General features: G+C 47.7%; 44 protein-coding genes (1 of these 44 running past the window's edge). 14 read left to right on the forward strand and 30 right to left on the reverse strand.

Annotation, left to right across the window (positions count from 1 at the left end):
- Positions 1-52: 52 nt before the first annotated feature.
- From FEN17_RS00680 to FEN17_RS00700, 5 genes are all read right to left on the reverse strand, one after another.
- Positions 53-1,327: a sensor histidine kinase gene (locus FEN17_RS00680; RefSeq protein ID WP_138363397.1), complete on the reverse strand. Its 1,275-nt coding sequence runs from the start codon at positions 1,325-1,327 to the stop codon at positions 53-55.
- 1 nt (position 1,328) lies between these two features.
- A complete protein-coding gene (locus FEN17_RS00685; protein WP_138363398.1) occupies positions 1,329-1,658 on the reverse strand; it encodes a circadian clock KaiB family protein in 330 nt (109 codons plus the stop codon).
- Positions 1,655-1,951: a circadian clock KaiB family protein gene (locus tag FEN17_RS00690; protein WP_138363399.1), complete on the reverse strand. Its 297-nt coding sequence runs from the start codon at positions 1,949-1,951 to the stop codon at positions 1,655-1,657. Before FEN17_RS00690 ends, FEN17_RS00685 begins: the two co-directional genes overlap by 4 nt.
- Positions 1,952-1,969: 18 nt before the next feature.
- Entirely contained in the window at positions 1,970-3,679 is a 1,710-nt protein-coding gene (kaiC, locus tag FEN17_RS00695) for a circadian clock protein KaiC (protein ID WP_138363400.1), read from the reverse strand.
- A 118-nt stretch (positions 3,680-3,797) separates the two neighbouring features.
- Entirely contained in the window at positions 3,798-4,190 is a 393-nt protein-coding gene (locus FEN17_RS00700) for a response regulator (protein ID WP_138363401.1), read from the reverse strand.
- Between the two features lie 175 nt (positions 4,191-4,365).
- On the opposite strand from FEN17_RS00700, the gene dgoD reads away from it, so the two are divergent.
- Together dgoD and FEN17_RS00710 are read left to right on the forward strand one after the other, a co-directional pair.
- Positions 4,366-5,514, forward strand: a complete 1,149-nt coding sequence (gene dgoD, locus FEN17_RS00705; protein ID WP_138363402.1) for a galactonate dehydratase — start codon at positions 4,366-4,368, stop codon at positions 5,512-5,514.
- Positions 5,515-5,611: 97 nt separating this feature from the next.
- Entirely contained in the window at positions 5,612-5,926 is a 315-nt protein-coding gene (locus tag FEN17_RS00710; protein WP_138363403.1) for a hypothetical protein, read from the forward strand.
- A 2-nt stretch (positions 5,927-5,928) separates the two neighbouring features.
- Here the strand turns inward: FEN17_RS00710 and FEN17_RS00715 are convergent, their stop codons facing one another.
- Complete coding sequence (locus FEN17_RS00715) at positions 5,929-6,258, reverse strand: helix-turn-helix domain-containing protein (protein ID WP_138363404.1); 330 nt, start codon at positions 6,256-6,258, stop codon at positions 5,929-5,931.
- A 165-nt stretch (positions 6,259-6,423) separates the two neighbouring features.
- Between FEN17_RS00715 and FEN17_RS00720 the strand changes: the two genes are divergently transcribed.
- Complete coding sequence (locus FEN17_RS00720; RefSeq protein ID WP_138363405.1) at positions 6,424-6,711, forward strand: hypothetical protein; 288 nt, start codon at positions 6,424-6,426, stop codon at positions 6,709-6,711.
- Here FEN17_RS00720 and FEN17_RS00725 read toward each other — a convergent pair.
- A complete protein-coding gene (locus FEN17_RS00725; protein WP_138363406.1) occupies positions 6,678-7,031 on the reverse strand; it encodes a hypothetical protein in 354 nt (117 codons plus the stop codon). The two genes, FEN17_RS00720 and FEN17_RS00725, sit on opposite strands and share 34 nt — an antisense overlap.
- 697 nt (positions 7,032-7,728) lie before the next feature.
- Between FEN17_RS00725 and FEN17_RS00730 the strand changes: the two genes are divergently transcribed.
- The 7 genes from FEN17_RS00730 (at position 7,729) to FEN17_RS00760 (ending at position 19,421) form a co-directional block, all read left to right on the forward strand.
- Positions 7,729-8,328, forward strand: coding sequence for an RNA polymerase sigma factor (locus FEN17_RS00730; RefSeq protein WP_138363407.1), 600 nt, complete (start codon positions 7,729-7,731; stop codon positions 8,326-8,328).
- A gap of 70 nt (positions 8,329-8,398) precedes the next feature.
- The gene (locus tag FEN17_RS00735) at positions 8,399-9,658 is read left to right on the forward strand and encodes a FecR family protein (RefSeq protein ID WP_138363408.1); all 1,260 of its coding nucleotides are present in this window, start codon (positions 8,399-8,401) and stop codon (positions 9,656-9,658) included.
- Between the two features lie 222 nt (positions 9,659-9,880).
- Positions 9,881-13,453, forward strand: coding sequence for a TonB-dependent receptor (locus FEN17_RS00740; protein ID WP_229208633.1), 3,573 nt, complete (start codon positions 9,881-9,883; stop codon positions 13,451-13,453).
- 11 nt (positions 13,454-13,464) lie between these two features.
- Positions 13,465-15,144 (forward strand): RagB/SusD family nutrient uptake outer membrane protein, encoded by a 1,680-nt coding sequence (locus tag FEN17_RS00745; protein WP_138363409.1) that lies wholly within the window; start codon positions 13,465-13,467, stop codon positions 15,142-15,144.
- A 30-nt stretch (positions 15,145-15,174) separates the two neighbouring features.
- Entirely contained in the window at positions 15,175-16,335 is a 1,161-nt protein-coding gene (locus FEN17_RS00750) for a glycan-binding surface protein (RefSeq protein WP_138363410.1), read from the forward strand.
- 18 nt (positions 16,336-16,353) lie between these two features.
- Positions 16,354-17,637 (forward strand): IPT/TIG domain-containing protein, encoded by a 1,284-nt coding sequence (locus FEN17_RS00755; protein ID WP_138363411.1) that lies wholly within the window; start codon positions 16,354-16,356, stop codon positions 17,635-17,637.
- Positions 17,638-17,654: 17 nt separating this feature from the next.
- The gene (locus FEN17_RS00760; RefSeq protein ID WP_138363412.1) at positions 17,655-19,421 is read left to right on the forward strand and encodes an alpha-L-arabinofuranosidase; all 1,767 of its coding nucleotides are present in this window, start codon (positions 17,655-17,657) and stop codon (positions 19,419-19,421) included.
- An 11-nt stretch (positions 19,422-19,432) separates the two neighbouring features.
- Here FEN17_RS00760 and FEN17_RS00765 read toward each other — a convergent pair whose 3' ends face one another.
- Positions 19,433-20,776, reverse strand: a complete 1,344-nt coding sequence (locus FEN17_RS00765) for a hypothetical protein (protein ID WP_138363413.1) — start codon at positions 20,774-20,776, stop codon at positions 19,433-19,435.
- Positions 20,777-21,036: 260 nt separating this feature from the next.
- Here FEN17_RS00765 and FEN17_RS00770 point away from each other — a divergent pair, with 260 nt between their 5' ends.
- Both FEN17_RS00770 and FEN17_RS00775 read left to right on the forward strand, forming a co-directional pair.
- Positions 21,037-22,785: a tetratricopeptide repeat protein gene (locus FEN17_RS00770; protein WP_171037799.1), complete on the forward strand. Its 1,749-nt coding sequence runs from the start codon at positions 21,037-21,039 to the stop codon at positions 22,783-22,785.
- Positions 22,786-22,868: 83 nt separating this feature from the next.
- Complete coding sequence (locus tag FEN17_RS00775) at positions 22,869-23,279, forward strand: globin domain-containing protein (RefSeq protein ID WP_138363415.1); 411 nt, start codon at positions 22,869-22,871, stop codon at positions 23,277-23,279.
- A gap of 57 nt (positions 23,280-23,336) precedes the next feature.
- On the opposite strand, the gene FEN17_RS00780 is transcribed toward FEN17_RS00775, so the two are convergent.
- The 12 genes from FEN17_RS00780 to ppk1 all read right to left on the reverse strand — a co-directional run bounded on the left by FEN17_RS00780 (position 23,337) and on the right by ppk1 (position 45,401).
- Positions 23,337-23,591, reverse strand: coding sequence for a hypothetical protein (locus tag FEN17_RS00780; protein ID WP_138363416.1), 255 nt, complete (start codon positions 23,589-23,591; stop codon positions 23,337-23,339).
- 3 nt (positions 23,592-23,594) lie between these two features.
- Entirely contained in the window at positions 23,595-24,467 is an 873-nt protein-coding gene (locus tag FEN17_RS00785) for a hypothetical protein (RefSeq protein ID WP_138363417.1), read from the reverse strand.
- Between the two features lie 205 nt (positions 24,468-24,672).
- Complete coding sequence (locus FEN17_RS00790; RefSeq protein ID WP_138363418.1) at positions 24,673-25,857, reverse strand: efflux RND transporter periplasmic adaptor subunit; 1,185 nt, start codon at positions 25,855-25,857, stop codon at positions 24,673-24,675.
- Between the two features lie 28 nt (positions 25,858-25,885).
- Positions 25,886-30,289, reverse strand: a complete 4,404-nt coding sequence (locus FEN17_RS00795) for a CusA/CzcA family heavy metal efflux RND transporter (protein WP_138363419.1) — start codon at positions 30,287-30,289, stop codon at positions 25,886-25,888.
- 88 nt (positions 30,290-30,377) lie between these two features.
- On the reverse strand, positions 30,378-30,698 hold the full coding sequence (locus FEN17_RS00800; RefSeq protein ID WP_138363420.1) for a DUF6660 family protein: 321 nt from the start codon (positions 30,696-30,698) through the stop codon (positions 30,378-30,380).
- 110 nt (positions 30,699-30,808) lie between these two features.
- Positions 30,809-31,201: a T9SS type A sorting domain-containing protein gene (locus FEN17_RS00805; RefSeq protein ID WP_171037800.1), complete on the reverse strand. Its 393-nt coding sequence runs from the start codon at positions 31,199-31,201 to the stop codon at positions 30,809-30,811.
- Between the two features lie 2 nt (positions 31,202-31,203).
- Entirely contained in the window at positions 31,204-35,694 is a 4,491-nt protein-coding gene (locus tag FEN17_RS00810; protein ID WP_138363422.1) for a M4 family metallopeptidase, read from the reverse strand.
- 214 nt (positions 35,695-35,908) lie between these two features.
- Positions 35,909-36,616 carry a T9SS type A sorting domain-containing protein gene (locus FEN17_RS00815; RefSeq protein WP_171037801.1) on the reverse strand — a complete coding sequence of 236 codons (708 nt, stop codon included), beginning with the start codon at positions 36,614-36,616 and terminating at the stop codon, positions 35,909-35,911.
- A 333-nt stretch (positions 36,617-36,949) separates the two neighbouring features.
- On the reverse strand, positions 36,950-37,945 hold the full coding sequence (locus tag FEN17_RS00820) for a phage tail-like protein (RefSeq protein WP_138363424.1): 996 nt from the start codon (positions 37,943-37,945) through the stop codon (positions 36,950-36,952).
- Between the two features lie 153 nt (positions 37,946-38,098).
- Entirely contained in the window at positions 38,099-40,327 is a 2,229-nt protein-coding gene (locus FEN17_RS00825) for a DUF7133 domain-containing protein (protein WP_138363425.1), read from the reverse strand.
- 103 nt (positions 40,328-40,430) lie between these two features.
- Positions 40,431-43,202, reverse strand: coding sequence for a VWA domain-containing protein (locus FEN17_RS00830; RefSeq protein WP_138363426.1), 2,772 nt, complete (start codon positions 43,200-43,202; stop codon positions 40,431-40,433).
- Positions 43,203-43,400: 198 nt separating this feature from the next.
- Positions 43,401-45,401, reverse strand: a complete 2,001-nt coding sequence (gene ppk1 / locus FEN17_RS00835) for a polyphosphate kinase 1 (protein WP_138363427.1) — start codon at positions 45,399-45,401, stop codon at positions 43,401-43,403.
- 280 nt (positions 45,402-45,681) lie between these two features.
- Between ppk1 and FEN17_RS00840 the strand changes: the two genes are divergently transcribed.
- Both FEN17_RS00840 and FEN17_RS00845 read left to right on the forward strand, forming a co-directional pair.
- Complete coding sequence (locus tag FEN17_RS00840; protein ID WP_138363428.1) at positions 45,682-46,422, forward strand: ImuA family protein; 741 nt, start codon at positions 45,682-45,684, stop codon at positions 46,420-46,422.
- Between the two features lie 93 nt (positions 46,423-46,515).
- Entirely contained in the window at positions 46,516-48,240 is a 1,725-nt protein-coding gene (locus FEN17_RS00845) for a serine hydrolase (RefSeq protein ID WP_138363429.1), read from the forward strand.
- Between the two features lie 70 nt (positions 48,241-48,310).
- Here the strand turns inward: FEN17_RS00845 and FEN17_RS00850 are convergent, their stop codons facing one another.
- The 10 genes from FEN17_RS00850 to FEN17_RS00895 form a co-directional block, all read right to left on the reverse strand.
- Positions 48,311-48,811, reverse strand: a complete 501-nt coding sequence (locus FEN17_RS00850; RefSeq protein WP_138363430.1) for an SRPBCC family protein — start codon at positions 48,809-48,811, stop codon at positions 48,311-48,313.
- A 175-nt stretch (positions 48,812-48,986) separates the two neighbouring features.
- A complete protein-coding gene (locus FEN17_RS00855) occupies positions 48,987-51,239 on the reverse strand; it encodes a response regulator (RefSeq protein ID WP_138363431.1) in 2,253 nt (750 codons plus the stop codon).
- A gap of 36 nt (positions 51,240-51,275) precedes the next feature.
- Positions 51,276-51,875: a DUF6436 domain-containing protein gene (locus FEN17_RS00860; protein WP_171037802.1), complete on the reverse strand. Its 600-nt coding sequence runs from the start codon at positions 51,873-51,875 to the stop codon at positions 51,276-51,278.
- A 99-nt stretch (positions 51,876-51,974) separates the two neighbouring features.
- Complete coding sequence (locus FEN17_RS00865; RefSeq protein ID WP_138363432.1) at positions 51,975-52,847, reverse strand: CE1 family esterase; 873 nt, start codon at positions 52,845-52,847, stop codon at positions 51,975-51,977.
- A 46-nt stretch (positions 52,848-52,893) separates the two neighbouring features.
- Positions 52,894-53,454 carry a CPBP family intramembrane glutamic endopeptidase gene (locus tag FEN17_RS00870; RefSeq protein ID WP_138363433.1) on the reverse strand — a complete coding sequence of 187 codons (561 nt, stop codon included), beginning with the start codon at positions 53,452-53,454 and terminating at the stop codon, positions 52,894-52,896.
- Positions 53,455-53,481: 27 nt separating this feature from the next.
- Positions 53,482-54,519, reverse strand: a complete 1,038-nt coding sequence (locus FEN17_RS00875; RefSeq protein WP_138363434.1) for an alpha/beta hydrolase — start codon at positions 54,517-54,519, stop codon at positions 53,482-53,484.
- A gap of 6 nt (positions 54,520-54,525) precedes the next feature.
- On the reverse strand, positions 54,526-55,800 hold the full coding sequence (locus FEN17_RS00880) for a T9SS type A sorting domain-containing protein (RefSeq protein ID WP_138363435.1): 1,275 nt from the start codon (positions 55,798-55,800) through the stop codon (positions 54,526-54,528).
- A gap of 16 nt (positions 55,801-55,816) precedes the next feature.
- Positions 55,817-56,539 carry a hypothetical protein gene (locus FEN17_RS00885; RefSeq protein WP_138363436.1) on the reverse strand — a complete coding sequence of 241 codons (723 nt, stop codon included), beginning with the start codon at positions 56,537-56,539 and terminating at the stop codon, positions 55,817-55,819.
- A 100-nt stretch (positions 56,540-56,639) separates the two neighbouring features.
- Positions 56,640-57,278, reverse strand: a complete 639-nt coding sequence (locus FEN17_RS00890; protein WP_138363437.1) for a hypothetical protein — start codon at positions 57,276-57,278, stop codon at positions 56,640-56,642.
- A gap of 10 nt (positions 57,279-57,288) precedes the next feature.
- Positions 57,289-57,671 carry the 3' portion of an RNA polymerase sigma factor gene (locus tag FEN17_RS00895; protein ID WP_205748081.1) on the reverse strand. 109 nt of this gene lie beyond the right edge of the window, so 383 of the gene's 492 nt are visible here — the last part of the coding sequence; its start codon lies off the right edge, out of view — the gene reads right to left on this strand; it ends in the stop codon at positions 57,289-57,291.

Raw genomic sequence — 57,671 nt, forward strand, 5'->3', positions numbered from 1 at the left:
CTTTTCGATGATTTTTTGCAAAATAAAATTTGGAAAAAACCAAGAATACGACCTACTCCACGGGCCGCCCGCGATGAAGCGGTAGCCGGATGGTAAACCTGGCGCCCTGGCCTTCGCGGCTTTCGGCAGATATGCTGCCGTTATGTTTGTCAAGAATTTTCTTGGTGATGGCCAGTCCTATTCCCGAACCTTCGTATTTGTCTTTGGCATTGAGCCGCTCGAAAAGCGAGAAAATCCGCTCCTGGTACGCCGCATCGAAACCGATACCATTGTCGTCGACCGTGATGACGCACATGGCGCCTGGCATGTCGGGTGTCGGCTTGCAGTCTATTTCAATGATCGGGGGCAGACCTACCTTTCCAAATTTAATGGAGTTGCTGATCAGGTTTTGAAAAACCTGCTTGATTTGTGCGCGGTTACCTTCAATTTTAGGCATCTCGCCGAGCACCACTTGCACGTTCTTTTCTTTGAGCAGGATTTCGTAATCGTCCAGCACTTCTTCCACTACTTCCCGCAGACTGACCGTATCGAAATGATCGTCGTCGGTAGAAAGCCGGGAATAGTTGAGAATGTCCGAAATCATCGTCCGCATCCTCAGGGAGGCCGAAATGATCTTGTCGAGATGCTCGCGGCTTTCGGTTGGCAGCTCTTCCCGGTGCTTGTTTTTGAGCATGGTCGAAAAGATCAGGATCTTACGCAGCGGCTCCTGCAAATCGTGCGAGGCCACGGAAGCAAACTGCTGCAAATCGTAGTTACTGGCTTCAAGCTCAGCATTGATCCGCGCGAGCTGGCGGTTATTTTCTTTCAACAGGTACTGCACATTCTTCTGGAAAGTCATATCCGTCACGATCACGCTCAGTGCCTGACCTTCATCCAGCAGAAGTGTTGTAACCGAAAGCTGGCAGGGCACCGTGCCGTCCGCCCGCTTGATCGTCAGTTCCATTTTCGTATCTTCCTTCCAGCCAATGCTGAAAAGCTGCTTATAATGTTCCTTGACGTTTTCGGCAATAAAAAGTTCGAAAGGATGCCCCACCACCTTGGAAAGAGGCAGATCCACCATCGAAGCAAATTTGGAATTGGCATAAAGGACAATACCGTCTTCGTTGAGCGTGACGGCGCCTTCATTCATTTTTTCAATAAAAACGCGGTACGTCTGGTCAGCGGTTTTGAGGGTATATAACTGCAACCCCGAGCCGGCGTCGTTCACTACCAGCGCGTCCACTTGTCCGTTGCGGATCGCGTTGATTGTTTCGGTCGCTTCTTCGAGCCGCATGGTCAGTTCTTCATTTTCCCTGACGAGTTCCTCAAATGTCTTTGATCCGTTCATATTAAATTTCAGGGATGCCCAGTCCTTTCAGGACTTTCGCGGTGTCCGACATATCCCCGATCAGCCGTCTTTCAGGATACGGGGTCAGTTTTTTCAAAAGCGGGAGGGCAATAAGCTCTTCTTTTTCTGCAATGGATCTTTCCTGGTGAACATCAATGATTTCGAGCGTATACCTGTCTTTGATATAAGTTTCACAAATCTCTTTCAGGTTGTTGACCGCCCTGATCGAATTGGTGGATGCGCCCGTGATAAATAGCCTCAGCGTATAATGCTGCGGTGCCTGCTGGCCGTCATTCCATTCTTGTTCACCTTCTAGATCCCATTTAGTCATAATTTGCCAGCCGGCCGGATGTTTAGCCCTACCAATACTTTCTCCTCATTAGACAAATCTCCGATGATCTTGCGGATCGGCTCCGGTACTTTTTTCACCAGGGTCGGGATAGCCAGGATCTGGTCTCCCTCTGCCAGCTGCGGCTGCACAAGCAAGTCTATCACCTCAATCACGTATTTGTCTTTCAAATGCTCCTCGCAATACCTTTGTAAATTGGTCAGGGCCGCGACCGAGCGCTGCGTTTTACCAGCAACATAGAGTCTTAGCTCCCAAATTTCGTCCTGTTCTTCCATACTATTTGTGAAGGGTGATTATTGCAAATCGTCCCGTTTCCGGGTAAGTTCTTTGCGGTTTTCTTCCATAATGCTCTTTTTGAGCTCGTCCTCGACGTAGGTCTTGTTCAATTCCTCCTGGATGGATTCGAACTCATCCTGCAGGCTGGCAATTCTCGCTTCGAGCACGCTTCTTTTTCGCTCTATTTCCCGGTCTTTCCGCGTTACGGCGTGGTCACGCAAGGCTACTGATGTTTTTTCCATGAGCTGTTGCGTTATCCTGGCCGAGCCGGTCAGTACACCCTCCGGTCCGAGGAACACTTCTACCAGTTTAAGTCCGTCATCGGCGATGACAAACTCCCGCACCTGGTTGGAATGTTTCATCCCACGCGATTTCATCACATACAATCCCCGGTTCCGTTCACCATTCGATTCAATATCTCTTACCAAAATCCAGGCATCCACCAGCGAAGAAACGCCCTCGTCCATCTGTTCCGCCTTGTTATCATTCAGCGCCAGCGCCGTAAACATGACGGTAATTTGTCTGGATTGTAAAAAATCGATCAGCCTGGTCAGCAGGCTTTTGACCTCACTGGTACTACCCACCGTAACCAGGTTACTAATCGGGTCCAGCACGACTACCTCAGGTTTGAATTTATCAACCAGCTTGGTGATCGAAAGTAAATGCATTTCCAAACCGCTTAATGTTGGTCTGGTCGCATTGAACAAGAGCAAACCATTGTCGATATGTTCCTGCAGGTCCACATTGATGGACTTCATATTCCGGATGATCTGCATCGGGGATTCCTCGAAGGCGAAATAAATGCTCTTCTTGCCGTTTTTGCAGGATTCGTTTACAAAGCTGCCTGCAATGCTGGTTTTCCCAGTGCCGGCAGTACCCGATACCAGAATGCTGCTCGCATGAAAAAATCCTTCGCCACCCAGCATTTTGTCCAGCCCCGGAATACCGGATGAAACCCTTTCCGAAGAAACTTCGTGATTGAGCAGCAGCGAAGTGACCGGCAGCACGGAAATGCCCTCCTGGTCGATCAGGAAAGGATATTCGTTGGTACCATGGACCGAGCCGCGGTATTTGATTACCCGAAGTATTCTTGTCGATATTTTATTTTCTACCCGGTGGTCTAGCAGGATCACGCAGTCGGAAACATATTCTTCCAATCCTTGGCGCGTGAGGGATGCGTCGCCTTTCTCACCGGTGATGATCGTTGTCACCTTTTTTTCTTTCAGCCATTCAAAAAGCCGTCGGATTTCCGCGCGCAAGATCGCCTGATTGGTAAGGCCTGAAAACAAACTTTCGATTGTGTCAAGAACTACACGTTTTGCGCCGATACTGTCGATTGCGTACCCCAGCCTGATGAAAAGTCCGTCGAGGTTGTACTCACCAGTCTCTTCGATTTCACTACGCTCCACATGCACGTGATCCAGTTTGATGAGCTTTTCTTCCTGCAATTTTTTCAGGTCAAAACCCAGCGAGGCAACATTGACTGTCAGCTCATCGGTTTTTTCTTCAAATGCAACAAAAACACCCGGCTCATTATACGTTTTAGCGCCATGCACCAAAAACTCCATCGAAAAAAGTGTTTTGCCCGATCCCGCCGCGCCACAGATCAGCGTAGGGCGTCCGGCGGGCAAACCGCCATTTGTCACCTGGTCCAGGCCTCTGATGCCTGTCGGTGATTTGGGTAATAAAGTGAGTGTCGGTTTCGATTCAGAGGGGCCAGTATTCATGTGAGTGTTGTAGTGACGTTTTTATTAAAATTCCTTTTAAGGCTTGCCTGGGCAGTACAAATATCATGCCCTTTTATCTGTTGTAACCACAAGCCGCCCCGCAGTTTATTATTGAAAATCAACTCAGAAAACGTTTGTAGAGTGACATAATCAGGTCTGTAAACTCATCGAATGTGTTGGGTTTCGGCATAAAGCTCGTTACGCCGTTCTGGTAAGCTTTTTCGGCCAGCGACTGGTGCGGCGAGGTAGAGATCATCACCACCGGCACGTCCGCCGAAGAGGGTATTGCCTTGATCTGAGAAATCGCTTCCAGCCCGTTCATTTTCGGCATATTCATGTCGACCAGAATGAGGGAAATCGGCACGAGATTGTTTTTGAGAAATGTAATCAGTTCAAGACCATTCTCAACTTCAATAACTTTTACAGATACGCCGGAAGATGCGATGGCTTGCTGAACAAAAAAGCGGTCGTCGGCGTCGTCATCTGCTAAAAGTATAATCTTATCATTCATTGAGGCACTGTTGAGGAATTGGTTTTACAAAAGTCCGCAAAACTGAAATACTATCAAAACGTCGGTGCTTTCAGGCTGCATTGCCCATAAGATTTTAGCGCAGTTCTTGGGTGAAGAGGGAAACGAGTGGTACATTTCGATCCAGGAAAAATGCATCTAAACCATTCACGATACAATGAAAATCAGAAGTTACGAACTGTTCCAGGTACCTCCACGGTGGTTGTTTTTAAAAATAGAAACCGATGAGGGAATTATCGGCTGGGGCGAGCCCGTGATCGAGGGGAAGGCTGCTACGGTAAAAGCCGCTGTGATAGAGCTGATGGACACGCTGATCGGCAAAGACCCGATGGACATTGAAGGCCACTGGAATACCATGTACCGGGGTGGCTTTTACCGCGGCGGGCCCATCCTGATGAGCGCCATCGCAGGGATTGACCAGGCGCTCTGGGACATAAAAGGGAAATTTTACAATGCGCCCATTTACCAGCTCCTGGGCGGAAAATGCCGGGACAAAATAAAGGTTTACTCATGGATCGGCGGCGACCGTCCGGCCGAGGTGGCAAGTGCAGCCAAAGCTTCATTTGAAAGCGGTTTTAAGGCGATCAAAATGAATGCGACCGATGAAATGCAGTACATCGATTCTTATGAAAAAATAGATCTGGTGCTCGCCAGGGTAGGGTCGATCCGCGACGCGGTGGGTTACGGGCTGGACATTGGTGTGGATTTTCACGGCAGATTGCACAAACCGATGGCCAAAGTGTTGGCGAAAGAATTGGAACAATTCCGCCCAATGTTCATCGAAGAACCCGTATTACCCGAAAACAACGAGGCCCTGCGCGAAATTGCCAACCATACCTGCATCCCCATCGCCACCGGCGAAAGAATGTTCAGCCGCTGGCATTTCAAAGAGCTGCTTTCGCAAGGCTACGCCGACATTATCCAGCCCGATCTATCCCACGCCGGCGGCATTACCGAATGTAAAAAGATCATTTCCATGGCCGAAGCCTACGACGTAGCCGCCGCCCCGCATTGTCCGCTAGGCCCGATCGCCCTCGCAGCTTGTCTGCAAGTAGACGCCACCTGCCACAACGCCTTCATCCAGGAGCAAAGCCTCGGAATACATTACAACCAGGGCAATGACCTGATGGATTATCTGTCGGATAAGTCCGTTTTTAGTTACGGAACCGGCTTTGTGGACATTCCATCCGGGCCCGGATTAGGCATCGAGGTTGACGAGGCGCAGGTGAGGAGGATGGCAGAAGTAGGGCATAACTGGAAGAATCCGCTATGGAGGCATGAAGATGGGAGCGCGGCTGAGTGGTAGGTAGCGGTTTGCTTGCTTATGGGTAGTTATGTAAATTAGCTACCCATTTTACTAACGTTCCATTGGATGAAATTTGCAAACATTAAAACTCAAGCCAATGATAGCGTTGGAAAACCTCATTTATGCATTAGAAATGTTGACTCATGTGGATGTTCCTGAGGAAGGCCATCCGAAGATAAAAGTAGTCATTCAGTCAGTGCGAAACCTTGTTGAAAACTTAAACAAACTTGCTCCAGACCTGAAAAAGTGCATGTCGGAGGATGAATTCGAAGACTTTAAATATCTGGTAGATGACGTTGTAGAAGCTGCAGACGATGTCGAGCACATATTTTTCGAATTACGTCTTAATAAAGATTTTATGGCTGCGTTTGAACGACTGTCTAACACGCTTGAAGCACGTAAATTTTCGTGAGATTACTTCCCCCGCCGCTCTTCCGCCAGCTGTTTATAAACATCCCCCAGCTCATTCCGTAACTCCTGAATGAGCTGGTCTCTTTTTTCAACTTCACTTTTTGGGACTAGGTCTTTCATGTACATGACTTCGTCTTCGGTTCCTTCATAGCCGAAAATCCAATTTGGGTATAGGTCAAATTCTTTGATCAAAGTGCCTAATGCCTCAGGAGTTATGGTCTGCTCGCCAGAAATAACTTTACTCATTTTTGATTGAGATAACTTCAACAATTCCGCAGCTTGTTTTTGATTCAAATTTTTCGTCCTCAAAACAGCTTTTATACGATCGGTCATTGATTCTGCTAAATATTATTCTGAAATGAAAAAATTATTTCATTTTGGTATAAAAATTCCCAAATGGAAATTATATTGGAAGCTTTTGTTGAATGGTAGTAAAAGTAACAAAACTACTGTCATCAATGCTTTGCGATCGTTTAACCAATCCAAATCAATAATACTATGAACTTTAAAATCATCAATCTCCCGGAAAGTCAAACCGACGTATGCCTACATCGTGATTGCGGTGAAGATGGAAAAGAAATTGTCAGAATTTCAGCATTTGTAATCAATTCAGCCGGAGTTGAGCTGATGGTCGAACGGGTGGCTGAGTTTAGGGACGTCGGCTCAGCGAAATTTTTTGTGGATGATTATTCGGAGCGGTCTGCAAAAGGGTTTTTAAAGTTATGTGTGGAGGAGGAAGGGATTCGGGTTGGTCACTTCGCCGCGGACCTAGCTGGGGTTGGCTGAAAAATTCCAGGCGCGGCAGATCTTTTTGAAGTTTTTATCTTTTTAATGCGTTTCGTGCTGTCATAAATCGGATTTTCAACTTTTATGTAAGGATCTTCGCTTAGGAAGAGAATGCCCTGATAAGGGAACTTGGAGACGAATTGCTTTGTGGCAAATGCCTCGTCGAGTACATATTGGTCATCTTCGAAACATTCCTTCGGGGTAACCTCAATCACATGCTGATTTGCCCATTCATGGAAGCCATATACAAATGACATATTGCTGTGCTTGGCCGCCAGGGCGTCAAGGAGTTTGATAACTAATCTGTTTTCCTTTTTCATATTTATTTAGTGAAAGTAATTTCTTATAAAATCAATAAGCTCCGAAGATTTAAGACTCTCCTCATGCCGTTTAAATAAGTATTAGTCATTCGGGAGAATTCAAATGGCAATTTGTTTTCGATGAAGTACACACTTTTCGATTATGGACTTTGCAATCGAAAAGTATTGATTCAGTTGATTTACTTACGCAAAAGTGCTACGAGATATTTGGAATTATCCTCCGGCAGGAATGGGATATTTAAAGGTAAAGATGAAGTAAGCAAGGTGCGGAATGGTTAGGTTAGTTTCGCTAGGATAAAATATAATTAATGTTGTCATGCTGAGCGGAGTCGAAGCACGTCTCTGGCTGGGCACTTTGCAAAAGGCATTGTGCTTAACCAGTAGCGTGCTTCGACCGCCCGGCGGCCCGGTCCGCTCAGCATGACAATGAGCATTGTGCTTAACCAGTAGCGTGCTTCGACCGCCCGGCGGCCCGGTCCGCTCAGCATGACAAAGAGCATTGTGCTTAACCAGAAACGTGCTTCGACCGCCCGGCGGCCCGGTCCGCTCAGCATGACAATGAACATTGTGCTTAATCAGAAACGTGCTTCGACCGCCCGGCGGCCCGGTCCGCTCAGCATGACTAATCAAAACATTTGGAACAACCACCCTTTTATTAGTAATTTGCATAGAATAAATGGTAAAATAAGCCTACTAGATGAGGGAGTTTTTGGATGAGAGGGTGTTGATGGATCGCTGTGCCGGTGGGGATAGGGAGGCTTATACGGCTTTGTACAAGTCGTACCTGACGGGTTTGCTCAGATACATTTTCCTTTTTACGAAATCGCAGGACCTGAGCGAAGAGATTGTGCAAGAGGCATTTGTGAAAATCTGGGACCACCGCGAAAGCCTCCGAGAAGTGCAGCTTTTTGAACCTTACCTTTTCAAAACTGCGAAAAATCTCCTGCTTGATTATTTTAGAAAAGAAAAAACGCAGCTGAAATATCATTCCCTGTCGTCGCCTGCAACAGAGGAGAGTGAGGAATATGCTGATAGCGAGCTCATTTACGGCCAATGTTACCAGCTTGCCCTCGACGCCATCGACCGGCTTCCGGAAAAAAGGAAGCAGATTTTTGAAATGAAAACCAGGGAAGAATTTTCGCTGGACGAGATCGCTGAAAAGCTGGGAATTTCTAAATCTGTTGTCAAAAAACAGCTCTATGCTGCCAACAATTTTGTGCGTGACTACCTGCGCAAACATGGAGAAATCACAGCTAATGTGGTGATATTCATGTATTTCTTCCTTCCTGTTCAATAAGTCCAAAAAAAAGTAAAAATAATTTTAAAGTCGAGGGGTTCTTTTTCGATGCACGTACGTCTTTCGGCATATGGAAGAAAACGACTACCAGGCATTTTTTGAAAAGTACCTTCAAAACCGGCATTCTGCGGAAGAGCACGCGCTTTTCTTGCGCTGGTTTAATACGCTTTCGCCACAGGAAGCCGAGCGGTTGATGGAGCAGTACGCCGAGATGGCGCCGCTGTGGTCGGTGCTGGAAACGCAGAACCAGAATGATGCTTTGATCCGCAAAATCGAAGCCCGACTGGATCAGGCCAGCCAGCCCAATGTGGCTGAAACGCCGGTTTTAAGCCTTTGGTCATATCTCAGAAGATTTACAGCCGCGGCAGTTTTCGTACTGATCGGGCTGGGCGGATATTATCTCTTCATCAACAAACTTCAAAAACCTGTTTCCGAGCAGCAGGCACCCGCCAAACTTGCCGGTGCTCCCGGTGGGAACAAGGCGCTGCTCACCCTGGGCGACGGGTCCAGCATTAACCTTAATGATGCCGGCGCCGGACAAATTGCCAGCCAGTCGGATATTCAGATTTACAAAGTGAAAGATGGGCAGCTGGTTTATTCCAAAGCATTAAAGGCAAAAGAAGCGAAAAGCGGTGCCGCCAGCTTCAACCAGATCAGTACGCCGAAGGCAGGACAGTACCAGGTGAATCTTTCCGACGGAACAAAAGTCTGGCTCAATTCTCTTTCCTCGATCCGCTTTCCCGCCACATTCGATGGCGACGCGCGCAGGGTTGAAATCACTGGTGAAGTGTATTTTGAAGTGGCGCCTTATAAAGTCAAAGGGCGGAAAATTCCTTTCATGGTCGCCAGCAATAATCAGGTCATCGAGGTACTGGGGACGCATTTCAATGTGAATACTTACAAAGACGAAGGCGCCGTGAAAACGACATTGCTGGAAGGCAGCGTGAAAGTATATGCGCTGCATGCGGATTCGCGGCCGGGCAAAAATCAGGACGTTGTGCGGCTTTTTCCTGGCGAGCAGGCCATTTTAAAAGAAAATGCTTCGCACAGCACCGCTTTGAAAGTAGAAAAAGCAGATACCGAAAGTGCAATCGCCTGGCAGAAAGGTTATTTCAAATTCAGGGATACGAACATTCAGGAAGTGATGCGGCAACTTTCCCGCTGGTACGACCTGGAAGTGGTTTACAAAGGACCGCTGCCGCAGGACCAGTTTACCGGATATGTTTCCAAAAAAGTGGCGGTATCGAATGTGCTGAACATTCTGGAAGAGGGTGGGGGCGTGAAGTTCAATGTGAAGGATAACCGCGTGGAAGTAGTGGCGGCCGAGTAGCAGCCGCAGGAGTCATTTTATTTATCTAAACCCAACATCGGATATGAACGACAGCTGAGCAAAACTCGCTGGTTGACCAAAAAAAACACTTCGGACGGCAATCCGAAGTGAATGATGTACACTGAAATCTTTGGCCGGACTCAGTGTAACAAAATTCAGGTTAACGCAGCCAGAAAATTTTGAGAGATCCAGGACATCATTAAACCCAAACATTGTAAAAGTATGAAATATGCTTTACTAATTCAATGCGGCTGTACCCGGCGCATTCCGGATTACCCGTATACCCAAATCGCAAGGATCATGAAGCTTACGGCCTTACTCTTTTTCGTGGTTTTTATGCAGGTCAGCGCCGGCGTATACTCTCAGACCGTGAGGCTGAACGAGCGCAATAGCGGACTTGAAAAAATCTTTACGGAAATCAGGAAGCAGACGGGCTATAATTTTTTGTATAACAACCGCTTGTTGAAAAAAACAGCCCCGGTGAACATTAAAGTAAACGGGGAAGAACTGAAATCGGTGCTCGACCAGGTTTTCGAAAACCAGCCGCTGAGCTACTCGATCATTGATAAAACCATTGTGGTTAAGAAAAGGAAAACCAGTGCAGAACAAACTGACGTGCCTTTGATGCGGCAGGAAACATTGCCGGAGCCGACATTTGGCAAAAATGACCTCGGCGCGCCTGACTTACTGGCAAATAAAGTGACTTCCTACCAGCTCCCGGTGATCGACATTACGGGTAAAGTGACGGACGATAAAGGCGAGCCGCTGCCGGGCGTGAGCATTGTGATTAAAGGACTTTCACAAGGAACAACTTCTGCGTCAGATGGTAAGTTTTCGCTCGCGGTGCCGGGAAACAGCTCGGTGTTGATCTTTTCTTTTGTTGGTTATATTTCAAAAGAAGTGGTGGTGGGCACGCAAAGCGTCATCAATGTGACACTGGCGGTGGATACCAAGGCTTTGGAGGAAGTGGTGGTAGTCGGTTATGGTGAAATGAAACGCGCCGACCTGACCACGGCGCAGACTTCGGTTTCGGCAAAAGACATTAGCAAAACGGTGAATACGACGATCGAGCAGGCGATCCAGGGACGGGCTGCGGGGGTGTATGTGACGCAAAATTCGGGTCAGCCGGGTGGAGGGATTTCGGTCAACATTCGTGGTGTGAACTCGATCAGCGGCAGTAACGAACCTTTGTATGTGGTGGATGGCGTGCAGATTCCGGGACAATCGGTTTCCTTCGGGTCGCAGAGTTCTTCTAATCCGCTGGCGGGTCTGAACCCTGCGGATATTGAATCGATCGAAGTTTTGCAGGGACCGTCGGCGACGGCTATTTATGGTTCCCGCGCTACAAACGGGGTTTTGATCGTCACCACCAAAAGAGGAAAATCGGGCGATACCAAGTTTACTTACGGTTATCAATATAGTTTGCAAACGCCGCCGTCACCTCTAAAGGTGATGAATTTGCAGCAATATGCGCAGATGGTGGGCGAATACCACGCGCTGGCCGGTGGAGAAACACCGCAGGAATTTCTTGATCCGTCTTTACTGGGAGCCGGTACCGACTGGCAGAAGGAATTGTTCAAAAGTGCGCCAATGAACAAGCATCAGCTGAGCCTCAGCGGTGGTAGTGATAAAACGACTTACTATTTGTCGGGAGAATATCTGAAACAGGATGGCGTGGCATTGGGCTCCGGTTTTAACAGATATGGTTTCAGGCTTAATTTAGATAATAAACCCAGAAAATGGGCTACGATCGGGGCGAACCTGAGTTTTAACCAAACCAATGATAACCTTACAACCAGCCAGGAAAACATCATTGCCAGCGCATTACAGCTCACGCCGCAGGTACCTGTGCGGAATCTCGACGGCTCCTGGGGTGGTGGTGACGAAAATAATGGTGCGAACCAGTTTGCCCCGGTAAACCCGATCGCAATTGCCAACCTGACGACGAATAAGCTGGTAAGACGGCAATTTTTGGGCGGATTAAATTTTGGGATTGAAATAATGAAGGGGCTGAATTTGCGGACTTCATTTAATACGAATTTGGGCTTTTCAAACTCCACTTACTACATTCCAACCTATGCCATCGGCTGGGCGAGAAACGTAACTGCTTCACTCACAAACGGTACCGGCGTAAATACCTACTATAACTGGAACCAGCTGCTGGAATACAACAAGCAAATCGGCAAGCACAGCATTAATGTGATGGTGAGCCACGAGGCGCAGGCTTCGACCTGGAAAAATGTGGGCGCGACACGTACCGGATTTTTGACCAATGATATTCTTGACCTTGCAGCTGGCGACGCGTTAACTTCCAGTAACTCAGGCGGCAGCGGCGAGTGGGCGATGGAATCTTACCTGGGAAGGTTGAACTATAACTACGCCGACCGCTACATTGTCATGGCGACGGTCCGCCGCGATGGTTCGGCCAACTTTGGTAAGGAAAACAAATGGGGTTTCTTCCCGTCGGTATCGGCGGCTTGGCGTGTTTCGCAGGAGCCGTTTTTCAATATTCCCGCGGTCAGCGAGTTGAAGCTGCGCTTTGAAACCGGCGTCACCGGTAACCAGGGCAGCGGCGGCATTTATTCCCCGATGGGCACCGGCGCAACCCCGACTTCCACCGGATTTTTACCTACCAAGTACAGCAACCCCGGCCTGAAATGGGAGGAAACCAAAACCAATAACTTCGGTATTAATGTCGGCCTGCTCGAAAACAGGATCCAGTTTGAATTGGATTATTATATCAAAAACACGGATAACCTGCTGATGGAGAAACCGCTGCCCTGGTATATGGGTACAAACGGTACCGGCGCGGTAGGCTCACCTACGGTGAACATTGGGGCTCTGCAAAACAAAGGTTTCGGGTTTACGATCAATACCGTGAACATCAACCGCGGCGGATTCAAGTGGGAAAGCAGCCTGAACATTTCGAGTTTCAAGACCAAAATCAAATCGTTTTATTCCGAAAGTGCTTTTGTAGACCGGACTTCGTGGTGGCTGCAGGACTGGACGCAGCGGTCGGAAGTAGGAAAGGCGCCCTGGCTTTTCAGGGGATATGTAGAGGAAGGGTTGTTCCAAAGCGTAGCGGAAATCGATGGCAGCGCGGTTCCGGTGGATAATAATGGAAACAGGCTACCAACGAATGTGAACAACATTTGGGTAGGAGACGTGAAATTCAAGGATATCAATGGTGACGGAAAAATTGACGAAAACGATTTGACCAACATTGGTAACCCCTGGCCAAAAATGTTCGCCGGTTTTACCAACACTTTCTCCTACAAAGGTTTTGACCTGAGCCTGCTGTTTACCAGCACCTACGGAAACGACATTTACAATTATTTAGGAAAACTCAATACCAACGCCAGCAACATTAACCTGAGCCGCAACCTGCTGGTGCACGCCATGGACTACGCCCGCCCGACGACCAACACGGCCGGCGAAGTAGTGCTGGAAAACCCGGGTACCGACGTAGCGCGGATCTCCAACGGACCCAACGGAAACTTTAACCGGCACACCGACAAATGGGTGGAAGACGGCTCATTTATCCGCTTGAAAAATGTTTCGCTGACCTACAATGTGCCTGCGGCTTTTATGGCAAAACAGAAAGTAATCCGAGGCGCAAGATTGTCCGTCGGAGCGCAAAATGTGCTGACATTCACCAAGTACACAGGTTTTGATCCGGAGGTAGGCGCTTACGTTTCCAGGGATTCGAGTCCAGCCAACCAGGCGATCGGCCTCGATTATGGCCGCTACCCGCTGACGCCGGTTTACACTTTCAGTCTTGGTCTGGACTTCTAACATTGACACAGATGAAAAACATACAACATTTACTTTTCAGGACTTTTTTACTGGTTTCGGTTATCGCGGCGGCTTCCTGCTCGGAAGATTTTCTTGAAAGACCACCCGTCGATTCCATCGTGGATGCCGGTTTCTACCAAACCGACGACCAGGTACTGGCGTCTACTGCCTTGCTTTACAGCAAAGTATGGTTTGATTATAATGATAAAGCATCCTACAACCTGGGCGACTTCCGGGCGGGAACTGCATTCTCGGCTTATAATGACCGTGGTAATGTGCTCTTCAATACCACTGGAAACACGCCGGAAAACGGCTCGGCCTGGCGGTCATTTTTTATCGTCGTGGGCCAGTCCAACCTGGCGATCAGCAACATTAACCAGTATGCCGGCGCGGGTGTTTCTCCAACGGTAAAGAAAATGGCGATCGCCGAAGCGCGTTTCATGCGTGCAGTGGCTTATCGCTCGCTGGTGATGAACTGGGGTGCGGTGCCGGTGATCGAGAATAACCTGGAACTGCTTTCGGATACTTCGGTGACGCGGAATACGCCTGAAAGTGTCTGGAAATTTCTGACGAGCGAAATGCGGCAGGTAGCGGAAGATCTGCCGGAAACGCCGCTACGTCCCGGCCGGGTTACACGCTGGTCGGCGGAGGGGATGCTGGCGCGGTTTTACCTGACGCGCGCCGGTGTAGAATCGGGCGGATCGGGGCCTCGGAACCAGACTTTCCTGGACAGTGCCAAATATTATTCAGAAAGGGTGATCACCCAAAGCGGACTTTCGCTGCTGAAAAATTATGGCGATTTGTTTTTGTTCCCTTATGACAATAATTCGGAGTCGCTTTTCTCGCTGCAATGGGTTTATTCGCCCGGCTCCTGGGGTACGCAAAATTCCACACCGGCTTACCTCGCGTACAGTCCCGACATTGCAAATGGCGACGGCTGGGGTGGAGATAAGGGCGCTACCTGGTGGATGATCAGCCAGTATGAAGGTATCAAAGCGACTGCGACGGGTTTGCAGGGACGCACAGTGGATCAGCGACTTAAAGCTACATTTATGCTGCCTGGCGCTTCTTACCCCGAGATCACGCAGACCATTCCCGGCGGCGAGCAGCGTCTGGTCTATCCATTTAACGGGACAGACAACAATTTTGTCGCAATAAAAAAATACCTGACGGGGAAAGCCAAAGATGTAGGTGGATTATCGGCTTCGCAGAATTATGGAAATGACACCTATATGATGCGGCTGGCCGAAATGTACCTGGTTTACGCTGAGGCAGTTCTGGGAAATAATGCTTCGACAAATGATGCAACTGCATTGAAATATTTCAATCTGGTACACATGCGCGCCGGGCTCCCGATTTTTGAAGGGCCGCTCACATTCGACGTGATTTTCAAAGAACGGCTGGTGGAATTTGCGATGGAAGGCATGGCCTGGTACGATCTGGTAAGCCTGCATTATTACAATGCTGCCAAAGCGTACTCGATCCTGAACAGTCAGGACCGTGGCTTGTTCTTTGCCGCGCCGGATCATTTTCCAAACCCAACGTCCTGGACTTTTACCAAGACTTCCTGGGCCACCACCGAGCGTACGATTGATGCGAACAGCGGGAATTTTCTGCTGCCGATCCCTTCGGCCGAGCTAAGTCAGGCGCCTAACCTGCAAAAACCGGCGGTGGATTATTACGCCAAGTAAATCAAGGGTTTACCTCAAAATGACATTCCAATGAAAAACAGATATAGATCGGTCTTCCTATTTGCCGTGCTGGCTTTGCTGGCGGCGTTTCAGATCTCCTGCTCGGAGAAAGACCTCCCGAACAATGGTGATCCGATCATTAAATACATTCGCATTACAAAACCAGAATCTTCTGATTCCCTGCTGGTTGGCGCATTTCAAAGTAACCTGATTGCCATCGTAGGTGAAAATTTACAGGGCGCTTCGGAGATCTGGTTCAATGACCAGCGGGCGGTTTTGACGCCTACTTACATTACCAATACCACCATTCTCGTGAGCGTACCGGCGATGGTCCCGAAGGATATTACCAATAAAATGAAGATCATGTTCTCCGACGGGCGGGTGCTGGAACACGATTTCGAAGTGCAGATCAGCGAGCCGGTGGTGGCGAGTATGAACAGTGAATTTGTGCCCACAGGATCCGTAGCGACCATTAATGGTGACTTTTTTTACGAACCGCTAACGGTAACATTTGCAGGAGGAAAAACGGCCGAACTGGTTTCCGTGACGGATAAGATCATCCAGGTGCGCGTGCCGGACGGCGCGGTACCGGGACAGGTGACGGTGAAAACCAATTTTGGCGAAACCAAATCCGACTTCTGGTTCAGGGATAACCGCAACATTTTCCTTAGCAGCGATCCTTTCACAGGCTGGTGGAACCAGGCTTACGTGGTAACCAAGCCCGGGCCGGGCGATCCGGTGGCGATCAACGGAAATTACATCCGCGTAAAAGAAACCATCAGCGGCTGGCAGTGGAAAGAAGTGGCAGGAGGACCACCGGATGCGATGGGGGCGATCAGCAAGAATGTACCGGACGAGGCGATTCTGAAACCGTCGGATTACAATCTCAAATTCGAGGTGAACACTTTGAAGCCTTACAATAACAACATGCTGAAAATCAATGTCGGGCTGTCGAATGATTTTGTAAATGATGCTTATCTGTGGGCGCCGCCTTATGATACTAAAGGCGAGTGGCGGACGGTGATTATTCCTTTCGAGGAAATTATGGCGAGCTATGAAAAACTGGGCGTGAAGCCGAGCGTGAGCGCGAAAGGGTATTATACCCGCCTGCTTTTCCACGGCGGCGGCGACCTGAATGCAGATATCTCGCTGGATAATTTCAGGGTGGTGCCAAAAGTTCTCAAAAAATAAGCCTATCAAATCTTTCCTATGAAAAACAGATTCCAACTGCGGTTTTCCGCCGTGATAGGCTTTTGTATGCTTATCATGCTCCTCGCCGCCTGCGACAATAATGATGTTACGAAGACCGACGAAGTACAGCTGCTGAGTTTCGGGCCGTCGGGCGTGAAGCCAGGCGATGACATTAGTTTTATCGGTAACAACCTGGATAAGGTTACGTCCGTGGAGCTGACCGGCGCGAGTGTACCGGCTTCGGCTTTTATCAAACAATCCCCCGAACTGATCGTGCTGAAAGTGCCGACTGAAACGTCGGAAGGCAAGGTCACATTGAAAACCGCCCAGGGAGACATTGTTTCCAAGACAATCCTGAGCTTTGAAGTAGCAGTAAAAATCACCAAAATCCCTGCTCAGGCGCGTCCCGGCGACAATATTACCATTACGGGCGAGTACCTTAACTGGGTGAAGGCGATCACATTTGCGAAGGATACCACGGTGACGAAGTTCGTGAGTCAATCAGTAAATGAGCTGGTGGTGACGGTACCTTTTGGTGCTGAGACCGGCGCGTTGATTTTTTCTACCGGCGGTACCGAGCCGCTTACGATTGAGTCGGAATCACCTTTAAACATTGCACTGCCTGCTATAAAAAGCTTCTCCCCGGCAGTGGCTGAGAAAGAGAAAAATCTGACGATTACCGGTACTAACCTGGACCTGACGATGGGCGTGCTCTTCAAAGGCGTGGCGGCTCCGGTGACGCAATTTGTGAGTAAAACCGCGACGCAGCTGGTGGTGAAAATCCCGAAAGCTGCCAGCAAAGGCGCGATTACGCTTGTCGCTTTTTCAGGAATTAACATTGAATCAACTGAAATCCTGCGCTTTACGGACGATCTGCCCGATCTGGCAGCATTGAAATATGCGATGTACGAAGACGCGTTGCTCAACTCCTGGCAGAACTGGGGCTGGGGCGCGACATTCGATTTTGCCAATACCGAACGGGTACGCGACGGCGCGGCGTCGGCGAAAGTAGTTTACGCCGGAACGTACGGAGCATTGAAATTCGCCAATGGAACGGTTGCTACTTCGGCTTATTCAACATTTACCTTCTCTATTTTCGGAGGGGCGGGCAGCAAGGATAAGGTGATCAATGTATCTGCAAATGGTGGAAAAGCGTTTCCGATCACGGTAAAGGAAGGTGTTTGGACGGAGTATAAACTTACCAAAGCAAGCTTGGGCAATCCGGCGACGCTTACGGATCTGGTATTTCAGGACGCAGGCTGGGCGGGTACCATTTACATTGACCACGTGGGGTTACAGTAGTTTTTCCAATGATTTTTATGGTAAAAAAACGAATCGGAGGGGCGCTCACCGGGTGGGGCGCCACCCGGTGGAGCGCCACCCGGTACCTCCTCCCACTGTTTCTTCTTTTTTCCTGCGATGATAAAACGGTCCCTGCAAAAGTGGACGACCCGGATGTTGTGGTGACAGAACCAGCCGTGGATCCGGAAACTGCAAAATCGATTGGCTTTTTTCTGGATAACTGGGTAGAAAAGTCTTTTGCAAAACCCGTTTTTACAGAAGAAAAAGTGCCTACGTCAGCTGCGGGCACTGTTACCATCGATGCGTCAAAAGTGATCACCAAAATTCCGCCGACGATTTTCGGGCACAATGCCAACATCTGGATGAGCCGGATGGTCGACCAGCCGCTGTTTATGACGCATATCACCAATCTAAAACCGAATGTGATCCGTTTCCCGGCGGGCAGCGGCAGTGATGTATATTTCTGGAATGCCTCACCCGGCAAGCTGCCGGCAGATGTTCCGGCGCAGCTCACTGCTGCCGACGGGACAAAAAAAGATCCGGGATTTGGGTACGGACAAACGAATGATGACTGGCGCGCGTCGCTGGACAATTATTATGAAATGCGGCAGCAAAGCGGTAATAAGGGTGTTATCACGGTCAATTATGGCTACGCGCGGTACGGTACCAGCGCAAACCCGGTGGCGACGGCGGCGCATCTGGCCGCGGACTGGGTGCGATATGATAAGGGCCGCACGGCATATTGGGAAATTGGAAATGAAAATTATGCCGACTGGGAGTGGGGCTACCGCATTGATGTTTCCAAGAACAAGGACGGCCAGCCCGAGTATCTGACTGGCAAATTGTATGCGCAACATTTCAAGGTCTTCGCCGATTCTATGCAAAAAGCAGCTGCGGAAGTGGGAGCGAAGATCTACATTGGCGCAGTAATGTATGAGTCGGAAACCGAGGTCTGGCAGGTAAACACCACGAAAACCTGGAATGCGACCATGCTGCCGGAAATGCAAAACCAAGCGGATTTTTACATTGTCCACAACTATTTTACGCCCTACGACCAGAATTCAAATGCGGCGACGATATACAGTTCCGCCCTGGCGCAGCCTGCCAAAATGATGCACTTTGTCACGAAAACCATCGCCGACAATGGTGCAATCCAGAAACCGATTGCGATGACGGAGTGGAATATGTGGGCCAGAAGCTCCAAACAGCAGGTTTCCAATGTCAGCGGCCAGTTTGCTGTACTGGTTCTGGGTGAATCTTTAACCAATCAATATGGCCTCGCAGGCCGCTGGGACTTACTGAATTTCTGGGCAGAGGGCGACGATCACGGACTTTTCAGCGACGGCAACGAGCCCGGCGTGCCGAAATGGACACCGAGACCTTCTTTTTACTATTTGTATTTTCTCCAAAAAATGATGGGCGACCGGCTGGTAGCCTGCGAAATGAATTCAGGCAATGTGAATGGAAAAGCTTACGCGTCCACATTCTCGTCCGGCCAACTGAATGTTAACCTCGTAAACCTTACCAGCTCGGCGCAGACGGTAGAAGTAAAGCTGAAAAACTTCAATGCAGGTGAGCGATTTTATTGGTACAGCCTGGAAGGCAGTAGCGATAATGGCGAATTCTCACGCAAAGTCCTGATAAACGGCTCAGCTCCAAGCGGTATCGCCGGCGGCCCGGCAGACTACGCAACATTAAAACCCCGCTCCGCGCAAAGCAGTGCAGGTATCCGCTTCACGGTCCCGGCGCGGGGGATGATTACGGCAGTGATCGAAAAAAAATAGTACGCAAAGCTTCACTCAATCGTAACAACCTTGTGGTAGCGCTCGCTGGTTTTGTTCCCGTCGCGGAGATAAACCTCGTATTTGCCAGCTGGGACATTTTCGGGAATATCGAAATACGAGAAAGCGTACATGGTTTCGGTTGTGCCGTTGAATTTTAGCTCGTAAGTTTTGCCTCCGACCACATTTTTAAATAGTAATGCCATGTCTTTTCTCTCAATATCTCTAAGATAAGCAATGATCGGCTCACTCTTTTTGAATGTCGTCGTGGCTTTATAAAAGGTTACTTCTCCATTTACAACATTGCTCTTATTGGAAACCATCACAAGTATTGGCTGGCCGGTTTCTCTTTTCACGGCTAAAAGATTGCCGCCGAAGCTTGATGAAGATGGCACCTCTTTTCCATCTATGAAAAGTGTCGCCTCGTAGTTGCCGCCGGCAAGGGAAGCCGGCAAAGTTTGTTTAATAGAAAGTTGATTTTCGGGGAATAAGGTCAACTGCTGCGGCGCTGTGAAGTCATTTTTCAATTCGACCGTATATTTCCGCTCCGGTAACAGGTTATAGCCATTGAACCTGATCAATTTTGCTCCGTCCTTACTGGTACTTGTCACAATTTGATTAAGAATAAGCGGTTCTCCGTATTTCAGGACCAGGGCGTCGGGGAGAACAACCTTACGGTTTTGTTTCTGGACCGTTACTTCATATTCTCCGGCTTCCAGGTCCGGCGGGATAACTGCCAGCAATTCCAAGCCATGATCACTATTATAGCGGTTAGCATATGTCCCGGTGATAACCCCGGTTTTCTTGTTTTTGACTGAAACGCCGATATTTTCGCTGAGTTCGTTTTTGTCCGTAATCGTTTGCAGCGTACCTAGATTTTGAACTGTAAACGGCACTAAAACAAGTTCGCCTTCCAACACTTCTTCATAATTTTTGCCCTTGGAAACGGCAGTTAATGGTGTGGTCGGATCGACATAAATATTAATGCGGCCGACGGGCGCATCCAGTTTCTTATCATAGACCATCAATGTCAGCACATCGGCTTTGTCGAAATTCAGTTCCACGGTGCTGCCATCGGATTCCTTTTGAAAAGAATCCAAAACCACAATGCCTTTGGCGAGCTTGAAGTGGGTGATCAGCTTCTCGCCCTTCGTATAATTTTGGGGTAAGGTCACCACCACCTGATCCGTTTGCATGAGGTTCACAAAACGGATATTTTCTTTGGGTACCTCATCGATCATAAACGACGTAATTCCGGCCGGTAACCCTTCTACGACTTTTAGTAGCGGCTCGTAGTCGTCTTGCTTTTTACAGGTAACTAATAAGAAGAGGAGTAAAATGGGATAAAGATTTCGCATGGCTGATATAAGAGTTCGGTGTTGGTTTAATGGACGTTACTTAATCGTCATAATCTCACTATGTATAGAAGCTGATAGAGGTCACGCACAGGAAGTTAGGGTTGAGTACAAGTATAGCGTAAGTTACACAGATTTTCTTTTTTGTTAATTCGGTTTCCAAAAAATAACTAATCAGCCGGAGGGTTCCATCTTTCACTTATCTTCGCGCAAACCTAAACGACTGGCGGACACGCTCGATGAGAATTACTCTATACCTTCTCTTGATTATTACTTTTCCCGTTTTTGGCCAATCGCAGCGCGCTGATAGCCTGGAAAATCTGTTAAATAAAACCACCGTAGATACTACCAAAATCGACCTGCTGGTCGAACTCGCTATGGAGGTGTGGAGCTCGGCTCCGGAAAAGACCCTGGCGAGTGCGGAAAAAGTGCTGGCTATATCTAAAAAAATCGATTACCCGAAGGGAGAAGCCGCTGGTGAACACGTACTTGGCGTTTATTACTGGCAAAAAAACAATTATCCCGAGGCGCTCGCACATTATTCAAAAAGCGAAGAGATTTCCCGCAAAAACGATTACAAGACGGGCATCGGGAAAGCGATTTTCAGTGCGGGTATCATTTACGGCGAGCAGGGAAATTACAGTCAGGCGCTGGAAAATTACCTGCGTGCACTGGCTATCTTTCAGGAATTAAAGGACGAAAAACGCAGTGCAGGTATCCTGAACAGTATTGGGAATGTTCATAAAAACCAAAAAAATTACGACGTAGCGCTGGATTTCTATCAAAAAGCGCAGCAGATCTGGTCCAGGCTGGGCGACCAAAAATCGATTGCCGGATCTTACAACAACATTGCTACCATTTATATTAAAAAGAAAAATTTCGGGCCGGCTTTGGAAAGCGCCAAAAAAGGGCTGGCGCTATTTGAGCAGATGAAAGATTCGAACGGTCAGATCATTTGTCATAATAACCTTGGCGAGATTTACTTCCAGAAAGGGGAATATGCTTCGGCTAATGCCGAGTATGAGAAAGCTTTGGAAATCAATAAAGAATTTCAGCGTAAACCTTTGATGGTGAGCTCATACAATGGTCTTGGACATGTGTATTCCAAAACCAACCAGTATCCCAAAGCGCTTTCCAGCTATCACCTGGCCGAAGATCTTGCCAAAACAAACGGGATACGACCGGCGCTGCAAGTGGCTTATGAAGGACTCGCGACGGTTTACGGGAAAACCGGCAGCTTTGCCAATGCTTTCCACTACCAGGAGCTGGCGACGACATTGAAGGATTCTTTGTTTAACGAAGAAAATACGATCAAAATGACCAACCTCCGCGTGCATTATGAAAACGAGCGGAAGGAAACGGAGATCAAACTTTTGCAACAGGAAAAAGATCTGGGTTACGCGACGCGGAACACGATCGTGATCGGATTGGCGGCGGTGCTTGTACTGGTGGCGCTGGCATTTAACCGGCAGCGGCTGAAAGTGCGGAAAGACAAGGAGTTACATGCGGCGCAGCAAACATTGGCTGACATTGAAAGAGAAAGCAGCCTGGAAAAGGAACAGCATCTGCGTACCGAACTGGAACTCAGGAACAAAGCATTGACCACCCACACATTAAATCTGATCCAGAAAAACAGTATCCTCGAAGACATCCGCCAGACGGTTTCACTGGCACTCAAATCTGGGCAGCGCGACGAGAATACGCCGCTTTTCAGTAAGCTGATTAACCTCATCGATTACAGTTTTAACCTGGACAAGGATTGGGACGAATTCAAAACCTACTTCGAGGGTGTCCATCCCGATTTTTTTACCAAACTGAAAAAATCAAATCCCGAACTCAGCGCGGGGGAACTGAGACTCTGCGCATTAGTAAGGCTCAACCTGAATTTGAAAGAATCGGCCACACTACTGAGCATTTCGCCGGATAGTGTGAAAACTGCCCGCCATCGCCTGCGTAAAAAGCTGAAAATGGGCGAAGACGATAACCTTCTCGATTATTTAATGGCGATCTGAGGGTTGATTACGTTTTGTATACCTTCGTTTTTTGCCTTTGCCCTGAAAAATTTTCAACTTGAATTGATAAACGGGAACCAGCCATGAACATGACAAGCAGGAAAATATTGATTATTAAAACCACGTGGAGCTACGCCATCGGCCTGCCCGAAATGACGGGTGAGCTCTTCTACGAGCGCCTTTTTGAGCTTGATCCGTCTCTGCAGGCAATGTTTCCGCCGGATATGGAGCAGCAAAACCGCAAGCTGATCGACATGATCACCTACATGGTAAGCCATCTGCAAGCGATGGAAAATGTCCAGCGCGATATCGACGCCATGGCCGCGCGGCATGCTGGTTACGGCGTTCGTCCGGAGCATTACAAAACCGTCGGCGACGCGCTGAAGTGGGTGCTGGAACAAAGACTAGGTGACCAGTGGGACGAAGAAACCCGTGAGGCCTGGACCGAGCTTTACGACATCTGGTCCACCTCCATGATCAGGGCTGCGGCCTGAAATGCAAAGACCGCCGGGCTTTTAAAGCCCGGCGGTCTTTGTTTGAAAGCTACTTGTTTAATTGTCAGAAAACCATCGGATAATTCCCAGCATGCTGATTACCAGGACCATTGAGGCAACTTTCGCCCAGGGGTAGGAGGATAAATTGAGTGCGATGATCACGATCAGCAGTAAAAATCCGACCACTTTGATCTTCGATTCGACGCCAGGCATTTCGTGGCTCACCGACACAGGCTGCACCAGCGCCCACACTACCGAAGAGCCGTAAAAGCAGATCAGCAGCCAGTTGAGATAGGTGATGACGTTGAACATATTTCAGAGGCTCAATCCAATGTTGGTGACGAGGTAATCGTAGTTGACGGTCTGCGTCAGGTCGCCGCCGGACAGGTTGTACATTTGGCGGGCTGTCGGGTAACCGTCGGCATTCATGCTGTATGAAAAGTAGCGGCCGCCCAGTGCGCCTTTTTCCGTGATCATTTTCACGAGGTACTTGGTCGGTTTTCCAAAAATGCGCAGGTAAGCGTCGGGCAGGTTGGCTACTTCGCAGTTGATCGGCAGTAAATTCAGGAGCAGCGGGTCGCCGGTCGGCTGGTTATAGCTCAGGTTCGATTCCGCTACGACTTTCGCCGCGCCATTTCCGGCATCGCCATACGTGGTCACGTTTATCAGATTCCAAACCGTATCATAATTCAACAGCGTATAATCCTTTGGGTTATGCTTGTTCTCACGCATCATCAGCTGGCCTTTAATGTTGTAAAAATAGGCGTAAGTACTTTCTTTCGCCTTGGTCTGAATCTGGCCGGAAACTGAATATGCCTTGTGCTGTGACTCATAACAGTTGCCCGTGTTCGGATCCAGAAGATAGGTGATTACCTCTTCGAGCTTGTTGTTGCTGTACTTTTTCGATACGATTGAATTTGCGTTGTAGGTGTAGACTTTGTAAGTCGGGAAATTGCTCCGGCTTTCATTTTCGAAAGTCACTTTTTCAAGCAGGCCGTCGGGAGAGTAGGTCAATGTTGAGCCGCCATGCTTCACGAGCTGGTAAAATTTCGGCGTCGTGGGCATGGCAGCTTCCCGCATGTTGTGCGACGATGGCAGCGAGGAATCGTCGGGATTGACGAGGTTACCCTGCTGACAGGAGGCGAAACAAACGGACATGGCAGTGAGGCACTTCATTAAATTTTTCATGGCAATTGGTAATCGATCTGGTTGGTAAATGGTTTGAATTTGGCTGTCAGAGCCACGGCTGAAATGGTGCCGTGGAAGACGATACAAACGTAGGGCAGATCGAAATTGCCAGCAATTTTCGGGCGTATACAAAAGGTTGATACCCTGCAAACCGAGGTGTACAAAAGGTATACAAAGCCTTTTTTTGCCGCTGGGCGCGGTTTTTCTATTCTTCTTCCTCTTCCGAGTTCTTCAATTTGGATAAAAGTGCATAAGCGCCTTTGACCACAATTCTGGGATGCTGGTCTTTGAGGTTATCCGGAAATGTGATCTGTGAAAAGCCATTTTCCGACACGCCGCGGGCCACTTCCGTCATTTCGAAAGTAAGACCTTCATTTTCGCCCTCATCGTCGGCCTGCCTTGCGCGCTGTAAGAAAACGTATGATTTTCCTTCATAATCTACTACCGCCTGATCGGGCAGGGCAGGTACCGGATTGGCCCCGGTCTCGATCACGGCTTTGACAAAATTCTGGGGAAGCAAACCCGTATCATCGTGCTCAAGGTGGCAATGTACACGCACAGTACGGTCCTCATTTATTTTTTGGTTAATGAGATAAACTTTGGCCAAATGTTCTTTTTGCGGATTATTGTTCACTGTAAACCGCACAAGCTGACCGAGTTTGACTCTCGGAATATCTTGTTCAAAAATCGAAAGCTCCACATGCAAATGGTCCGTATCGACGATTTCGAACATGACGTCGGTCGGATTAACATATTTACCCAGGTTCACATTCACCGTCGTCACCGAGCCGCTGATGGGAGAAATAATGTTGGCGTGGTTCACGATCTTGCCTTTTTCCAGGATATTTAAATTAATACCTGCCGTGATCAATTTTTCTTTTAAGCCTGCCAGCCGGGCCTTTTGTGTTTTCACTTCCGACGCCGCCTGCTGCAATACCTTTTTTGCATTCACATTCTCTTTGCTCAGCTGCCCCTGCCGCTCAAATTCCAGCTCCGCGTATTCCAGCCTGCTCCCGGTTTCCAGGTAATCCTGCTGGATCTGGATAAAATCCGGATTTTCAACCGTCGCCAGGATCTGGCCCTTTTTAACATTCATGCCTTGCAACAATTCGGTTTTGCGGACAAACCCACCCATCGGAGCCGAAATGCTCACGAGATTTTGCGGCGGAATGTCGATCACCCCGTTTGCTGCCACCACGTCACTGATGTTGCGGATTGTGGTTGTTCCTATCTCGATTCCCACCGTTTCGTACTGCATTTTGGTAAGCTCCACCATGTTCGTAGCCAGCTCTTTTTCAGGCTGTTTCTCGGCGGTCTTCTCAGTTTCTTCCGCTTTTTTTTCGCAGGAAACAGTGGTCAGGAGAAGCAGATATACGATTATTTTTTTCATCTTTTTAGCTTAAAATATTTTGAAATTGCTACTCCGCTAACCCTGCCAAATACTCCACTTCCACCACCGACTGGTTATATGTGTCCAGCAAATCCACATATCTCGACTGAATGTTCAGCGCGCGGTTAAGGGCCTGGGCGTATTCCACGTAACCAATTTCGCCGGCTTCATAACCTTTCGCGGCGTTAATTCTCAGGGTATCAGCGAGTCGCAATGTTTTTTCTTCAAACAGCCGAAGACTTTCACTGGCATTCTGGAAAGATTGTAAGGCCTGCTGAAATGCGCTGCTCATTTCCAGTCGCGCGTTGGCCAGCTGCGTTTGCCCCAACTTTTCGCTCAACTCCGCCGCGCGGATCCTCGCTCTGGGCGCAGCGCTGAAAATCGGCACCGAAACGCCGATTTGAAAACCCTGGAACCGTTTTCTGGCGCCATAATAAACTTCCGGCCCCGACGTATTCTGAAAACCTATCAGCGACTGGTTGAAATAACCGACCGTAAAACCGGGCAGGAGCGAAGTGCGCAGGACTGCGGTAGATTTTTGTTCAATCAGAATTTGTTGGTAGAGGTAGCGCAGGTATGGGTTCGCCGACATGCCCGAAGTATCGGTCAAAATATTTCCTAAATTTCTGCGGGACAATGTATCTCCCTCAGGTTCAACAGGCTCGGTGCTAAAAACGAGTGTTTGCAGTTGCTTTTGCAGATTCGATTTCTGTCCGCGGTTTTGCAGTACCTGCGTTTCGATTTCACCCAGGCCACTTTCGGCTACGGAAACTTCCAGCTGATTGGCTTCTCCTGTTTTGTATCTTAATGTTGCAGCCTTAAAAAATCGTTGCGCACGCAGGTTTTCTTCTTCCAATAATTTCTGCTTTTCCGAAACCGCCAGCAACTGATAATAGACACTTTTTACTTTTCGTACTAGTCCTGCTTTGGTCAGGTCTGCCCCGGCCTGCGCGCCATTCACCTGCTCGGAAAGCAGCTCCCGACGCCTGGCAGCCACTTTCGGGTGCTGAAAAGCTTGGGATGCGTTCAACTGGTTATCAAATTTGCGGCTGTTATATTGACCGCCCATCCATGAAATTTCCGTTTTCGCCAGGTCCACAGCCGTACCGGTCAGCGCTTTTTGGTAATCCACCTGATAACCTCCGGATTTCAGAGAAAGATTTTTGGTAACTGCTTCTTTGATAGCTTGTTCAAGAGAAATCTTCCTTGCGGCAGGAGCTAAATTTTGCGCTTTTACCTGTGGGGAAACCATCGTTGCCGCAGAAATCAAAGCGAGAACTACAAGCGATTTTGCCACAGCAGGCGCAAATCTTTTTTCAATCATCAAATATAAAACCGGCAAAACCAGCAATGTCAGCAAAGTAGCCGAAACCAACCCTCCGATCACCACTGTGGCCAGTGGCCGCTGCACTTCCGCGCCTGCGCTGGTGGATAATGCCATCGGTAAAAAACCCAGTGATGCCACCAGGGCCGTCATCAAAACCGGACGCAGGCGGGTTTCGGTGCCTAGCAAAATGATCTTTTTCAAATCGTTTTCACCCTCTTTTCGTAAAAAGTTAAACTCCGCGATCAGCACGATACCATTCAAAACCGCCACGCCAAAGAGTGCGATGAAGCCGATTCCCGCCGAAATACTGAAAGGCATATCCCGCAGCCAGAGGGCAATGATGCCGCCGATGGCCGACAGCGGGATAGCCGTCAAAATCAGCAAACTTTGGCGCAATGAGTTAAATGTGAAGTATAACAAGATGAAAATCAATAACAAAGCAATTGGCACTGCGATGCTGAGACGCGTGTTGGCCTCCTGCAGGTTTTCAAATTGTCCACCGTAAGTGGCGTAATAGCCGGTCTGCAGCTTGATCTGACGATCAATTTTCGATTGGATTTCTCTTACAATACTTTCCACATCCCGGCCGCGCACATTGAATGCCACGGTGATGCGCCGCTTGGCATCCTCACGCTGGATCTGGTTGGCGCCGGTTTTCATTTGTATTTCGGCGATCTGGCTGAGCGGTACCTGCTCGCCCTTTTCCGAAGTGATAAACAAACCGCTCAGATCCGAAACGGCGCGCCGGTCGGCATATTTTAGCCTGACAACCAGGTCATAGCGTTTTTCGCCTTCATAAACCAGCCCGGCGCTGCTGCCCGCAAATGCGGTACTGATGGCACGGTTCGCCTGCGCAATGCTGATCCCGAATGTGGCAAGACGGTCGCGGTCGAAGGTAACGACGATCTGCGGAAGCCCGCTGATTTCCTCGACGTACACATCCTGTACACCTTTCACTGCGCGCACCAGCTTCCCGATTTTACTGGCCTGAGCCGCCAGCGTATTCAGGTCTTCACCAAAAATTTTGATCGCAACATCTTGTTTTACACCCGTCATCAGCTCATTAAACCGCATTTGAATTGGCTGCTGAAAGCCGAATGTTACACCTGGAATCGATTCATTGAGCACTTCCTGCATTTTTCCGGCGAGTTCCTCCCGGCTCGCCGCTTTCTTCCACACCGACCGGTCTTTCAGGATAATCATCAAATCGCCTGCTTCGACAGGCATCGGGTCGGTCGGGATTTCCGAGGAACCGATTTTTCCAACTACCTCAATTACCTCGTCAGGAAAATTTTTATTGATCAGCCGCGCGGCTTTTTGAGCGGCATCGATGGTTTCGGACAAGGAGCTGCCGGTTAAAAGACGCGTTTCCACGGCGAAATCTCCTTCGTCGAGCTGTGGGATAAATTCGCCTCCCATATTCAGGAACAACCAGATACTCAGTCCAAAAAGCCCAAGTGCCGATCCGACAATGATTATTCGCCTGCGCATCGCAAACCCGAGAGCAGGTAGGTACAGCCTGTGAAAAAAGCCCATGATCTTGTCGGACACATTGGGTTTGTGTTCAATTTTTTTACTTAAAAACAGGGCAGAAACCATGGGAATGTAGGTTAATGATAAAATGAATGCGCCCAGGATCGCGAAACTGACCGTTTGCGCCATGGGCCTGAACATTTTTCCCTCGATCCCGACCAACGCGAGGATCGGCAGGTAGACAATCAGAATGATAATTTCACCGAAAGCTGCGGAATTCCGGATCTTGGACGCTGATTGGTAGACTTCCTCGTCCATTTCCTGCTGGGTTAGCCTCCCTGGCGAAGAACCGGGCGCATACTTTTTGCTGACAATGTGATGCAATGTCGCCTCGACAATGATCACCGCGCCATCGACGATCAGCCCAAAATCGATCGCACCAAGGCTCATGAGGTTCCCCGAAACACCGAAAAGGTTCATCATCGCCACCGCGAAAAGCATCGCCAGGGGAATCACCGAAGCCACTACGAGCCCGGCCCGCAAATTGCCGAGCAAGAGTATCAGCACAAAAATGACGATCAGCGCACCTTCAATCAGGTTTTTGGAAACGGTGTGAATGGCATTGTTTACCAGCTTAGTGCGATCCAGAAAAGGCTCTATCACAACACCTTCTGGCAGCGATTTACGAATTTGCGCGATGCGGTTCTTGACATTCCCGATCACTTTGGAAGAGTTTGCGCCTTTTAACATCAATACCAGGCCGCCCACTACCTCGCCCTCATCATTACGGGTCATCGCCCCGTAACGTACCGCGCTGCCAAATTGTACCGTCGCAATGTCGCGGATGAGTACGGGTAATCCGTTGGAAGTGGTTTTGACGCGGATTTTGGCAATGTCCGCCAAGCTGCCGATCAGGCCTTCGCTGCGGATGAAATAAGCATTGGGTTTTTTGTCGATATAAGCGCCGCCGGTGTTTTGGTTGTTTTGTTCGAGGGCGTCGAATATTTCGCTGACGGAGATTTGTGCGCTTCTCAGTTTGAGCGGGTCGATGGCGATTTCATACTGTTTTAAAAATCCCCCGAAGCTGCTCACATCCGCGACGCCCTCGGTACCAAGGAGTTGCCGCCTGACGATCCAATCCTGGATGCTGCGGAGCTCCATGGGTGGATACTTTTTTTCAAAACCCGGCTTGGTATGAAGCACATACTGATAAATTTCGCCGAGACCCGTGGTGATGGGCGCCAGCTCGGGTGAGCCAACACCGGCTGGAATTTGCGCGGTTGCAGTCGAAAGTCGCTCCGAAACCTGCTGCCGCGCCCAGTAAACATCGGTTTGTTCTTTAAATACAATGGTCACGACCGACAGCCCGAACCGCGAGATCGAGCGGATTTCTTCCATATTCGGAATGGTCGCCATCGCAGTCTCGACCGGGAAAGTCACCAGCCGCTCCACCTCCTGCGCCGCCAGCGACGAACTGGTGGTGATGACCTGCACCTGGTTATTGGTAATGTCGGGAACGGCATCGATGGGAAGCTGCGTGAGCGAATAACCTCCCCAAACAAGCAGCGCAACCGTAAAAATGCCGATCACCAGCTTATTATGTATGGAAAAATGAATGATTTTATCAAGCATGAGAAAATAGCCAACATGTGAGAATGAGCCACCATTGCCGTCGGCTTAAGCCGACGGAAAATGAAAGAGAGCAATAAAACAGATAGTGCTAAATCCTGGGCGGCTGCCAGATAGAGGTGAGATCGCCGGTTAATTTTCCCGGGAGATATGCAAAAGTGATTTCTTCAAAAGAAATAAAGGAAGATAAAAATGGTACGGAAGGAAGCTGCGGCTGCAAAGTAACCCCGGCACAGCAGGCGCAAATGCAAAACGGGGAACAAAGATCCATTTGGGCAGGATGCCCTTGATGCGTGTTGGCTGCAACCGTACTGACCGAGACAAGCGCATTCTCCGAAGCTTCATCCTGGCAAGGCATGCAAGCCAGCAGCATCGTATAAACCGACAAAAAGATCAGTACCCATCGCGTCATTTTGTAAAGGTAAGGGAGATGGAAGTGCAACAGGTAGGCAAGAAGGGATTATGAAATAAAAAGAGCCCCCGACTGGTTGGTCAGAGGCTCGGATTTTGCGTCGGGCGTTACTATTTGATTACGGCTAGTTTTTCAGAATAAACAAGTTTGTCTTTTCGAAGCGATACAATGTACTGACCTGCCGGAAAAGTGGACACATCCAGATATTCATCGTCAAACTTTTTGTTCACGACAACTCGGCCAAGTTCGTCATAGACGAGTAAAATCGCACCGTTAATGTCAACAAATTCAGCCCTGTCGCCCAAAGCAACTTTCACTGTTTTCGATGCTGGATTGGGATACAAAGCCAGCGACCCTTTGATAATACGCGAGACATCGTAGCTTGGGTAAAAATATAGTCTTTCATTTTCATCTTTTGACTTGTCCTGCGCTTGCTGAGCAAGTACTTCGCAACTCAGGATTGATAATACTGAAATGGTCGTAATTATGAAATGCTTTTTCATTTTCATGGGAGTTGATAGTGGAATTGAATTGTTCTTTTTGCATTCTTCACACGACCGGGGAAGTGTGGGTCAGCTGGTACGGTTGGGATTGTCTTGTTTAAAGTCCAGCTTCCGCCGCTTGCAGGGCGCTTATATTCCTTGGCATTCAAGATAATTTTCGGGCTGGCTGCCGGATCAGCACAGTTCTGGCACATGCTGGTAATTTCTAACTCCACGGTGTAGTCACCAGTTTGGTCTTTGATCTGCCCGTTCATATTGCCATTGTATAGTTGTCCCTCGCCCGGCACAAAATCTACTTGCAACCACATGTCAGTGTTAGACATGCCAGTGCCTACAAAATCGAGGTTCCCATCAGGCCTGAATACTTTAATTGAATAATCAAAATTATGGAAACCTGTGCCATCTTTAAGAAGGTCTTCAACTTCGAGGGTGAACCCCAGGTCAAATTCGTCAGGCTCCTTTTCCGTTTGGAACTGTGAAGCTGCTAAGGGACCAATGCAGCCATAGCTGCTTTTGGTTCTGACTCCCCACTTGTAATTCTTTTCAAATTCCAGGTTAGGCACTGTAGCGCCCACATTCCCAACTTCCATATCAGTGACAATGTTTTCTAAACCATTGTTGTTTTTGACTTTGGCGAGCGAAAATAGATAGCTGCCAGTGTTGGTTGGGTCGAGCCACTTAAAATGAATGCTGTTATCATTGTCAAAAGGAACAGTTTGGGCCGAAGGAGATAGCGTAGTCACGGCAGGCGGGCTTACTTTATACCCCGCCACAGCTTCCGGTCCGAATACCCAGTTGTCATTGATATCTTTCACGCCAGCACTGATTTTTCTCAGATATTGGCCTGGATACTCGCTGGCGCCATTTATCTGGACGGGGCTGGATCCGAAGGTGTAAATACCTTTGGCTATTTCCTGATTATTTAATGCATTGACTATTCTATATTGATACCCTGTAGCACCTTTCACCTCTCCCCATGCCAGCGATACCGTGACGCCGGGGTCGATGCAGTTTTCAGGGCTCATAGCTGGTTTTGCTATCAAGTCTTTGTCAACTTTAAAGTGAAAGCGCGGTGGTATCTCGCCAGTTTCTTCCTCAGGCATGAAAGGTTCTACCGCCGAATGCATGGGGGCGAATGTCCAAGCGTAAATATGCTTGTCTTCCAGGAGTTTAAGGCCATTTACCCAAAATTCTGAAAACGGCTTTTCGCGTGAATCAACCACATCCATTGCGTCGTCCTGGTCTCCATTAAAATAAAAACGGTGGTAATATTTGTCCGCCCTATCATTCAGATCAGCTGTCAGCTGAAGGCTGCCAATCATAGGGACATGTTGCCCATCCGCCGGTTGAGAAAGTTGAATTTTGGGCGTATCAGTTTTAAAATTTTCTATGGCGCTTACCTCTCCATAAGCATTGGGCAACGCTTCCTTCTCTTCTTCCTGAAAAGGCAAAGTCTTGCCATCGGCCAGCACATGTACCGCCCATTCAGACCCGAGCCGGCGACGTGCCGTTACATTCCAGTTGTAAGAAGTGTTTTTTGATAGCGCGAGCGTTTTGCTGATTACTTCCTGAGCATTATCGGGATCAAACAGGGATTCATGTGTTATGGTTTGGGGAGTGACCTTGCCGCTTAAATCTGTAACATTTAGGTCATATCCATCCGCTCCCTTTACGACTTCCCAACTGATAGGGCTCTTCCAGGCTGGTATCTCGGTCCCACCCTGAGGGACCAAATTAGAAACTGCCTTCACATTATCGGTCTTGAAATCATAGGTGATTGTCCATTTAATTTTGCTCTGCAACTGCTCGCAAAAAACCGGATCATCGGTGACCGGGCAACCCAGTCTTGGGTCTCCGCTTTTGCTCAATCGCGAGTGAATGTAGTAAGTCTGGTTGGGTTCGAGGTTGACATAACCATATACCATTGAGCTCATTTGGTTGGGCGCAGCGCTGCTGACAAATTGGTAAACAGGGGCCTCACTATCATTGAACGTAGGGCTCTTACTCACTTCAAAAAGCCTTTCACTCTCGTAAAGCGGATATTCAACTTCGGTACCCACTTTCACAGTCCAAGGATATTCAGAGTCGCCTTCATCCGGTGTATGTTTCAATGTCGAAGCATAATCAGGCAAGCCCAAAACCGCTGCCCAGGCATCGTAAAAGGCAATATATTCTTTTGGCTTCGAATTGATGAAGTCGCCAGGTACCACGTCGTGGAGAACCTTCAGGGTAATGGCGCGGAATTCTTCGATGGTGGAATTAACATTGGAAGCCATATAGGCATCCCAAAGAACTTTAACTACCAGATCTAAATCCTGCGGAAAAATAGTGTATTTCAGTTCCGGGTATTCATCCGTACTGTATTGCTCTGCTCCGTTACCCAATAGCTCGTAAAGTTTTTCTAAAATACCCGCATTTCTTTCAGCAAAGTTATCGTCCCAATATTGGCCCTTGTAAACAGCGGCTTGTCCATAACTTTTTGGAGAAAAGAAGTCTTTGTAATAGCTGGGATCGCTTTGATCAGAAAACAAAGTCCAGATGTCATCTGCCTGAGGGTTTTGCACGAATTTCTCATAGTCCCTCTTAACTTGCAAAGCGAAAATATTACCTAGGCCGGCAACGATCGTTTTCCATTCTGAACTGGATTGCTTATCCTGAGACTTTCGAAAAAAGTCTATTAATTTAAAGTAGGACTTGCTTAGATGATCCCTATTAACTGATATTTCACTCATCGGCAAGTGTATTTCAAAGCGTTTTTCCAGTGTTTCTGAGGGGTTGTACTTGATGATTGAAACATTGCCTGGTTCAACAATCATGTTCATGTGGAAATTGCCATTTCCGTCAGCACCATTTTGGCCGAATCGATTTTCGAACCAATCTCGGCACAACTGAGTAAACTTAAAAATGCTGACACCGTATTTTGAAATCTCTAAATTATTGCCATCAGAAAATATGCCGTCTCCTTCCCAGTCAATAATGTCATTTCCTCTCGCTCCGTAAAATACATTGATTGGATTTAGATTTTCGCAGTCACGAAGAAATGAAACCTGAGAAATTTGAGAATTGATATTGATAGAACCGTCTGCTGACTTAATGTTTGTTAAAACGCCCAAAGAGGTGGTAACGTTCTTCGTAGAGCAGGCGATATTGGAGATCTCTGGAAATACCCCAACAGAATTCCATGCATTTGTTAGTTGGTTATATGCGTATGAGTTATAGCCATATCCGTACTCAATCAGGGCATCTAAAGTAGCGCGGCGCAAATCTGCATAAGTCGCCGAAGTTGTCAGTTTTTTTGTGAAGGATTTAAAAAAAATCTTTAAGGCAAGAAGATATGAAGCTTCAATATCGCCTTGGATTAGAGGCTGAACGTTAATTCCGCTATTGGTTGCGCCGTTGACTAAGCTATAAAAGACGAGCGTTTCGACACTACCGTTGGTATGTTCTTCGTAGTTGGCAGCACTCGGATCACTTTGATAGTACTGGCCTTGAAAATAATTAGGCAGGCCGTAACTTAACGGATCGTTGAATGGGTTAGAATTAATGTTATAGGATGATAGCTCCCATTCTGTTTGCCAATGTCCTCCATTCAAATGGCCAACCTCAGCCCAGTCACTAAAAGAGAGCCCCAATATATCTGCAAAACCTTCATCCAGCTCTCGTTTTGTCGGTGACGGGTCTCCCTGGTTCAAAATAGTTGTTGCATATTGGATGATTCCATGCGTCATTTCGTGTCCGACGGTCACACGGGTAATTTTAAACTCATTCAAAAAAGGATTACGTGGGATATGAATTTCAACCTCTTCATTGTCAAAATAAGCCAATGTAGTTTTATCGGCATTGTCGGCGTCAATGATGATAGAAAGTGGTGTTTGTCCAATCCCATCTATTCCCTTCCAACCTTCACCATATTCATCTTTGAAAGTTTCAAACAGGAATTTGTTAAATTTTTGGGCCGCTTCAAGGGCGCTTATAGCCGTGAGATCATTAAAGTATTTCACAGGATTTTCAGCCGTAGAATTTATTTTTATCAGCGTATTAAATGGTCCCTGGTAATTTGCTTGATTATTACCTAACGGAATAATGCCAGCAAACGGACGTAAGATGCTGTTGGCTAAACCGGCAACCTGAATTGGGCCGTAAAGGGCGAGCGAATGGTCAACTGGTGATGACAAAGCCAATCCTGTAGTATAACCTGGATCAAACGGTTTGGGATCTATTGAGCTGAACTCAGTATTTGGGGTAACTAGGTAAGCTTGACCATATACGTTCTGATTTCCGTGAAAGTCTGTTGGGACATTTGTGATCAAGTAAGTAACCGGATCGTAAAGCTGGCCAAGTCTTCCAGGAATAATGGGTGAATTAGGTTCGATAAATTGTTGAGGTTCATACAATAGTTGCCCGTAGGCAGCTGGCTTGATCATACAAACACAACATAGAAATAGAAGTTGCAACCAGTGTTGATGCTTCAACCCGCAATAGACTTGTTTCATAAATAAATGTTTAGAAGTTATTACTAACCCCAAACTTCCAAAACCTCATTCACCAAAAACGAATCCGTTGAACTAACGGTAGGACTAATGAACTAACGGTAATGACAGGGGTAATTACAAAAAAAAATGGCAGGTAAAACCCGCCATTTTTAAGCATTCACAACACACACTATCTCAACGCAAAACAAGCTACGTTGTAAGCACTGCACACACACTATCTTTTGATCACCTTGTTGGTGACCGAAGTTCCGTCTTGCCGGGTGGCTTTGATGAGGTAGACTCCGGCTGGGGCGTTGCCCAGGTCAAATGCTTTTTTGTTTGCATCCGGGCCGGGCACGAGAGCGATAGGGAGCGCCCGGCCGTTTGCAGTGTAAATTTCTATCTGATGATATTTCGTCCAGTCCGGCAGCTCAATGTGTAATTTCGATGTGAACGGGTTTGGATATACGCTTAATGTTTCTTCTTCTTCAAATTCCAGCGACGCGATCCTGCTGTATGCAAATGTTCCGTCGTTATCGATCATTTTCAGGCGGTACAGGTTCTCTCCATTCAGCGGAGCATTGTCGGTGTAGTTGTAACTGACGTTTGTTTTGCTTTCGCCCCGGGCTTTTACTTCTGCAAGCGCTTCCCAGCTTTTCCCGTCGCCACTCCGCTGAATTTCGAAATGATCACTGTTGCTTTCCTCTGCTGTTTCCCAACTTAATACGGCAATGTTTTCTTGTTTGGTTGCTGTGAATTGGATTAAGGTTACTGGTAAAATGCTGTTTGTACCTGTGGCTGTAATTTTTAATAAATCTTGTGTGAAAAAATTATGGTCAACAATGTTATCTGAGGTACTTACATTTCCGATTGCAGTTGTTACCCAATGTTCTGTTTCATTAAAGTATGCGATTTTTAGATCAGACTCCGCAATTCCATTCAACTCAATCTCTTCATATTTAATCCCAATATTACCACTGAAATTGATTGGCTCATTGAAAGTGTAAACTCTTTTGATACTCCCACTCGGTGATCCGGCTACCGGCTCGTCTAAAACATTTATTGTTTTGTTTTCCCAAATAGTATTGTTGAATGTTGGTTTGAAAATGAGACCGTCAATTGCTATTGTCGAGTTTGCAGCTACGAAGAAACTTTCTCCGGAAGCGAATTGAGCATTAGATCGTTCTATAATACATAAGGACAGAGTGATGCCTAATTTAACCAAATCTTCTATTTTTAAAACCATATAATACAGTGTTGACAATGTAAGTGGAATCTATAATTTGATCAAAAGATGACCGCTGAAGAAGTTAGCTCGCTCTTGAGTGTAGTATTCGTAATAATCACTGGTTGAACTGTAAACTGAAATATATACCTGATCACCTTCGAGTAAATAGACATCTGTTGAAAGTAGCTCGCTGCTCGCTTCCGAAATTTTTGTGCTATTTCCACCCCGTTTTACAACTAGAGCAAAATCCACTTTTGCACCGAGATTAGTTAAACGTGTGAGCATTGCATCGAAATGATAAATACCGTTTTTTGGGGCTACGAAAGAGTTCTTTGGATTCCCGTTGAAATCGTTATAATTATTTCCTAAATCATAATCTTTTCCTGCAAACGGAATCTGCGTTTCAACTTGCCCTGCAATTTTTTGCCCACCATTACCCTTCACCCCACTTGCCCGAAAAGCAACTGCCCCCTCCCATGTCGCATTCCCACTCGCGTCACTTGTTAAAACCTTTCCAGCACCAGGTGATTGCGCTGATCCCGCAATCTGAATTTTTCCACTCGTTTTAAGAGCGTAACCCTGAACATTATGAACCCGAAGCGTAGCAGAGTTAGCGTTGTTTGAGTAATTTTCAAAGTTTAAAAGTTGATCCTCTGCACCTGTTCCTTCATAAGGTAGGCTCCACTGATTAAGGCTTCGCCAGTTTGGGCTTGCCGTTGTTCCGCTATTGTAGTAAAATCCTGTCCCAGCGTACATCGCCGCATTTGTGTTATAAACTAGGAGAGCAGTTGCTGGATTGGGGACGCTGGTCTTGTCTGACTTGCTGAGTAGAAGTGCACTAGGAATAAGAAGCCCTTTTTTGAAATTACCATAAATATGCAGTGCTGCACTAGGATCGGGATCGGTCGTCCCGATCCCAACACCCTGTGAAAATGTATTTTTAGAAAAGAGGAAAGTGAGTAGAAAAATGAAGAGAAGGGAAAATCGATTGTCGTGTACGCTTGGTGGCGTGAATGTGCGGGTGTTGGTATAGTTCTGTCTCATTTTAATGCCTCTTAGTGTGGATTAGAAATGTGTTTTTGAAAACCTGAAACAAATATGTTCAGGCTTTCAAAAATTGTCCTAATCCGTTTAACTAACGGCAGGAATGAGTGAACTAACGGGCAGATTTACGCTTTCCGGGAATCAGGATTCGAATTACTTCTGTAACTCTTCCAAAGTCCAAGCTTTGTCCCGCGCCGCCGTTTTTTCGCGGATCGATTTCACAGCTTCAGGACGGATCGCGGGCGCATTGCTGAATTCATAGCGCACATAACTCGCTACGGCTGAGATCCATTGGTCGTCATTGTCTTTCATCGACGGCATTTCGGTCGGGTAAGTTTGGCCTTCAACCGGGCCCGAAAGGCCGTGCAGCAGGATGTAGACAGCGGCATCCGTGTTTCGTGACAGCCTTTTTGAGCCTGCAAGCGGGGGAGCAGTTTTGCTTGCCACTCCTTTCCCGTCAGCCCCGTGGCAGGTGGCGCACAGCGACTTATAAATGACCGAACCATTCATAACCAATGTTCTGTCCACGGCATCAAGCCTGCCCAGTTTCTGACCAAATTGTTTGGCATCATTGTTCTTTTCAATACTCCGCACCGCGCGGCTGAAAACCGGATTTCCCTGGCCGCTTGCCACAATGTCGTCCGATAACTTTCTGGCTTCCTGCGCTTTGCTGTTCGCCAGCGAGAAAATCATTTGCATGCGGACATCGTTGCTCGGATCGGATTTGAGGGAGGCGAGGCCGCTAAGCATTTGCGCATCCTTTTTCAGGTAAGGCTCCGAAAGTTTTACCGCCGCTTTCCTGATCTCCGGGTCCTCGTCCTTCATCGCGAAGGCCAGCAGTTCCGGGTTTAATGCTTCCAGGCCTTCCAGCGTCCACAGGGCATGCAGTCTTCCCAGCGCCGACGTTTCCTTTGGATAACCAGTTGGTTTTCCGTCGAGTATGTTTTTCAATGCCGTGATCACTGACGGATCGTTTCTTAGGATCAGCTCCTTTTGCGCATTGTCGCGCCACCAGCCATTGGGGTGGGCAAGGTAACTGACCAGTTTTGCGGAAGATTCGTCCAGCATTTTCGGTTTCGGTCCGGGCTGCATGCCGTCGTACACCATGCGGTAGATTCGTCCGTGCTGAATGTTCTTGTCGAAGCCCAACCGTTGGATCTGCGGCCTCAGGTAACTTTTGGGGCCGGTCCAGTTTCCTTCCTGGATAATGCCGCGGTTCATATCCACCAGGTAGAGGCAGCCGTCGGGGCCGGTATACATATTCACCACCCTGAAATTCATGTCCACCGAAGCCACAAACTCGGATTTGTCATAGGCATTTTCCAAGGTAATCTTTCCGTTCTTGTTGATTACTTTGGCGCGGCGGATCAGTCGTCCCACCGGCTCGCTGATGAGCAGATCACCTTGTAAATCAACAGGTAACCGGTCGCCGCGAAAAATTACCTGGCCGCAGCTGGCCGTAAAATGGTTTAATGTGGTATCGGGACGCAGGCGTTTCAGGCCGCCTTCCACGTCGGGCGTTTTAATGATCGGCCACACCGCATTAAACTCCTCGGAATACTGGTCGTCAAATTCCATCCTGCCGTAAACCGGGTTGATCTGGAAACCCAGCGCCGGGGTTTCGCCACCTGCCGAGGAGAAGTACAGCCGGCCATAATTATCGTGCGTCAATCCCCACTGCCCGCTCGACCCGCTGGGGATGGAATCCGCTACCAGCATGCCTTTTTTGTAGCGGAACCTGACGGGGTCCACGGCCATATAAATCCAGTTATCGATATTCCAATCGAGGCCACTGCGCTGGTGTTCGAGGTTTCCGGGCGATTTTTTACCAGGCGTATACACCGGCCTTTTCACATCCGCCACGCCGTCTTTGTTGGTATCCTTATAGCTGAAAATGTCGTACGTGTCGGTCTCGTTCACCAGTAGCTCACTGCCGACGCAAAGCAGCATCCGGGGCAGCAGCATCTTGTCGATAAACACCGAGCTTTTATCCATTTTGCCATCATTATTGGTGTCTTCCAGCAACATGACGCGGCTGGTCGGCGCGTGCTCGTCGGTACCTTCCACGTCCTGCATATACGTATTGAGCTCGGCCACGTACATCCGCGCATTTCCGTCCCAGGCAATCGCCACCGGCTCGTGGATCATCGGCTCGCTCGCCACAAGTTCAAGGTGGTAACCTTTGGGCAGCTTAAATGTCTTGATACTCTGCTCGGGCGTCAGGTAATTTGGCGACGGATTGTCGGTAAAAGTCGGGATTGCGCTGACGTCCTCGTCGGTGGTTTTCAGCATCTTATCCGAAGTGCCCTGCCGGGATACCTGGCATGTTACCATAATGAAGGCTATGGCGACGGTGGCCAGGAGGAATTTTTTGGTTTTCATTGTTGGGGAAAAGGATTAGCAGGTTAAGGAATGTTGGGTAGTTCCTTAATAAGGCATATTCGCGCTTGTTTTAATGTTTCAGGCTGGTTTTAAAAATGAATTACTATCGCACAGCCTGCTTCTTGGCCTGCGCTTCGAGGATTAGTTGCAGGTCGGCGCTTTCTTCTGTGACGTGGGCGTAAGTTCCCTGGCCGAGCTCGCTGAGTTTTCGCAGTTTCTGGCCGGTATGTTCATTTCTTCCGAAGGTAAAAACCGTTAGATAAAGATCCTGATGGGCATTTTGGCCGATCATTTGCATCACTTCTTCGCTCACAGGAAATTCGCCGTCGGTAGCGAGGACAATGCGGTTGTTGCCGCCGCGAATGTATTGTTTGTTAGCCGTTTTATAGGCCAGTTTAATTCCCTCATTTCCATTGGTATCGCCGTCAGATTTCAGCAAATCGATCATACGTGCAATTTCGGCTGACTTGGATCCGGAAGTTGGTTTCAGCACCACCCGTGCCTTGCCCGAATAAAGTATGACAGAAATCTGGTCCTCGGCCCGCAGCAAAGTCAGCAGCGATTTGATGGATCTTTTGAGCAAAGGCATTTTCAAAGGCGAGTTCATGCTCGACGAAACATCCAGCAGCAGTACCATATTATTGGCCGCAAAACCTTCCAGCGAGCGCGTCGTTTCCCGTCCATTATTTCCGCGATCTACATAAACGGTATCGACTTTCACACGCTCAATGTATACCGTATCTCGCCTCACTTCCGCCTGTCTCTCAGTAGTCGCAGCGACAGGTTTTGCCGGCTGAGCATTGGGGATTGTTTCGTTACTTGTAATGGTAGATATTGGCTGAGCATCAGCGGGTTTCTCTGTTTTGGCAGGCGGCGAAATCTGCGGGTTTTCCGGTTTTTGGGCGGAAATCCTTTGAAATGCAAAAAGATCAGGCTGGTTGATGGTCTTCAATAATCCGGTTTGCGAGAGGTCGATGAATTTGTTGTATTCGTAGACCAATGCGTTGTTGTAGAAGTAGTAAAAAGATTCAAAGGGATGCTGCTGGCCGGCGGAATTATTGGGTTTGATTTTTTGCACCATTTCGGCGAGGCGGATGGAATTGGCCGGTAAATCTTCATAAGGCGAGTAGGGGCAGTTTCCGTTGGCGCGACCATAACGTTTCAGGCCCTTCATGTTTTTATACTCATCGGCAATCAGCTTTTTGGCGTCTTCGGCAAGCTTTTCAGTAGGGGGTAAATTGCTTTTCCTGCCTTTGAAATAATCTTTTAAACCAAACAAAATGTCGTGGTCCTGATCCATGGTTTGCAGCAGCGCATTTCCTGAAACGGTCCAGGAACTGGCAGGATCCATATTCGGGAAGCTCTCGTGAATGCGACGGATGTCCTGATACAGCTGCTCTTTTTTCTGGTCAAACAAATCAAATAGCACCACATATCGGTCCAGGATCGCGTCGGAGCGTTTCAACTGGTCGGTTAGATAGGTTTTTTCCGTGGTATACCGGATCAGCTCGACACTTAGCCCATCCATTTCTTTTAAAATATTTAAAAGAACCTTCGCCTGGCCATTTATGGACGCCCGATAGGCCGCCGGAATGTTGTTGCTGGCATTCGTAAGTAGCTGATAAGCAGATATTGGTACTTTAAATTCAGCATGTGAGTAGGTCAAATTTCCCCGCTTGCCAGCCCGGGCCGGATCACGGTAAAATTCAGCAGAAGACTGGTAATTCCTGACCAAAAGTTGAAGCAAATGCATCTGCCGCAGCGATTCGTTGATCAGCTCAACATATCCGTTCAACGTTTCAATGGTCGCCGTGGGAGCTGGTGTTGCGCTGCGTTTTGTCTCAAATCTGATCAAAGCAAGGTCTTCGTAAGCAGGTGTCGGAGAGGTTGTTGCGCTCTTTTCCGAAGCACTTTCCTGCACCATCACAGGACTAAATGCCGGAAAATAAATCATCGGCCGCGCCGCCTGGCTGTAATTGACAAAAGCCTGATGCGCGGCCATCAGGTCGAAATTGTATTGGTTAATCAGCGACAAATACACCTTATTTCCATGTTCGGCAGACTGGCGGGAAGCGAAATTGTGGTCGTCTACGGCAGTACGTTTGATTTTTTGCAAAGCATAAAGCGCCTCTTTGAAGTCGGGCACAGAAGCCGAGGCAGGGTAAGGCAGCCGGGCCTGCAATTTTCCGAAATCCGCCAGCGATTTTTCATCGGCCAGCATACTGCGCTTCACCATGGCAAGCGGCCACTCCGTCTGACTGTTTCGGTTGAGATAAAATGGCAATGAATCGAGCAGTTGCTGCTGGCGGATCAGTATGTCACGCATTTCCTTTTCCGTCGCCATGTAGGGATCTGTCGCGAGATAGGGTTGTTTTTTTAATGCCAAACCATTGATTTCTTTATAAAAAGCCACTTTTTCAGCACGGTATCTCCAAAATGCCGACAGTATTTTTGAAACCAGCCGGTCAGATTCTTTCAGGTCATCTTCTTGATAGGCATTCAGTTTGACGTGCGTTTCGAGCGCCTTGGCGGTTTCATCCAGTTCATTTAATATGTCCCAAACGGCGTTTGCTCCTTTGTTCAGCTTTTGTTTTTCAGCGGCTGTCAAACCTTGGGCAGTGAGCGCTTTTTTGTAGTAAAATTCTTCTAGCGGCCCGGAAGAGGGCAGCCGCAGTCCGTACGACGGCCTTTTACGGTACAATTCCACGTCTTCTGTATACCGGGTTACCATTTGAAAACGCCCGGTTAGCTCCGCCGTGGAGCGGTTCAAAAACTCGATGTAATTATTAAGCGAATGTTGCGGCGTTTCTGTCTGCGCGAAGGCTGCTGCAACATTCAGGATAACGATAAAAAGACCTGGCAAAAATCGTTTCATGGTATGAAACTGGCGGGTTTGAAAGTGATTTTGTATCTTTTCAAAGTTCGGGATTTTGGTATGAAAATCGAGGTCAAATGATTTTCCGGCAAATTTATACCGTTTAATCAGCAGTATTTGAGAGGCTTCGCTGCTCGTCTCTGCACCGAGACGGCGCCATCAAACCCAATGTCCCTGGGCGGGCAGGTGCATATGCAGCTAGCTTTTTAGGAAGTGATATATGGCTTCCTGGGATGCGGGGCTTTGGTCTGGGTTGGGTAATTTGACGTTGTTCAGGCTGCTGTCGATCAGGACGGCCTGGGCGGTGTCGGCCCACTGTAATGCAATGATGTGCATAAGTTGCTCTTTCAATTTGTAGTCGTAGATCGGGAAGCAGACTTCGATGCGGCGGTAAATGTTGCGGTTCATCCAGTCGGCAGAACCCATGAAAACCAGCGGGTTACCACTATTATGGAAAATAAAAACGCGTCCGTGTTCGAGGTAGCGGTCTACAATCCTTTTTACAATAATGTTCTCACTCTGACCCGGCACCCCCGGAATCAGCCGGCAAATGCTTCTGACAATCAGATTGATTTTCACGCCGGCATTGGAAGCATCATATAACTTGCTGATCAGCACCTCTTCTTCCAGGTTATTGAGCTTGATGGTAATGTTAGCGGGCAGCCCTTTTTGGGCATGATCTATCTCACGGTCAATGTGTTTGACAAATTCCGTTTGCAGGTTGAACTGCGCCACCAGCAAATGTGAAAACGAAATTTTATCAGTGATCTCCGGTTTTTTCTTTTTGCTCAAAAAGGAAAATAGCTTTTCGGCCTCGGCGAGCATCGGTTGGTGAGAGGTCAGCAGAATGTGGTCGGTGTAAAACCGTGCGGTACTTTCGTTGAGGTTGCCGGTGGCAAGGAGGCCCAGGTAAGGCAACTCTGCATGTTTCCGCCGAACGAGCGCCAGCTTTGCATGCACTTTTAAAGTATTGATACTGTGCACAATTTTTACACCCGCAGATTTCATCCGCTTCGCCCACTGAATGTTGTTGGCCTCATCAAAACGCGCTTTCAGCTCTATCAGCACAGTTACCTGCTTTCCGTTTCGGGCCGCGCTGATCAGCGCCAGGGCAATCCTGGAATCATTGGCGACGCGATACAAAGTCGTATAAATTTCCTTCACCGACGGATCGATGGCGGCTTCGTTGAAAAAACGCAAAATCGTGTCGTAACTCTGGTACGGCGGGTGTACCATCAAGTCCTGCCGGGCGAGCGATTGGAACAACGTATGGTCACGATCGGTATGGTCGAAACCGCGAAGCGGCGGCCAGGGCTGGTAGGAGAGGGCGGTGCTATTAATGGGCAGTGCGGCCAGGTCTTTTAAATTATGGTGCACACCGCCTTCCACGATCGAGGCGTTTTTCAAATCCAGTGAAATCGCAATGTTCTGTAAATGTCGGAGCGGCAGGCCGGGCTCGTGCAAAAACCGGGTAGCATAGCCGCGGTCGCGCTTGCTGAGCTGTTTTTCAAACTTTTCCGTCATATCGGGCCCGTCGTCATCGACCAGGTCGAGCTCGGCATCACGGGTGACTTTGATGTTGAAAGCCTTCATATTCACCGCATTTGGAAAAAGATAGCGGAGATTCTGACGGATAATATCTTCCAGGAAAATAATGTAATCTCCATCGATACCTTTAATTTTGTAAAAACGGCTGAGATTATTCGTAGGTACATTGACAAAGGCCAGCCGCTCGCCGCCGGGTTCGAGATTGAGGATCACAGCCACATACAGCACATTGTTTTCCGGAAAAATGACGGAATCGGCAGTCAGGAAAACGGGTTGCAAAAGTCCTGCTACCTGACTGAAAAAGTACTCCGTCGTCTGTGGAATAAGATCTGCCGGGATTTCCTCGCGATAGCAAAAATGAATACCGGTTTTGGTCAGCTCGGGAATGATGGATTTGATCAGATTTGCGCCGTAGCGGTCCTGCTGCCGGTTTATGATCTCGGCGGCATGCTCGTACTCATCATGGCCTTCCACATTTTTTTGCAGGACCGGCATGCGTACGCGGTAAAATTCGTCGAGGTTGGAGGAATAAATAGAGAGAAACCGGATCCGCTCCATCAGCGGCAAAGCCTCATTTTCAGCCTCCATCAAAACCCTTTCATTAAAAGAAAGCCAGCTGATATCCCTGTTAAAAAAACTGTATCCCGACATAGTTTGTAAAGCGTAAATGATTGCGCTGCAAGTTTAAGACGTAAGCGTCAAATAGATACCGGATAATAATTTTTTAACAATGCTGAAGTGTCGAAGGTTATAAACTTGCCAGAAAAAAGCTGACATTCAATCAGATGAAGCATAACATCCCGGTTTGCACACCGATTGCGAAAGTATCTATCTGAAAATCATTTAAGCAAAAGATTGCACGTACTTGGGTAAATTGTTATTTTTGGAATCAAATAATTGTTACTGAAAATAACAATTTACTCAACATTCTATGGAACAATCTGCTGCGAAAAGCGAAATCGCTGAAAGGCTGAGGAAGGATATACTTTCTCTGGAAGGCTTTCATGCACCGTCTGACGGGCAGCAGAAGCGGTTTGGGTTGGGCGAGATTGAGAAATCGTTTCCAAACGGCGTTTTCCCGACTGGCGCCGTGCATGAATTCACGAGTCTGGCCGACCAGGATGCGGCATCTACCTGCGGTTTTATGGCGGGACTGCTGGGAAAGCTGATGCATCAGAAAGGGCCTTGTTTGTGGATCAGTATGGACCGGATGATTTTTCCGCCAGCTCTCAAATTTTTCGGCGTGGAACCGGACAGGGTTATTTTTATTGATATTAAAAAGAAGCAGGATTTGCTGTGGGCGATAGAAGAGTCATTGAAATGTGAAGCGATTTCGGCGGTGGTCGGGGAGATCAGTGAAATTACATTGACGGAGTCGCGGCGGCTGCAACTAGCTGTGGAACAGAGCCGTGTTACGGGATTTTTGCACCGGCCGAATCCCAGACATGCCAACACATTGGCAAGTGTATCCCGCTGGAAAATCACGCCGATTCCTAGTCAGCTCGAACCTGGCATGCCGGGCGTAGGACACCCACGCTGGAATGTACAATTATTAAAAGTCCGCAACGGCGAACCCGGCGAGTGGAATATAGAATGGTCCGAAGGCGATTTCCATCTGGTCCCTGAGCAAGCGGCTGTGGTAGTACGTGAAGGGTTGCAGAAGGTTGGTTGATTAAGAGCCGTTTATCATTTTAATCGGTTCGAAATTCTGTGTAAATGCGTAATTTCCCAGACAACATTCACAACATACCTTAACTCCTTCACAATGAGATTTCCTTTACTTTTAATTTGTTTACTTCTTTTACAGAACCTGGTACACGGCCAGGCCCAAGCCCCGGTACCCACCGATAAAATTGATGCGCTTTTTAAGGAGTGGGATAAGGCGGGAATGCCAGGCGTCGCAGTAGGCGTGGTGCATGGCGGCAAACTTATTTATGCCAAAGGATTCGGTGAGGCGGACTTGGAAACGGGCGTGAAAATTACGCCTGAAACGATTTTCCATGTTGCCTCGGTTTCCAAGCAGTTTACGGCTTTTGCAGTTGTAATGTTGGCGGAGCAAGGTAAATTATCGCTGGATGACGACATCAGAAAATACCTGCCCGAAATTCCGGATTTTGGAAAAACCATCACCATCCGCCAGCTCGCGCACCATACCAGCGGCCTGCGCGACCAGTGGAATTTGCTGGCGATGGCCGGCTGGCAACTCGACGACGTCATCACGAAACAACACGTTTTTAACCTCATTACTCGTCAGAGAGAACTGAATTTCGAGCCCGGCTCGGCGCATTCCTACTGCAATACGGGCTACACTTTACTCGCCGAAATTGTCAGCCGGGTTACCAAGCAGCCCTTCGATTACTGGATGGAACGCAATGTCTTTAAGCAACTTGGGCTGAAGAATACGCTGTTTTACGACAACCAGGAAAAAATCGTAAAAGGCCGCGCCTATTCATTTCACCGCACACCCGGCGCCATGGGCCCGACCATGTTCAGCAAAAGTATTCTTAGTTACGGCAATGTCGGCGCCACCAGCTTATTCACCACCGTAAATGATATGGCGCTCTGGATCGACAATTTCAAAAACCCGCAGGTAGGTACGCAGGCGACGATCAAACAAATGCTGGAAAAAGGGCGCCTCAATAAAGGTGATACAATCCAGTATGCCTTCGGCCTTGTGCATGGAATGTATAAAGGATTATCTTATTTCGGCCACGGCGGCGCGGATGCGGGGTATCGGTCCAACATTGCCTATTTTCCAAAAGAGGATTATGGCTTTATTGTACTGAGTAATCAGGCGGAGTTTGACGGAGGCAAAAAGGTCTTTGAAATGGTCGATGTTTTGTTGCCCAATTCAATAAAAGAAGACAAAGCAGTTGCTAAAACCCCTGAGAAAAAGGAAGTTAAATTTGACTCGCTGCTTTTCGGGCCTTACATGGGTACTTATGCATTGACGGAAGCGCCGGGTGTTAAATTAACATTCAAAAAAGAGGGCAGCACTTATACTGCACAAGTGACCGGTCAGCCCTGGTTTCCAATTTTTCCGTCGTCGGACTCGACATTTTTTTGGAAAGTGGTCGATGCTGCGGTGACTTTTCACAAATCCAAAGACAAGCAGGTGAGCCGCATCACATTACATCAAAACGGCGATCATCCTGCCACCCGCTCCGAAACGGAAGTTGCTGCGACCTTTCCGCTTGAACAATACGCCGGAAGATATTATAGTCCTGAACTGGAAACCTTCTACATCATTGAAGCAAAAGACAAAGCACTCAAAATCCGTCACGTGCATCACGGAGAGGCCGATTTGAATGTGGTTTCAAAAGATAAACTTTCTTCATCCTGGTGGTTTGTCGGAAGCATTGATATGATCCGAGACGCTTCAGGCAATGTTTCGGGACTGAAAATGTCGAACGGACGCGTGATGAACTTGCGGTTTAAAAAGATACCAGATGATTTTGCGGCGGGGACGTTTGCAGAAGCGGGTAAGTAATGATTTTAGAAATAAAAATGCTCAAAGTCCTTCGAATCGGGCTTTGAGCATTTTTATTTAACATTTAACATTATTGCTGCGATTCCAGCAACTCATCGAGATTTTCAAGACCCATCGTGAAACCTTCTTTGAAGCCCATTTCAAGGTGTTTTTCCAGATCCGACAGTTCATTAAAAGTCAGAACAATGCTGACAACTGTATGGTCACCCTCTGCATTGAATGACGTCAGCCAGCCGGAACCGGGCAGGAAATCACTTGGTTTACCGGTTTCGTCGCAGAAAAAATCCAGCGCCGAGAAAGATTTTTGCGGCTCGATGGACTTGTAATCCATGCGCGCCCAATGTTCCTCACCCTCCGGCCCGACCATCGCATAAAGCCAGTGACCACCTTCCCGAAAATCCAGTTCTTTCGACCGGGCCTTCCAGGGTTTTGGCGCCCACCACTGATCTAGCAGCTCTTTTTGTGTCCATGCAGCCCATACGCGCGCTACCGGCGCAGCAAATTCCCTTTCCACATGGACTTTTTTGGTTTCCTTGTCCACTGTGAAATTCATTAAAAGGTCAGTTTTCATAATCATTTGGTTTTAAGTTAATTGATACGCAAACTCTTCCAGCCACTGATCAACTTCCTTCTTACGCCTGGTAATGAAATGTTAAAATTTTCCTGCCAATGCTTCACTTATTTACAAAAATAAAGCCGCCCGAAAAACTGCGGGCGGCTCTGCAAAGACATTAAATCCTGATTTTTTATACCTCGGCTCTCTGATACCACTTCCTTATTTTCGACATCAGCTCCTCCAATTTGATTGGCTTGCTGAGGTAATCGTCCATCCCGGCATCCAGACATTCCTGCTGAGTGCCTTCCATCGCATTGGCTGTCAGCGCGATGATCACAGGCTGGTTCGCAACCGTTTTGCGGATCAGGCGGGTAGCTTCGAGGCCATCCATGATCGGCATTTGCATATCCATCAAAATCAAACCGTAATTTTTCTGGTTCGCGGCTTCCAGTGCTTCCTGTCCGTGGTTGGCGATATCCGGGGTGTAACCCAGCTTTTCGAGAATCCGTACAATCACGCGCTGGTTAATCTGATTGTCTTCGGCCACCAGTAAATCGAAAGGATATTTGTCTGAAAAATCAACCGAAAGCTTGTGTTGGGTTGTTGCTTCCACTTTCGCACGAAGGGTTTTTTGCAGCGCATGCATAATCTGCGTTCCCAGAACATGCTGCCTCACCGGCTTCGATAACACTGACGCGAAAAGATGGCGGTGCTGCTCTTTCACCTCTTCACCGATCGAGCTCAGCAGAATAATCGGCGTCTTCGGCATATACCGCCGGATCGCATTACTTAACGTAACTCCATCCATTTCAGGCATTTGCATATCGCTGATCACCAGATCAATTCCCTTGTCATCTTCAAATAAAATAGACAGTGCATCTTTGCCGGAGGAAGCCATCACAGGCTGCAATTTCCAGTTTTCCATCTGACGTTTCAGGATCGCAAGGTTTGTCGCATTATCGTCTACGATCAGGATTCTTTTTCCAATATGCTCGTGCATATCGTGCTGTACAACAACCGGCAAAATCTTGTTTCCTCTGGTAGTCAGCAAGGTAAACGAGAATGTGGAGCCGCGGTTTACCTCGCTGCTTACGCTGATTTCTCCGCCCATGAGTATTACCAGCTTTTCCGAAATAACAAGTCCAAGGCCCGTGCCGCCATATTTACGGGTAGTGGACGAATCGACCTGCGAAAAGGCCTTGAAAAGCCGGTTCAGCTTATCTTCCGAAATGCCGATTCCGGTATCCCGTACGTCGAAACGAAGCCGCAATTGTCCGCCTGGCAGTGCCTCGTCCTGGCTTACAAATACGCAAACTTCGCCCTGCTCTGTAAATTTCATGGCATTTCCCACGAGATTGATCAGGACCTGACGCAGCCTCAGCTGGTCGCCCACGATCTGGTCAGGCACATTTTCTTCAATCTGGTAAACCAGGTCAAGCCCGATTTTGGCAGCTTTGGTTCCGAAAATATCCAATACATCCTCAATGCTCTGACGAAGGTTAAAGTCCTGATTTTCAAGTTCCAGGTTTCCGGATTCTATTTTGGAAAAATCAAGAATATCATTGATCACATTAATGAGCGTGTCCCCGCAGGTAGCAATAGTTTCGGTGAACATTCGCTGTTCCTCGCTGAGCGGCGTCTCCTGCAAAAGGGCCGCCATCCCGATCACGCCATTCATCGGCGTACGGATTTCGTGGCTCATTGTGGCCAGGAATACACTTTTTGCCTGATTCGCCTTGTCGGCTTCTTGTCTGGCGATGATTAATTCTGCATTTGCTGCACGCAGGGTTTCGTTTGCCTTTTTCTGATCCTCCTCATTTTGCTTGCGGATCAGCGAAAGTTGTGCTTCTTTTTGGAGTTCGGCCATTTCGAGGGTGCTCGCAATGTGCTGCTCATAATACCGGTTGAGCATAAATGCCCACAGTCCGCAAATAAAGAAGATTGCCGCTGCCAGCAGGATGTGTATCGTAAATGTCAGCAGGTCGAAATAGCCGAGCTGAGTGAAAAAAACTTCTTCCAGACCCGTATTTTGCAGATAACCAAATATGGCGTGGTGTACCAGCACCACGATCATGATCGGAATCTGTAATTTCCACTTTTGATAAGTGATCAAAACAGCACTGCCGATGAAGGCAAAAAAGTGCATTTCGAAGAGCCCGTGCATTTGATAGATAAACTGGGCCATGTAAATTCCCAGCACCGTACTCAGCACATATTGGTACAGATCAGAATCCGGCAGGGCAATTTTTGCAGAATAATAGGCCACCAGCAGGATCCCACCCACACCCAATGCGATCGACCAGGTATCATAAAAAAGCGCAAGCACCAGCCCAATTGCAAAATACCCCGGCAGGAAAAAATTCATCAGCCGGTCGGACCGATCCTTGACACCCAGGAGAAAATGGTCGGTAGGGGTGTTTGTTAAGGTATTTTCTATTTCCATTAAATTTCAAAGAGGAGTTTAAATTTTATAGAGGAGTTAGTTTTTACAAACAGGTATGGTGCAGCCGTAAGACTTCATCGCCCGCGCACTTAGCATCGGAAGCGACTGATCTTTCAGTAAACCGGCCAATGCGATCCGGGCATAAGCCGATTTTTCTTCGGTGCAGTAGCGGCTTGCATTGTAATTACCGCGGTAATAAAGTTTTTGAGATTGATCGATGAGTGCGGCCTGCGGTGTGGAGTAAACGCCGACGGTATTGGCCACGGACTGGTCAAATGAAACTGGAATTTCAAGTCCGATTTTATCCTGGATATATTCAACCGTATATTTTTTGTCGGTCAAAACTACTACACGGAAGTCGACGTCCTTGCCGTATTGCTTTACCAGTGATTGAAAATGTCTTTTGTTAAAACGGGAGCAGGCGCATTCGGGATTGTAAAAGTGAAGGAAAACGGGTTTTTCGTTCTTGCTGAGAAACTTTTCGGGCAGGTTTATCTTCGTTCCAAGCGAAACTAGTTTGTAGTGCGCGGGGATAGGCGTAGGAAGCTGATATACCCAGTCGTTGTACCAAAACAGCGCTCCAACGGACGAGAGAAGCAATGTTAGCCAAACCGTCACCAAACCCATTCTAATCATCTTAATCCTTTGATGTACAATTAATTTTATTCTACATCAAATTTAATTCAAAATGGGTGATTTTGGCGAAACGCTATTGTATTTTTTTGAGATGGTAGCTTACTTCTTCATCTGCCTTTTGAAAAACGCCCAGGTTTCTTCGAAAACGTCGAAATCGGTTGGGAATTCGTGTTTGCCGTTGATGACTTTTACAAGAGTTACTTCGGGTTTTCCTTTCTTTTCGTAGGTATATTTTTCGACGGTAATGTCGTTCGAAGTATCTTGGTCGGTGGGAATCGTTTTCACTGGCTCGCCGCTGTAACCGTCTAGCTTGGCCCAATATTGGAAGGATTGCTCGGTGGCGCGTACCTGGCCGAGTGTCACGCCGGGCGTTTTCACCTCTCCGCCATTGTACGGATTCGTCGAGTCGGCCGTACCATTTGTGATCATGACCGGCAGCGCCACATTCATCGGGCTGCAATCCAGATTATCCTGAGTTGGCAGGTTGGCAACGATGGCCGAGATCCCTTTGATTTTATCCGGCATTGTCAGCCCAAGCTTATAAGCCATGTGCCCGCCACCCGAAAAACCCGTCGCAAAAACGTGTGCTTTGTTGATTTTATATTTCTTTGAAAAGAAATCGATCATACCAGAGAAGAAGGCTTCCTCATTGACATTTTCCGTGTTTGCAACCGCTGTCGATGCTTTTCTGCATTCATTCCAATATTTTTTATAACCAGCTGGATAAACCAGGATCAAATTTTCAGCATCCGCTTTTGCCTGCAATTTCGTCGCATGATTGATAATACTTTTTGGATCCCCGCCAGACCCGTGCATGATAAAAAGCAAACTAGCACCCGGCTTGATTGCCGTCGATGGATTGTACATGAAAACGCGGTGGTACTTGTCGATCAGTAAAGAATCCGTAACAAACTGCGCTTTGGAAGCTAAACTTTGCGATAAAATAGTGGCTAAAAAAAGATATTTGAGCATAAAAATGATGGTAGATACGAAGCGGCAAGTTAGGCAGAAACGGTTTTTAAAGTATGAATCTTTCCAGGGTAGCCACCAGGTTTCCGATCGAATGCATGGCCATGGAAGTGTAAATGGAACGCGTATAGTATTTGGCGTAACCAAACAGGCAGGCGTCGATAAAGCTTTGGACGATACCAATGTTGGCGGTCATGGTATTCTCATAAGCGAAGTTGTGCAGCAAAACGAAGATCAGGGCTTGTATCAATATGGAGATGTGCCTGCTCAATTTTTTGGTCAAAACCATTAATAACAGTCCCCGGAATATGAGCTCCTCCGTGATCGGCGCGAGAATTACCGCCCCAAGAATCCGGATGAAGGAAGAAGCCATGGGATGATTCCAGGGGTTAATTTCCAGCATCCCCATTTGATAAAGCACGAATTCGACCAGGAGCACATAAGACGTAAAACCCGCCACGCAAGCCAGAAACCGGGAATTCGACACAGGTTTATTGAGAAAAAGATCGTCGGGATTGATGTCCCCCTGGCGTGTCCGGATGATAACAACCATGATGACCAGTAAAAAAGGAACAACCCGCAATAATGCCAATTTGAGATCCCCGCTCATGAATTTGATGGTAGGGTGTTTTTTTAATTACTTGGTAGAAAGCCTCTCAGAAAAAAACGGTAGCATTTTTTGCTCGATGCGTTCGCCGATGCGGTTCAAATGATCGCCCTGATATTCTTCGTAGGAATGCTGGATCTTATAGTTATCCAAAACCTCATGCAAAATTTTGATATTGGAGGCAATCGGCTGGTCCTTATCACCTGCGTCAAAGGCAATTCCTTTCAACTGTTTCAGATTTGAAATGTATTGATCGACCGTTACCAGCGGCATATTGGAAGTCCACTTTGCCTCGATTTCAGGACGCTGTTTTCCATTTTCAATAATCTGATCCGTGAAAAATGGTGGTTTCAAAGGATTCGGCGACCAGGCAGCAGCATAGGCGAGGGCGGCTTTCGTTCCGAAATCAGCTTTTGCAAAATCACCCGGCTCTTTGACTGCTTCAATTTTTGCCAAAGATTCCGTCGAACGCGCACCCGGCGCCAGACAGCACGGACTCAGTAAATAAATGCTCGAAAATACTCCGGGATTTCGCTCCCCGACGCGCATCGCGCCATAACCACCCATCGAATGTCCCGCCAGGCCGCGGCTTGCAGCTTTGGCAATCGTCCGGTAATGTTGGTCAACGTAAGCCACCAGTTCCTTGGACACAAAATCCTCCCAGTTGCCGGTTGTGATGGAATTGGAATAATAACTGCCGCCGCTGCGGGTATACGCATTCGGCGTCACAATGATCATTTCATTCACTTTCCCCGCTGCAAAAATTGGATCGACCACCGCAGGCAGGCTGATCCAATGTTTCATGAGCCCATACCATTGCGCATCGGTGTCAGTAAATCCATGCAGCAGATAAATCACCGGATACCGCTTTTTGGACTCCTTTTTGTAGCTCGGCGGCAGGTAAACAGACACCTCCGGATCGGCCGAATTTCCTTCCAGATTTCCTTCCAGGCCTTTTCCATGCACTTTAATGCGCTCGACGGAGCCTTGTAGTGTTTGTTGGGCGGACAGCGAATTTGTCGCGAAAAACGAGATAATGAAGACGCAAGCAAGTGTGAAACATTTCATATTAAATTATTTTAAAACTAAGATTTTAGAATGTTTTTCGTCGCCCTTTTCGTCGAAAACGGAAATGATGTACGAGCCGTTTTCGAGACTTTGAATGTTTATGCTGTTTTCAATCCAGACAACGGAACATGTACGGTCGCGGCCATTTGAATCTGTGACCCTGATCTTCGGTTTGTTAGTCAGGGTAACATTTTGCTGAAAATTTAAAACTGTGGTTGCCGGATTGGGGTAGATAAAGTTTTCATTCGATAACATATTGAAAATGACCGACTGAATGCTACTGTATGCGAAACTTTCATCCGTATCCACCATTTTCAATCGGTACAAATTTTCTCCGGCTAGCGGTTTCTGGTCGATAAATTGGTAGTTCCAGAGTACGACGCTCTCCTTGAACGATGTAAGTATTCCAATACTTTGCCATGATTTTCCGTTCTGGCTTCTTTCAATTTCAAAAAAGTCACTGTTCGCTTCAAACGTTGTTGTCCAATCAAGTATGGCGATATTGTTTTCAGATTTTGCAACAAATCGGGTAAGCGTAACGGGCAAAGGTGCGCCATCAGCGCCCAGGGAATAAACTTCATAGTTATTTGGCGGCAAAGAATTAGCCGTGGTAATCGATCCGCCAAGCGTTGTAGAGCTTCCGCCAAGTACTGAAATCGCGTCTATTTTAGAAGGGATTTTCTCCCATTTTCCATTTTTCCACCCTACTATGATGAGATTACCGATTGGGTTCGCAAACGAGCTAATGTTGCTATCAGCATTCCAGGTCAAGGTAATTTTTGTTGGATTGAGACCATTTATATCCCAATATTCAGTCCCCGACACAGCTGCAACAGACAGATCTTTGGAGCTGGTTGGAAATGACGCTGCTGATGGATTAGCATGGTAGTAAGCACCATAAGTCTTGTCTGCGGCTGCGGCAAATGGGCCATAAAAGCCGTTGTGCCCGACCGGAAAGACAAATAATGCAGAGCCAAATTTTCGCACATATCCATCAATAAAACCACCCGTTCCTGCCCCGGTAATTTGCGTGTTCTGAGGAAAATTAAGCAACCCGACAGGTATAGCGCGACCTACACGTACAATCGCCGACGAAACACCACTTCCTCCCGCAAATGTCTGGTTGCCAAACAATGTTAGTTGCGCGCCTGAGGGGATAGATATATTTCCGTACAGTTTTTGCTGGGCGCGAACACTGAAACAAAAAAGGGACAAAAGCACCGCTGCAACGATCTTGCAGGCCTGCGATTTACGTAGCTGCAAATTTTTGTAACTCTCCATGACGTTATCTAGATGATTAAGGAATATAGGTCATCTTTAAGTCGCCTTTTGTCACTTTTATCGTGCATCCTGCCTGCGGCGACTTGATAGTGGGAAGTATTGAAAATGAAACGTAGTCTCCGGTAACCAAGCCTATAACCTCTGAGACTTTTGTGATATACTTATCATGATATACAGGAGTAAGTTTTTCATCCAGAATCGGGTAATCGATTACCTCTCCATTTCTCATCAACTCGACTTCCAGCCCCATTACCGATGTACCTGTGCAGCCCTCACTGTTCTCAATAGTAAGAAACGTTTCAACGATATACGAACCTTCAACAGCACGAACCTGCCCATCTGTGGACTGATAAGTAAAGCCGCTCATCACAATCTGAATATTCGGATACGTAAGATTCACCCTGACACCATCTGTTAATTCACCTGTTGTAGCTCCGGTAACCATCATTCTGGGGAACGATCCAAAGCTTTGGAAACTCAATTTTGTCCATGACGCCTTTCCATCGGCATCGGAAGTCAAAACAGAGAAGTTCGTCTGTGTGCCATCGGCAATGGTAATTTTCCCGGTGGCTTTATCAACTTTAAATTTTCTGCCAGTAGTTGACGCTTCTACTTCCAGATTGGAATTTGATTCGATGACGGTTGGATTCGTCCCGATTTTGACCTGAGCAGATAAATCTTTTGTAATAAAGAGCAGGTACAGCAAGGAAATTGCAAAAGGTAAAATTTTAGAGCGCATAGAAGAATGTTAAGTAGTGAGAAAGAAGTATTTAAAGTAAAGATGTAACCTTTTCTATACATTCTTGCCCGAGGGTTTGGATTTTTTCGTATGCAAATCTCTACCGCTGCCCGAACGAATCGTTTTGCATCTCCGCCAATTCATGCAGCTGCGTCCTAAGCTCCTGCACATTCTTGTCCGGAAATTTTTTGAAATATTGTTTCGCAAGAAGATACAGCACGCCAACCACCGCAATGTTCGCGCCTGTCAGCAATAATGATTTTTCAATTCCATACTTTTCAAAATTGCGGCTGATTAAGGAAATGCAGATCAAAAGACCAGCCCCCATACTGAATTGCCAAACCCGGTCCATCGCCGCGCGGCATTTTTCCAGCACGAAAATGACTGCCACCAGGCTCTCGCGCAGATTCGATTTTGAAATTGTCACTTTCGCGATGGTACTGTGATCCGTGAACATAATTTTTAACCCGGCGGCGATCACCAGGGCGTAAATCACGCAGGGCGCATATTGGTACCAATGCGTAAAATCAAAAGGATTGCCGGCCAGGATCGCTATAAAAACACACATTAACAGGAGGAAATAGAGCATGAGGGCCCTCATTTTTTCCTGCGATTTTGAGATCGTGCTTTGCGATTGATTTTTGATCATCGTCAGCACCAGCTGCTCGCTCAATACATTCGAAGCAGCCAGTTTTTGGTCCACAGTTTTCCAGTTTTCTTTCCATTCTTCCAGGTTCATAATATTGATTTTAAAGTGTTTGCGTTTTGATTAATTTTTCAAGCTTCGTTTTTACACGGTTCAGTTTTACACCCACATTCGATTTGCTGATCCCCAGTATCGCGGACATTTCATCGTAACTTTTGTCTTCCAGATACAGAAGCACTAGGGCCTTTTCAATCACATTGAGCTGATCGATAGCTTGATAAAGCGGCCCGGTATCGATGGGGTTTTCAGCCGTGTCCTGCAACTCGGGGATTTCCATGTCAAAGCTGGAAAACGGGGAAGTTGAGCGCCGGTTTGTGGTTTTTCTGAAATTGGAAATGGCGGTATTCATCCCGATCCGGTACACCCAGGTGCTCGCGCCCGACTCTCCGCGGAATGTCGGGAATGCCTGCCAGAGCTGGATCACGA

This window comes from Dyadobacter luticola (assembly GCF_005860805.1).
Taxonomy (GTDB): domain Bacteria; phylum Bacteroidota; class Bacteroidia; order Cytophagales; family Spirosomataceae; genus Dyadobacter; species Dyadobacter luticola.

Bases quoted from the DNA above. Each gene is read 5' to 3' on its own strand.
- FEN17_RS00690 (WP_138363399.1), bottom strand. From the start codon at position 1,951: ATGGAAGAACAGGACGAAATTTGGGAGCTAAGACTCTATGTTGCTGGT.
- FEN17_RS00685 (WP_138363398.1), bottom strand. From the start codon at position 1,658: ATGACTAAATGGGATCTAGAAGGTGAACAAGAATGGAATGACGGCCAG.
- FEN17_RS00875 (WP_138363434.1), bottom strand. From the start codon at position 54,519: ATGAAATGTTTCACACTTGCTTGCGTCTTCATTATCTCGTTTTTCGCG.
- FEN17_RS00750 (WP_138363410.1), top strand. From the start codon at position 15,175: ATGAAAAACAGATATAGATCGGTCTTCCTATTTGCCGTGCTGGCTTTG.
- FEN17_RS00745 (WP_138363409.1), top strand. From the start codon at position 13,465: ATGAAAAACATACAACATTTACTTTTCAGGACTTTTTTACTGGTTTCG.
- FEN17_RS00700 (WP_138363401.1), bottom strand. From the start codon at position 4,190: ATGAATGATAAGATTATACTTTTAGCAGATGACGACGCCGACGACCGC.
- FEN17_RS00780 (WP_138363416.1), bottom strand. From the start codon at position 23,591: ATGTTCAACGTCATCACCTATCTCAACTGGCTGCTGATCTGCTTTTAC.
- FEN17_RS00755 (WP_138363411.1), top strand. From the start codon at position 16,354: ATGAAAAACAGATTCCAACTGCGGTTTTCCGCCGTGATAGGCTTTTGT.
- FEN17_RS00805 (WP_171037800.1), bottom strand. From the start codon at position 31,201: ATGAAAAAGCATTTCATAATTACGACCATTTCAGTATTATCAATCCTG.
- FEN17_RS00865 (WP_138363432.1), bottom strand. From the start codon at position 52,847: ATGCTCAAATATCTTTTTTTAGCCACTATTTTATCGCAAAGTTTAGCT.
- FEN17_RS00840 (WP_138363428.1), top strand. From the start codon at position 45,682: ATGGAACAATCTGCTGCGAAAAGCGAAATCGCTGAAAGGCTGAGGAAG.
- FEN17_RS00855 (WP_138363431.1), bottom strand. From the start codon at position 51,239: ATGGAAATAGAAAATACCTTAACAAACACCCCTACCGACCATTTTCTC.
- FEN17_RS00825 (WP_138363425.1), bottom strand. From the start codon at position 40,327: ATGAAAACCAAAAAATTCCTCCTGGCCACCGTCGCCATAGCCTTCATT.
- FEN17_RS00720 (WP_138363405.1), top strand. From the start codon at position 6,424: ATGAACTTTAAAATCATCAATCTCCCGGAAAGTCAAACCGACGTATGC.
- kaiC (WP_138363400.1), bottom strand. From the start codon at position 3,679: ATGAATACTGGCCCCTCTGAATCGAAACCGACACTCACTTTATTACCC.
- FEN17_RS00710 (WP_138363403.1), top strand. From the start codon at position 5,612: ATGATAGCGTTGGAAAACCTCATTTATGCATTAGAAATGTTGACTCAT.
- FEN17_RS00845 (WP_138363429.1), top strand. From the start codon at position 46,516: ATGAGATTTCCTTTACTTTTAATTTGTTTACTTCTTTTACAGAACCTG.
- FEN17_RS00880 (WP_138363435.1), bottom strand. From the start codon at position 55,800: ATGGAGAGTTACAAAAATTTGCAGCTACGTAAATCGCAGGCCTGCAAG.
- FEN17_RS00795 (WP_138363419.1), bottom strand. From the start codon at position 30,289: ATGCTTGATAAAATCATTCATTTTTCCATACATAATAAGCTGGTGATC.
- FEN17_RS00735 (WP_138363408.1), top strand. From the start codon at position 8,399: ATGGAAGAAAACGACTACCAGGCATTTTTTGAAAAGTACCTTCAAAAC.
- FEN17_RS00830 (WP_138363426.1), bottom strand. From the start codon at position 43,202: ATGAAACGATTTTTGCCAGGTCTTTTTATCGTTATCCTGAATGTTGCA.
- FEN17_RS00725 (WP_138363406.1), bottom strand. From the start codon at position 7,031: ATGAAAAAGGAAAACAGATTAGTTATCAAACTCCTTGACGCCCTGGCG.
- FEN17_RS00810 (WP_138363422.1), bottom strand. From the start codon at position 35,694: ATGAAACAAGTCTATTGCGGGTTGAAGCATCAACACTGGTTGCAACTT.
- FEN17_RS00715 (WP_138363404.1), bottom strand. From the start codon at position 6,258: ATGACCGATCGTATAAAAGCTGTTTTGAGGACGAAAAATTTGAATCAA.
- FEN17_RS00890 (WP_138363437.1), bottom strand. From the start codon at position 57,278: ATGAACCTGGAAGAATGGAAAGAAAACTGGAAAACTGTGGACCAAAAA.
- FEN17_RS00680 (WP_138363397.1), bottom strand. From the start codon at position 1,327: ATGAACGGATCAAAGACATTTGAGGAACTCGTCAGGGAAAATGAAGAA.
- FEN17_RS00730 (WP_138363407.1), top strand. From the start codon at position 7,729: ATGAGGGAGTTTTTGGATGAGAGGGTGTTGATGGATCGCTGTGCCGGT.
- FEN17_RS00800 (WP_138363420.1), bottom strand. From the start codon at position 30,698: ATGACGCGATGGGTACTGATCTTTTTGTCGGTTTATACGATGCTGCTG.
- FEN17_RS00860 (WP_171037802.1), bottom strand. From the start codon at position 51,875: ATGATTAGAATGGGTTTGGTGACGGTTTGGCTAACATTGCTTCTCTCG.
- FEN17_RS00885 (WP_138363436.1), bottom strand. From the start codon at position 56,539: ATGCGCTCTAAAATTTTACCTTTTGCAATTTCCTTGCTGTACCTGCTC.
- FEN17_RS00790 (WP_138363418.1), bottom strand. From the start codon at position 25,857: ATGAAAAAAATAATCGTATATCTGCTTCTCCTGACCACTGTTTCCTGC.
- dgoD (WP_138363402.1), top strand. From the start codon at position 4,366: ATGAAAATCAGAAGTTACGAACTGTTCCAGGTACCTCCACGGTGGTTG.
- FEN17_RS00765 (WP_138363413.1), bottom strand. From the start codon at position 20,776: ATGCGAAATCTTTATCCCATTTTACTCCTCTTCTTATTAGTTACCTGT.
- FEN17_RS00740 (WP_229208633.1), top strand. From the start codon at position 9,881: ATGAAATATGCTTTACTAATTCAATGCGGCTGTACCCGGCGCATTCCG.
- FEN17_RS00785 (WP_138363417.1), bottom strand. From the start codon at position 24,467: ATGAAAAATTTAATGAAGTGCCTCACTGCCATGTCCGTTTGTTTCGCC.
- FEN17_RS00760 (WP_138363412.1), top strand. From the start codon at position 17,655: ATGGTAAAAAAACGAATCGGAGGGGCGCTCACCGGGTGGGGCGCCACC.
- FEN17_RS00870 (WP_138363433.1), bottom strand. From the start codon at position 53,454: ATGAGCGGGGATCTCAAATTGGCATTATTGCGGGTTGTTCCTTTTTTA.
- FEN17_RS00820 (WP_138363424.1), bottom strand. From the start codon at position 37,945: ATGAGACAGAACTATACCAACACCCGCACATTCACGCCACCAAGCGTA.
- FEN17_RS00850 (WP_138363430.1), bottom strand. From the start codon at position 48,811: ATGAAAACTGACCTTTTAATGAATTTCACAGTGGACAAGGAAACCAAA.
- FEN17_RS00775 (WP_138363415.1), top strand. From the start codon at position 22,869: ATGAACATGACAAGCAGGAAAATATTGATTATTAAAACCACGTGGAGC.
- ppk1 (WP_138363427.1), bottom strand. From the start codon at position 45,401: ATGTCGGGATACAGTTTTTTTAACAGGGATATCAGCTGGCTTTCTTTT.